Annotated in this window: 52 protein-coding genes and 1 pseudogene (2 of these 53 cut by a window edge); 27 read left to right on the forward strand and 26 right to left on the reverse strand. The window is 70.3% G+C overall.

Translation table 11 applies throughout. The features are described 5' to 3' along the window. Nucleotides 1–1,356 carry the 5' portion of an APC family permease gene (locus tag AC07EJ_RS22705; protein WP_478884817.1) on the reverse strand. It extends 228 nt beyond the left edge of the window, so 1,356 of the gene's 1,584 nt are visible here — the first part of the coding sequence; the start codon lies at nt 1,354–1,356; the stop codon falls past the left edge of the window. Nucleotides 1,357–1,504: 148 nt separating this feature from the next. Here AC07EJ_RS22705 and AC07EJ_RS22710 point away from each other — a divergent pair, with 148 nt between their 5' ends. Both AC07EJ_RS22710 and AC07EJ_RS22715 read left to right on the forward strand, forming a co-directional pair. After that, complete coding sequence (locus tag AC07EJ_RS22710) at nt 1,505–2,905, forward strand: flavin monoamine oxidase family protein (protein ID WP_478884818.1); 1,401 nt, start codon at nt 1,505–1,507, stop codon at nt 2,903–2,905. Nucleotides 2,906–2,919: 14 nt separating this feature from the next. Further along, nucleotides 2,920–3,810 (forward strand): TetR/AcrR family transcriptional regulator, encoded by an 891-nt coding sequence (locus AC07EJ_RS22715; protein WP_389482898.1) that lies wholly within the window; start codon nt 2,920–2,922, stop codon nt 3,808–3,810. Between the two features lie 16 nt (nt 3,811–3,826). Here the strand turns inward: AC07EJ_RS22715 and AC07EJ_RS22720 are convergent, their stop codons facing one another. Continuing rightward, the gene (locus AC07EJ_RS22720; RefSeq protein WP_389482896.1) at nt 3,827–5,908 is read right to left on the reverse strand and encodes a SpoIIE family protein phosphatase; all 2,082 of its coding nucleotides are present in this window, start codon (nt 5,906–5,908) and stop codon (nt 3,827–3,829) included. Between the two features lie 135 nt (nt 5,909–6,043). Next, complete coding sequence (locus AC07EJ_RS22725; RefSeq protein ID WP_389482894.1) at nt 6,044–7,201, reverse strand: D-alanyl-D-alanine carboxypeptidase family protein; 1,158 nt, start codon at nt 7,199–7,201, stop codon at nt 6,044–6,046. Nucleotides 7,202–7,460: 259 nt separating this feature from the next. On the opposite strand from AC07EJ_RS22725, the gene AC07EJ_RS22730 reads away from it, so the two are divergent. Then, nucleotides 7,461–7,688: a hypothetical protein gene (locus AC07EJ_RS22730; RefSeq protein WP_389482891.1), complete on the forward strand. Its 228-nt coding sequence runs from the start codon at nt 7,461–7,463 to the stop codon at nt 7,686–7,688. Between the two features lie 28 nt (nt 7,689–7,716). On the opposite strand, the gene AC07EJ_RS22735 is transcribed toward AC07EJ_RS22730, so the two are convergent. From AC07EJ_RS22735 to AC07EJ_RS22745, 3 genes are all read right to left on the reverse strand, one after another. Then, a complete protein-coding gene (locus tag AC07EJ_RS22735) occupies nt 7,717–8,532 on the reverse strand; it encodes an SAM-dependent methyltransferase (protein WP_478884819.1) in 816 nt (271 codons plus the stop codon). Nucleotides 8,533–8,679: 147 nt separating this feature from the next. Continuing rightward, complete coding sequence (locus tag AC07EJ_RS22740; protein WP_389482887.1) at nt 8,680–9,459, reverse strand: class I SAM-dependent methyltransferase; 780 nt, start codon at nt 9,457–9,459, stop codon at nt 8,680–8,682. Nucleotides 9,460–9,475: 16 nt separating this feature from the next. Beyond that, nucleotides 9,476–10,213: a TetR/AcrR family transcriptional regulator gene (locus tag AC07EJ_RS22745; RefSeq protein WP_478884820.1), complete on the reverse strand. Its 738-nt coding sequence runs from the start codon at nt 10,211–10,213 to the stop codon at nt 9,476–9,478. A gap of 118 nt (nt 10,214–10,331) precedes the next feature. Here AC07EJ_RS22745 and AC07EJ_RS22750 point away from each other — a divergent pair, with 118 nt between their 5' ends. The 3 genes from AC07EJ_RS22750 to AC07EJ_RS22760 all read left to right on the forward strand — a co-directional run bounded on the left by AC07EJ_RS22750 (nt 10,332) and on the right by AC07EJ_RS22760 (nt 12,901). Continuing rightward, on the forward strand, nt 10,332–11,195 hold the full coding sequence (locus tag AC07EJ_RS22750) for a patatin-like phospholipase family protein (protein WP_389482883.1): 864 nt from the start codon (nt 10,332–10,334) through the stop codon (nt 11,193–11,195). A gap of 2 nt (nt 11,196–11,197) precedes the next feature. Further along, a complete protein-coding gene (locus AC07EJ_RS22755; RefSeq protein ID WP_478884821.1) occupies nt 11,198–12,397 on the forward strand; it encodes a cytochrome P450 family protein in 1,200 nt (399 codons plus the stop codon). Between the two features lie 87 nt (nt 12,398–12,484). Then, nucleotides 12,485–12,901 (forward strand): NAD-dependent epimerase/dehydratase family protein, encoded by a 417-nt coding sequence (locus AC07EJ_RS22760; RefSeq protein WP_389482879.1) that lies wholly within the window; start codon nt 12,485–12,487, stop codon nt 12,899–12,901. Between the two features lie 30 nt (nt 12,902–12,931). Here the strand turns inward: AC07EJ_RS22760 and AC07EJ_RS22765 are convergent, their stop codons facing one another. Next, nucleotides 12,932–13,261 (reverse strand): hypothetical protein, encoded by a 330-nt coding sequence (locus AC07EJ_RS22765; RefSeq protein ID WP_389482876.1) that lies wholly within the window; start codon nt 13,259–13,261, stop codon nt 12,932–12,934. Nucleotides 13,262–13,543: 282 nt separating this feature from the next. On the opposite strand from AC07EJ_RS22765, the gene AC07EJ_RS22770 reads away from it, so the two are divergent. After that, the gene (locus AC07EJ_RS22770; protein WP_389482873.1) at nt 13,544–13,840 is read left to right on the forward strand and encodes a YciI family protein; all 297 of its coding nucleotides are present in this window, start codon (nt 13,544–13,546) and stop codon (nt 13,838–13,840) included. A gap of 58 nt (nt 13,841–13,898) precedes the next feature. On the opposite strand, the gene AC07EJ_RS22775 is transcribed toward AC07EJ_RS22770, so the two are convergent. The 12 genes from AC07EJ_RS22775 to AC07EJ_RS22830 form a co-directional block, all read right to left on the reverse strand. Beyond that, nucleotides 13,899–14,843, reverse strand: coding sequence for an endonuclease/exonuclease/phosphatase family protein (locus AC07EJ_RS22775; protein ID WP_478884822.1), 945 nt, complete (start codon nt 14,841–14,843; stop codon nt 13,899–13,901). Between the two features lie 52 nt (nt 14,844–14,895). Beyond that, nucleotides 14,896–15,990: a hypothetical protein gene (locus AC07EJ_RS22780; protein WP_389482869.1), complete on the reverse strand. Its 1,095-nt coding sequence runs from the start codon at nt 15,988–15,990 to the stop codon at nt 14,896–14,898. 173 nt (nt 15,991–16,163) lie between these two features. Then, nucleotides 16,164–17,321 carry an agmatine deiminase family protein gene (locus AC07EJ_RS22785; RefSeq protein ID WP_478884823.1) on the reverse strand — a complete coding sequence of 386 codons (1,158 nt, stop codon included), beginning with the start codon at nt 17,319–17,321 and terminating at the stop codon, nt 16,164–16,166. Between the two features lie 112 nt (nt 17,322–17,433). After that, complete coding sequence (locus AC07EJ_RS22790) at nt 17,434–18,231, reverse strand: ABC transporter ATP-binding protein (protein ID WP_478884824.1); 798 nt, start codon at nt 18,229–18,231, stop codon at nt 17,434–17,436. Next, a complete protein-coding gene (locus AC07EJ_RS22795) occupies nt 18,224–19,222 on the reverse strand; it encodes an ABC transporter ATP-binding protein (RefSeq protein WP_478884825.1) in 999 nt (332 codons plus the stop codon). Before AC07EJ_RS22795 ends, AC07EJ_RS22790 begins: the two co-directional genes overlap by 8 nt. Beyond that, complete coding sequence (locus tag AC07EJ_RS22800) at nt 19,219–20,073, reverse strand: ABC transporter permease (protein WP_478884826.1); 855 nt, start codon at nt 20,071–20,073, stop codon at nt 19,219–19,221. The genes AC07EJ_RS22795 and AC07EJ_RS22800 overlap by 4 nt, the downstream gene beginning before the upstream one ends. Beyond that, on the reverse strand, nt 20,070–21,029 hold the full coding sequence (locus AC07EJ_RS22805; RefSeq protein ID WP_478884827.1) for an ABC transporter permease: 960 nt from the start codon (nt 21,027–21,029) through the stop codon (nt 20,070–20,072). Before AC07EJ_RS22805 ends, AC07EJ_RS22800 begins: the two co-directional genes overlap by 4 nt. Then, the gene (locus tag AC07EJ_RS22810) at nt 21,026–22,681 is read right to left on the reverse strand and encodes an ABC transporter substrate-binding protein (RefSeq protein WP_478884828.1); all 1,656 of its coding nucleotides are present in this window, start codon (nt 22,679–22,681) and stop codon (nt 21,026–21,028) included. Before AC07EJ_RS22810 ends, AC07EJ_RS22805 begins: the two co-directional genes overlap by 4 nt. 48 nt (nt 22,682–22,729) lie before the next feature. Beyond that, nucleotides 22,730–23,740: an agmatine deiminase family protein gene (locus AC07EJ_RS22815; protein ID WP_393581952.1), complete on the reverse strand. Its 1,011-nt coding sequence runs from the start codon at nt 23,738–23,740 to the stop codon at nt 22,730–22,732. Between the two features lie 179 nt (nt 23,741–23,919). Next, entirely contained in the window at nt 23,920–25,629 is a 1,710-nt protein-coding gene (locus AC07EJ_RS22820; RefSeq protein ID WP_393581953.1) for an urease subunit alpha, read from the reverse strand. Then, entirely contained in the window at nt 25,626–26,339 is a 714-nt protein-coding gene (ureA, locus tag AC07EJ_RS22825; RefSeq protein ID WP_389482851.1) for an urease subunit gamma, read from the reverse strand. The genes AC07EJ_RS22820 and ureA overlap by 4 nt, the downstream gene beginning before the upstream one ends. Nucleotides 26,340–26,564: 225 nt before the next feature. Beyond that, on the reverse strand, nt 26,565–28,175 hold the full coding sequence (locus AC07EJ_RS22830) for a serine/threonine-protein kinase (protein ID WP_389482848.1): 1,611 nt from the start codon (nt 28,173–28,175) through the stop codon (nt 26,565–26,567). Between the two features lie 172 nt (nt 28,176–28,347). Here AC07EJ_RS22830 and AC07EJ_RS22835 point away from each other — a divergent pair, with 172 nt between their 5' ends. From AC07EJ_RS22835 to AC07EJ_RS22870, 8 genes are all read left to right on the forward strand, one after another. Next, nucleotides 28,348–28,905: a TetR/AcrR family transcriptional regulator gene (locus AC07EJ_RS22835; protein WP_362903386.1), complete on the forward strand. Its 558-nt coding sequence runs from the start codon at nt 28,348–28,350 to the stop codon at nt 28,903–28,905. A 77-nt stretch (nt 28,906–28,982) separates the two neighbouring features. Next, nucleotides 28,983–29,567: a TetR/AcrR family transcriptional regulator gene (locus AC07EJ_RS22840; protein WP_389482846.1), complete on the forward strand. Its 585-nt coding sequence runs from the start codon at nt 28,983–28,985 to the stop codon at nt 29,565–29,567. Between the two features lie 414 nt (nt 29,568–29,981). After that, entirely contained in the window at nt 29,982–31,076 is a 1,095-nt protein-coding gene (locus AC07EJ_RS22845; protein WP_478884829.1) for an agmatine deiminase family protein, read from the forward strand. 158 nt (nt 31,077–31,234) lie between these two features. Continuing rightward, a complete protein-coding gene (locus tag AC07EJ_RS22850; RefSeq protein WP_389482841.1) occupies nt 31,235–32,380 on the forward strand; it encodes an agmatine deiminase family protein in 1,146 nt (381 codons plus the stop codon). 186 nt (nt 32,381–32,566) lie between these two features. Continuing rightward, a complete protein-coding gene (locus tag AC07EJ_RS22855) occupies nt 32,567–32,683 on the forward strand; it encodes a putative leader peptide (protein WP_389482839.1) in 117 nt (38 codons plus the stop codon). A 99-nt stretch (nt 32,684–32,782) separates the two neighbouring features. Further along, the gene (locus tag AC07EJ_RS22860) at nt 32,783–34,030 is read left to right on the forward strand and encodes an LLM class flavin-dependent oxidoreductase (protein WP_478884830.1); all 1,248 of its coding nucleotides are present in this window, start codon (nt 32,783–32,785) and stop codon (nt 34,028–34,030) included. Nucleotides 34,031–34,049: 19 nt separating this feature from the next. After that, entirely contained in the window at nt 34,050–35,423 is a 1,374-nt protein-coding gene (locus AC07EJ_RS22865) for an NtaA/DmoA family FMN-dependent monooxygenase (RefSeq protein ID WP_478884831.1), read from the forward strand. A gap of 91 nt (nt 35,424–35,514) precedes the next feature. After that, complete coding sequence (locus AC07EJ_RS22870; RefSeq protein ID WP_478884872.1) at nt 35,515–36,306, forward strand: inositol monophosphatase family protein; 792 nt, start codon at nt 35,515–35,517, stop codon at nt 36,304–36,306. A gap of 193 nt (nt 36,307–36,499) precedes the next feature. Here the strand turns inward: AC07EJ_RS22870 and AC07EJ_RS22875 are convergent, their stop codons facing one another. Continuing rightward, nucleotides 36,500–38,752, reverse strand: coding sequence for an MMPL family transporter (locus AC07EJ_RS22875; RefSeq protein ID WP_478884832.1), 2,253 nt, complete (start codon nt 38,750–38,752; stop codon nt 36,500–36,502). A 307-nt stretch (nt 38,753–39,059) separates the two neighbouring features. Continuing rightward, on the reverse strand, nt 39,060–39,683 hold the full coding sequence (locus AC07EJ_RS22880; RefSeq protein ID WP_389482828.1) for a GNAT family N-acetyltransferase: 624 nt from the start codon (nt 39,681–39,683) through the stop codon (nt 39,060–39,062). Nucleotides 39,684–39,937: 254 nt separating this feature from the next. On the opposite strand from AC07EJ_RS22880, the gene AC07EJ_RS22885 reads away from it, so the two are divergent. Then, the gene (locus AC07EJ_RS22885) at nt 39,938–40,279 is read left to right on the forward strand and encodes a DUF6299 family protein (protein ID WP_389482825.1); all 342 of its coding nucleotides are present in this window, start codon (nt 39,938–39,940) and stop codon (nt 40,277–40,279) included. Nucleotides 40,280–40,527: 248 nt separating this feature from the next. Here the strand turns inward: AC07EJ_RS22885 and helR are convergent. After that, nucleotides 40,528–42,722: pseudogene (gene helR / locus AC07EJ_RS22890) on the reverse strand (RNA polymerase recycling motor ATPase HelR). 414 nt (nt 42,723–43,136) lie between these two features. On the opposite strand from helR, the gene AC07EJ_RS22895 reads away from it, so the two are divergent. After that, nucleotides 43,137–43,433: a hypothetical protein gene (locus AC07EJ_RS22895; protein ID WP_389482822.1), complete on the forward strand. Its 297-nt coding sequence runs from the start codon at nt 43,137–43,139 to the stop codon at nt 43,431–43,433. 48 nt (nt 43,434–43,481) lie between these two features. Here the strand turns inward: AC07EJ_RS22895 and AC07EJ_RS22900 are convergent, their stop codons facing one another. Further along, nucleotides 43,482–44,828: an NAD-binding protein gene (locus AC07EJ_RS22900; RefSeq protein ID WP_478884833.1), complete on the reverse strand. Its 1,347-nt coding sequence runs from the start codon at nt 44,826–44,828 to the stop codon at nt 43,482–43,484. Nucleotides 44,829–45,387: 559 nt separating this feature from the next. Here AC07EJ_RS22900 and AC07EJ_RS22905 point away from each other — a divergent pair. The 4 genes from AC07EJ_RS22905 to AC07EJ_RS22920 all read left to right on the forward strand — a co-directional run bounded on the left by AC07EJ_RS22905 (nt 45,388) and on the right by AC07EJ_RS22920 (nt 48,839). Next, nucleotides 45,388–46,842, forward strand: coding sequence for a ferredoxin reductase family protein (locus tag AC07EJ_RS22905; RefSeq protein WP_478884834.1), 1,455 nt, complete (start codon nt 45,388–45,390; stop codon nt 46,840–46,842). Nucleotides 46,843–46,884: 42 nt separating this feature from the next. Then, nucleotides 46,885–47,058, forward strand: coding sequence for a hypothetical protein (locus AC07EJ_RS22910; RefSeq protein WP_389482815.1), 174 nt, complete (start codon nt 46,885–46,887; stop codon nt 47,056–47,058). Nucleotides 47,059–47,242: 184 nt separating this feature from the next. Then, entirely contained in the window at nt 47,243–47,839 is a 597-nt protein-coding gene (locus AC07EJ_RS22915; protein WP_389482813.1) for a hypothetical protein, read from the forward strand. A gap of 19 nt (nt 47,840–47,858) precedes the next feature. Continuing rightward, nucleotides 47,859–48,839 (forward strand): ribosome-inactivating family protein, encoded by a 981-nt coding sequence (locus AC07EJ_RS22920; RefSeq protein WP_478884835.1) that lies wholly within the window; start codon nt 47,859–47,861, stop codon nt 48,837–48,839. Between the two features lie 108 nt (nt 48,840–48,947). Here AC07EJ_RS22920 and AC07EJ_RS22925 read toward each other — a convergent pair whose 3' ends face one another. Further along, nucleotides 48,948–49,664, reverse strand: a complete 717-nt coding sequence (locus tag AC07EJ_RS22925) for a Clp protease N-terminal domain-containing protein (RefSeq protein WP_478884836.1) — start codon at nt 49,662–49,664, stop codon at nt 48,948–48,950. Beyond that, nucleotides 49,661–49,882: a helix-turn-helix domain-containing protein gene (locus AC07EJ_RS22930; protein WP_478884837.1), complete on the reverse strand. Its 222-nt coding sequence runs from the start codon at nt 49,880–49,882 to the stop codon at nt 49,661–49,663. Before AC07EJ_RS22930 ends, AC07EJ_RS22925 begins: the two co-directional genes overlap by 4 nt. A 123-nt stretch (nt 49,883–50,005) precedes the next feature. Between AC07EJ_RS22930 and AC07EJ_RS22935 the strand changes: the two genes are divergently transcribed. The 6 genes from AC07EJ_RS22935 (at nt 50,006) to AC07EJ_RS22960 (ending at nt 56,395) form a co-directional block, all read left to right on the forward strand. After that, nucleotides 50,006–51,214, forward strand: coding sequence for an MFS transporter (locus tag AC07EJ_RS22935; protein ID WP_389482804.1), 1,209 nt, complete (start codon nt 50,006–50,008; stop codon nt 51,212–51,214). A gap of 126 nt (nt 51,215–51,340) precedes the next feature. Then, on the forward strand, nt 51,341–52,459 hold the full coding sequence (locus AC07EJ_RS22940) for an MFS transporter (protein ID WP_389482802.1): 1,119 nt from the start codon (nt 51,341–51,343) through the stop codon (nt 52,457–52,459). Then, nucleotides 52,456–54,756, forward strand: a complete 2,301-nt coding sequence (locus AC07EJ_RS22945; protein WP_389482799.1) for a molybdopterin oxidoreductase family protein — start codon at nt 52,456–52,458, stop codon at nt 54,754–54,756. The genes AC07EJ_RS22940 and AC07EJ_RS22945 overlap by 4 nt, the downstream gene beginning before the upstream one ends. A 9-nt stretch (nt 54,757–54,765) precedes the next feature. Continuing rightward, on the forward strand, nt 54,766–55,368 hold the full coding sequence (locus AC07EJ_RS22950) for a 4Fe-4S dicluster domain-containing protein (protein WP_376535376.1): 603 nt from the start codon (nt 54,766–54,768) through the stop codon (nt 55,366–55,368). Then, nucleotides 55,365–56,021, forward strand: coding sequence for a QcrA and Rieske domain-containing protein (locus tag AC07EJ_RS22955; protein WP_393581969.1), 657 nt, complete (start codon nt 55,365–55,367; stop codon nt 56,019–56,021). Before AC07EJ_RS22950 ends, AC07EJ_RS22955 begins: the two co-directional genes overlap by 4 nt. Then, complete coding sequence (locus AC07EJ_RS22960) at nt 56,018–56,395, forward strand: hypothetical protein (protein ID WP_478884838.1); 378 nt, start codon at nt 56,018–56,020, stop codon at nt 56,393–56,395. The genes AC07EJ_RS22955 and AC07EJ_RS22960 overlap by 4 nt, the downstream gene beginning before the upstream one ends. Nucleotides 56,396–56,452: 57 nt before the next feature. Here AC07EJ_RS22960 and AC07EJ_RS22965 read toward each other — a convergent pair whose 3' ends face one another. Then, nucleotides 56,453–56,792, reverse strand: partial view of an aminoglycoside phosphotransferase family protein gene (locus AC07EJ_RS22965; protein WP_478884839.1) — the 3' end only. Its footprint extends 545 nt past the window's final position; 340 of the gene's 885 nt are visible here — the last part of the coding sequence; the start codon falls outside the window, past its right edge — the gene reads right to left on this strand; its stop codon occupies nt 56,453–56,455.

Raw genomic sequence — 56,792 nt, forward strand, 5'->3', positions numbered from 1 at the left:
ACTCCACAGCCCGGCCGCGACGAGGGTCAGCCCGCCGATGGCGGGCAGGGTGAGGCGCAGCCAGAAGTCGGCGGCGCCGCGCCGCCATTCGGTGCGGTGGGCCCAGGCCGAGGTGAGGCCCGTGAGGCCGTAGTAGAACGCGATCATGAGGCCGCAGGAGGACACGGCGTCGCCGATGACCTGCCCGTGGCTGAGGAAGTTCATGACGACGTAAGCGACGGCTCCCGCGACTCCGGTGGCGATGGTGCTGAACTGCGGGATGGAGTAGCGCGGGTGGACCTTCGCGAAGACGCGCGGCGCGGCGCCGCGGCCTCCCATCGCCAGGAGCGTGCGCCCCAGGGAGAGCACGGTCGTCTCGGTGGAAGCGGCCGCGGAGGACAGCACCATCAGGACGAGCAGATGCCACAGGAAGGAGCCGAGGCCGCTGTCGCCGAAGACGGCCCTGCCGATGGCGGAGAAGACGTCACCGAAGTTGTCGGGGTTGCCGAGTCCGGTGCCGGTCGTGCCGATGCCGGCGAAGGCCAGGGTCGCCACGGTCGCGACGAGATAGAGGACGAGCAGCATGACCGTGGAGGAGACGGCGGCGATGCCGGGTGTCCGGTGCCGGTCGGTGGTCTCCTCGTTGACGGTGAGCGCCGTCTCCCAGCCCCAGTAGATGAACAGCATCAGCACGAGGCCGCTGACGAATGCGCTGGGTGAGGAGATCTCGAACGGGTTGAGCCAGGACCAGTTCGGATGCCGTGCGCCGGCACCGGCGTGCCCGGTGTAGACCCGTACGAGGGCGACCACGGAGAAGACCCCGAGCATCGCGAACTCCAGGAAGAGCAGGGCGCGTTGGACTGCGGCGGCCACTTCGATGCCGCGGTAGCAGACGGCCGTCATGAGGGCGATCCAGCCGAGCCCTGCCAGGAGGACCCAGGGGCTGGACGGGCCGGACCCGATGCCTTTCGCGCCGAAGAGGATGAACACGTACTGGCCGGCGACCTGGGCCAGGCTCGCCATCACCAGGGTGAACGAGGTGATGATGGCCCAGCCGCCCATGAAGCCGACGCGCGGGCCGAGGACGCGGGTGGCCCAGGTGAAGATGGTTCCGCAGTCCGGCTCCTGGCGGTTGAGAGCGGCGTAGCCGAAGGAGACGAACAGGATCGGGACGAACGCGAGCACGACGATCGACGGTGCCTGGAAGCCGACGAAGGCGACGATGAACGCGAGCGTCGCGGCGAGGCTGTAGGCGGGGGCGGCGGACGCCACCGAGAGGATCAGGCTCGTCGTCATGCCGAGCGCACCGGTGCGCAGGCCCTTTTCCTGCGAGCTGTCGGGTGCGGCTTCCGGGGTGGTGTCAGGTGACGTTGCCATGGGCGGACCCCCTGTCCGGGGTGGGTGGCGATTCGCAAGATTGATGCGTGGGTCAATGATGCTGGCGAGGGAAGGTGTGTCAAGACTTCCGGACAGATTCATCGCAACGATTGACTGATGCATCAGTCTTGCTACATGCTCTGCGGCCATGTGGGAACAGACCGAAATGGACCTGATCGAATCCGAGGTCGTCGTCGTGGGCGGCGGCTACGCGGGACTGGCCGCAGCTCTCCAACTCCACGACGCGGGTGTCGACTTCACGCTCGTCGAGGCCGCCGACCGGGTGGGCGGCCGCGTACTCTCCGAGATCCGGGCCGCCGGCGTGACCCTAGATCACGGCGGACAGTGGGTCGGCCCGACCCAGACACGCCTGCTCGCCCTCGCGGACCGCTTCGGCTGCGCCACCTTCCCGACCTGGGAGACGGGCAAGCACGTCGAGGTGTGGCACGACGGCAGCACCGTTCCCTACCTCGGCGCGGCACCGTCCGACGGCCCCGGCATCGCGGAGTACAACCGCGTCAGCGGAGTCCTCGACGAGCTCGCCCGGACCGTGGACACCCAACAGCCCTGGCGCACACCCCGGTTCGCCGAGTGGGACGGCCAGACAGCCGAGTCGTTCTTCCGCGCGCAGACCCACGACACGGACGCCCGGCGCCGCCTGGCGCTCGCCGTCCAGGGCCTGTGGTGCGCGGAGCCGGACGAGATCTCCCTGTTCCACGTGCTGTTCTACATCGCCTCCGCCGGCGGGTACGAGCAGCTCATGGAGACGCGGGACTGCGCCCAGGACAGCCGCTTCGTCACCGGCGCCGCCGGCCCGGCCCGCGCCGTCGCCGACCTGCTCGGCGAGCGCGTCCGGCTCGGTGAGCAGGTGCGGTCGATCGAGTATGCCGACGGCGGCGACGGCGTCCGTGTCCGGACCGCGTCCACCGTGCTGGAGGCCCGCAGGGTGATCGTCGCGCTGCCGCCACAAGCGGTCCGCACCATCCACTTCACGCCGGGACTCCCCGTCAGCAGGGACGGCTGGCTGTCCCACAGCCCGATGGGGCGCGTAGCCAAGGTCCACGCGGTGTACGACTCCCCGTTCTGGCGCGACGCCGGACTCTCCGGCGTCGCCACGCTCTACGACGACGGGCCGGTGGGCGTCGTGTTCGACAACTCCCCGGACGACGCCTCCCGGGGCGTGCTCGTCGGCTTCGTGTACGGCGACCGGGTCACCGACTGGAGCGACCTCGACGACGCACGCCGCCGGGAGGCCGTGCTGGCGAGTTTCACCACCGTGGCCGGGGAGCGCGCGGCACGTCCGCTCGACTACACGGAGAAGAACTGGTCGCGGGACACCTTCGCCAAGGGCGGCTACGAGGCGTACGTAACTCCCGGCGGCTGGAGGGGATACGGCCGGCGCGGCTGGCGGGAACCCACCGGGACCGTGCACTGGGCCGGAACCGAGACGGCTAGTGTGTGGAACGGCTACATCGACGGTGCCATTTCGTCGGGCCTGCGAGCGGCCGACGAGGTCGTGTCGGCACTCTCATCGCAAGCGGAAGGCTGAACGGACCCAGCGCAATGACGTCGATCCAGGGCGGGGCGGAGGGCGTCGCGGACGACACCGCGACCCTGGCGGACCGGGCGCGGCTCGTGGTGCTGTCGGCGCCCATCAGCCAGCGGGAGTTCGCCGACCGCGTGGGCATGGATCCCACCGCGCTGTCCAAGGCCCTGCGTGGCAACCGCCGTCTCAAGGATCACGAGGTCGCCGCGATCGCCCAGGTCGGCAAGGTGTCCCAGCGGTATCTGCGGACCGGCGCGGGAAGGCCGCCCGTCGCTCGCGGCGGAGCGGACGGCGGGCAGCCCGTCCGCCGCCGCGCCGACGCCGTGGACGCCGACCTGCGCCGCGCCCAGATCCTGGAAGCCACCGCCCGCCTCATCGCCCGCCGCGGGTTCCACAAGGTTCGGGTCGCCGACATCGCCCACGCGTGCGGCACCAGCACCGGCACCGTCCACTACCACTTCCCGACGAAGGACGACGCGCTGCGGGCCGCGCTGGTCTTCTACGCCGACCGGTTCCACGCGCGCCTCGAAGACGAGTTCAGAACGGCCGACACCACCGTCGAGAAGCTGCGCCGGCTGATCGAGGTGCAGCTGACGACCACCGAAGAGGACGCCGACGAATGGTCGGTGTGGGTGCAGTCGTGGAACGAGGCCATCCTCGACCCGACCCTGAGGGAAGGGCAGAAGGGCGTCCACGTCCGCTGGCGCGAGATCGTCCTCGACCTGCTGCGGACCTGCCAGCAGGAAGGGATGGCGCGGGGCGCGGACGCGGAGGCCATGGCCAGCCGCTTCACCAGCATGGTCGACGGCATGGCCATCCAGGTCCTCGCGGGGACGGGAGACATGGACGCGGCACGGATGCGGGAGCTGTTGCTGGACGCCTTCGAGCCGTACATCAGCCTGCGCTAGCGGTACTTGACGGCCGCTAGACCAGATCGAGGGACAGCTCGCACCACACCGTCTTGCCGTTGCCGCGGGGTTCGATGCCCCAGGCGGTGGCGAGTTCCTCGATGAGCATCATGCCGCGGCCGGAGGTGGCACGTTCGGGGGCGGCGCGGCGCCGGGGCGACGCGGTCGAGGTGTCGCTGACGGCCAGACGCACTCCCCGGCCACTGTGCCGTACGGGTCTGGCCGTCAGGGTGGCGCTGCCGTCGGTGTGCAGCAGGGCATTGGTGGCAAGTTCGCAGGCGAGGAGCTCCGCGGTGTCACTGAGGCCCTCCAGCGACCAGCCTTGCAGCGCCTCGCGCAACGCGACCCGTGCGTTGCGCAGAGCGTCGGGGTCCGTGGGGGAGATGACCGCTTCCATCCGGGGTGCCGGGGCCGCCTTCCCCCGGGACCGCTGGAGGACCAACAGCGCCACGTCGTCCTCCTCGCCGGTGAAGGCGGCCATGGTGTCCAGCAGGTGGTCGGCGAGTGCGTCGGGCTGTCCGGGCCCTGCCCTCAGCGCGTCTAGGAGCCGCTCACGCCCTTCGTCGATGTCCTCGGCCCGCGACTCGATGAGCCCATCGGTGCACAGCACCAGAGTCGAGCCGGGTTCGATGACCGTCTCGCGGACCGGGTACGCGGGCTGGCCACCGGTCATGTTGAGACCGAGGGGCAGGCCACCGGGCGTGTCGAGCCAGGCACAGCTTCCGTCGGGCGCGCGCAGTACGGGCTCCGGATGGCCCGCACGCACCACCGAGGTCATCCCCGTGAGCGGATCGACGAGAGCCATGAGGCAGGTCGCGAAGCGGTCGGTGTCGAGTTCGGCGAGGAAGGCGGAAGCACGCGCCATGGCCGTGGACGGCGGATGCCCCTCGGCGGCATACGCACGCAGAGCGATGCGCAGCTGCCCCATCACGGCGGCGGCCGTCACATCGTGGCCCTGTACGTCGCCGACGACGACGGCGATCCGGCCGTCGGGCAGCGTCAGGGCGTCGTACCAGTCCCCGCCGATGCCGCCCCGGGCCCGGGTGGGCCGGTACCGGGTCGCGAGGTGCACTCCGGGCACGTGCGGCAGGATCCCGGGCAGCATCGCCGTCTGCAGCCCCGCGGCGAGCTCGTGCTCCTGGTCGTAGAGAAGCGCCCGCTGAAGCGACTGGGCGATGACCTTGCCGAGCGCGGTCAGGACGGTCCGCTCGTCCGGCGGAAAGCTGGCCCGGCCCTCGTACGTGAGCCCGACGGCACCGATCGGGGTGTCCTGGGCGATCAGCGGGAGGTATACCGCTGCCGCGGCCTCGGGGAACTGCGACAGGTACGGCGTCAGCGCCGGAAAGCGCGCGATGAAATCCAGCCTGTTCGTCACGAACACCGCCTCGCGGGAGCGGGCCGCCTCCGTCAGCGGCAGCGGCTCGCTCAGACGCGCCAGGTGAAAGTCCTGGATGAGGTCCTCATGGACGCCGTTGGAGCCCACCAGTTCCATGCGGCCGTTGTCGATCAGGCCCAGGATGACGCTGGAGGCACCGATCCGTTCCATCAGCCGCGAGTCGGTGAGGGCCTCCGCCACGTCCTCCACGGTGACGGTCGGCACGAGCGCGTCGCTGACATGTACGACGACGTCGGACGGACGGCGGCGGTCCTCCCGGGCCTGCCGCAGCAGCTCGGTCTGGTCCACCGCTCGCAGTTCCTGGCTCGCGTCACGGATGATCCCGATGACCCGCACGGGACGGCTGTGGTCGTCCCGGACGATGTGGCCCTGCGCATGTGTCCACTGCAGCCGCCCCTCGGGGTGCCGCACCCGGAAGTAGAGGCTGAATCCCGACCGCTCCCCCAGGGCACGCTCCACGAGATCCTCGATGGCCGGCAGTTCGCTGGGCAGCATCCGCTCACCCAGGGTGGCCAGGCGGCCGTCGAACTCGCCGGGCCCGAACCCCATCACGGCCAGGCCGCCTTCGTCGTAGCGCATCAGCCCGGCGGCCACGTCCCAGGAGAAGGTGCCCATGCCGTTGACCGCCAGGGCGAGGTGGGCGGCGGCCTCGGGATGACTCTGTGTATCGGGCCCGCCGCTCGGTTCGATGGGGCGATCCATGAAACCTCCTGGCCCGTCCGCCCTCGGTAACCGTGGGCGCGCCGGTTCACGGCCGCGCCGGGCGTGGCCACGTCCCCATTCTGCGCGGAATCGTGGAGGGGCGCCTGTCCGGCGCCCGTCGGTGCGCGTGCACCGTCACTTGGTGGGACGGCTGCGCTTGCGCCGTACGGCCATGACGATGAAGGGCACGCACGCGAGGCCGAGGAGTGCGGCGGCCGCTCCCAGGTGACGGGTGAGGCCGGACGAGGTGTCCTCGGCCGTGGTGGAAGCCCGCATGGCGACGGTCCCGTGGTGAGCCGAATCGGGGTGACGTGGCGCGGCGGACGAGGCCGACTCTCGCGGCATCCCTGCCGTCACGGCGTCCGGAGCCGCGTCGAAGCCCCAGTCCAGGAGTTCCCGGCTCTCTTCATAGACGGCGTTGGACGTCTGGTCCTGCGGATTCATGACGGTGACCAGGATCGTGCGGTTGTCCCGGGTGGCCGCGGCGACGAGCGTGTTGCCGGCCTCCGACGTGTAGCCGTTCTTCACGCCGATCAGCCCCGGATAGGGCTCCACTCCGTGGGACCCGACCAGGAGGCGGTTGGTGTTCTGGATGCCGAAGGAGTCGGGGCCGCCCGCGGCCGGGAACTGGGCCGATTTCGTGCCGCAGTAGCGACGGAAGTCCGCGTTCCGCAACCCCGCCTTCGCGATCAGGGACAGGTCGTACGCGGAGGAGAACTGCCCCGGGGTGTCGAAGCCGTCGAGGGAGCGCACCGAGGTGTCGTGCGCGCCGAGACGGTCCGCGGTGGCCTGCATCTCCTCGAGCGTGTGCTGTTGTCCGCCGTTCAGTCTGGCGAGTGTCTGCACGGCGTCGTTGCCGGAGCTGAGGAAGGCGCCGCGCCACAGGTCGCCGACGGTGTAGCGGGTTCCTTCGTGCACGCCGACGAGACTGCTGCCGGGCTCCACGCCGGCGAGGTCGGCGGTGACGGCCGTGTGCTCGGCGGTGGCCGGCAGCTGCGGCAGCAGCGCCACCGCGAACAGCGTCTTGAGGGTGCTGGCCGGCGGCAGGCGAAGGTGGGGCGCCTTGGCCGCCAGCAGGTCGCCGGTGTCGACGTCGGTCACGGTCCACGACAGGGCGGACACCTCCGGCGCGCCCGACGTCCCCGGCGCGGTCTGGATCTGGTCGCCGACCCCATCGGTGCGAGGCACGGCGGCCGCGACGCCGCCGGCAGGGGCGACCGCGATCGCCGCGACGGCGAAGGAGGCGACAACTGACTTGGTAATACAGGGGTAAAAGCCTACGAATCGCTTCATGGCGGCAACGTAGGGGCGTTGCCGCGCCCTTGCCATCGCACTACGCCATCCGGCGGGGGGCGGATGACTCCATGTCACATGGACTGGTTCTCGGGGTGGAACCACTGGCGACCGACCCCGCGGGGCGGCGCTGGGTGATCCGGCGCAAGCATCGGCGGGCGGGTGACGGGGGCGCGGCGGTCGGCACGTCCGGCCTTCGGCGGGCGCCGTCCTGAGGGCGTTGTGCAACGCGCCTCGGCGACCTGCGAGACTTTCCCACGTGAGTCATACCCGCCGCCCCCTGGGCACCGGACCGAGCCGTGACCAGGCCGCTGAGCCTGCGCGGGCCGCACGAGGCCGCACGGCTGCGGAGCGAGCAGGCGCTGCCCCGCAGCCACTCGACCCGTTCCCCGACCCGGACCTCGCGGACGACGCTGACCTCACGGACTCCGGCCGCCGCCGGCTCGGCGCCGGCCCCTGGTCGCGGATCGGCAACCCGGACGCATAGCCCGTTCCGCCCCGGCTTCCGGAAGCGCTCAGAGCTTGCGGGCCAGGCCGCCGTGTTCGGCGATGAGCGCCGGGGCCGGCGAGGTGGATTCGGGGCGCCAGAACGGCACCGAGACCACACCGGGTTCCAGGAGTTCCAGACCGTCGAAGAACGCCGTGATCTCGTCGACCGGGCGCAGGAAGTAGGGGACGGCGCCCGAGCTGTTGTAGCCGTCCTGGGCCTGCTCGAAGCCGACGTCGATGCCGCGGGACCCGTCGTTGACGGAGAGGTAGCTGCCCGACGGCAGTCCGTCCATCAGCCGCTTGACGATGGCCCGCGCCTGCTCGTAATCGCCCATGTGGCCCAGGATGTTGCTGAGGATCAGGGCGGTCGGACGGGTGAAGTCCAGCGTCTCGGCCGCCGCCGCGAGGATACGTTCGGGGTCGGACAGGTTCGCGTCGACGTAGGCGGTCGCACCCTCGGGGGTCGAGGTGAGCAGCGCGCGGGCGTGCGCTAGGACCATCGGGTCGTGGTCGACGTACACGATCTTGGCCTCGGGAGCGAGGCGCTGCGCGACTTCATGGGTGTTGTCCCCGGTCGGCAGGCCGGTCCCGATGTCCAGGAACTGGCGGATGCCGGCCTCGGTGACCAAGTACGAGATGTTGCGGCGCAGGAAGGCGCGACTGCTGCGGGCGATGGTGGAGATGCCGGGGAACACGGCGCTGTACGCGTCGCCCGCCTCCTCGTCGACGGGGTAGTTGTCCTTGCCGCCCAGCCAGTAGTTCCAGATCCGGGCCGAGTGCGGAACCGACGTGTCGATCTTCTGGTGAGCCGAGGCTCCGGGCATCGTCGCGTGGTCCGTCATGGGTACCGTCCGTCTTCCGGCCGAGGCGTGAACTGTTTCCAAGGCCTAACCTACGTCCCAACAATCCTGGCACGCACACCAGTTCATGCGATCGGTGTGCGCGCACCGGATCTCCTCCCTCGCGCGATCCGGCGTGGAACGTGAGGTTCACAGGCGACGGACGCGCAGCACACCGGTCAGCATCGGGAGGGTGAACTCGCCGCGGGCGGTCTCCGGTCTGCTCGCAAGGAAGGCGCGGATCGGTTCGAGCGCGGCCTCGCGTTCCTGTTCCGGCATGACCAGCATCCCCGCCTTGGTCGCGAATGTCGCGACCAGGGAGTCGGCGGTCCGCAGCTGCCCGTGCGGGAACTCGGTCTGCTCCGGCGAGCCGAACCGGGCGACCAGGCCGGCGTTCGGAAGGTGCGCGTCGGCCGTCTGGGCGCGCCAGTTGCTGAACGTGTCCCGGGGGCCGATGGCCGCACTGCCGCTGACCCGCTCGAGTCCGGCAACCCAGTCGACCCGGTTGTCGAACACGTTCCACAAGCCGGCCAGCACCCCACCGGGTGCAAGGACCCTGGCGATCTCGGGACCCGCGACGTCCATGTCGAACCAGTGCATGGCATTGCCGGACACGACGGCATCGACGGACGCGTCGGGCAGCGGTACCGCCTCGGCACTGCCCGGCACCGCACGGACAGCCGGCAGCGCGCGGCGCAGCTCGGCCAGCATCGCCGGGTCGGGCTCGACCGCGACGACCTCGGCGCCCAGCGCGACCAGCGTGGCGGTCAGCTTGCCGGTTCCGGCACCGAGGTCGAGCACGCGGAGGCCGGTCGCGGGCTCGAGCGCCCAGCGCACCGCCGCCTGCGCGTAGTCCGGGCGGTGCTCGGCGTACGCGGTCGCCGCTGCGCCGAACGACGAGCTGTGAAGGAGGCGTTCGTCCTGATCCACGCGGCCACCATAACGGTCAGCGGCTGAAGTGGTGCAACGTGTCGTTGAGTTGGACGGGGGTGAGTGCGGGGGAGGGGAGCGGGGGCGACGCCGGTGTGGGGCGGAGGCTGTCGCAGAGGAGTGTGAGGGGGCGGCGCCAGGCGTCGGGGGTGGTCGCTGTGGTGAGCGCGGGCACCGCGCGGCCGAGTGCGGCGAGGGCGAAGAGCACGTCCTCGGTGGTGACGTCCGGTCGGATGGTCCCTTGATCGCGACCGCGGTCGAGGAGGAGTTCCACGGTGCGGTGGTTGTGGGTGTGCACGGCCTCCAGTGACTCGACGCCCTCGAGGTGGGTGGTCATGAGGTCGTTCGTCCCTCGGTCGGTGGCCAGGACGGTGAAGACGGCCTGGAGGTAGCCGGTCAGCCCCGTCCAGGCGTCGTCGGTGGTCCGGGCCCGCTCGCCGGCGTCCATCGTGCCGGTCAGCTGATCGCGGAAGACCGCGTCGACGAGGGCCGCGCGGTGGGGGAAGTGCCGGTAGAGGGTGGCGTTTCCCACGCCCGCGCGACGGGCGATCACGTCCAGCGGCGCGTTCAGGCCCAGTTCGGTGAACACCTCGTGGGCGGCTTCGAGCAGCAGGTCCCTGTTGCGCCGTGCGTCTCGGCGGCGGACGGGTGCGCCGGCGCCCGTCTCTTCCCTTCCGCTGCCGCTGCCGCTGCGGGTGCGGGTGCCGCTGCCGGTGTCCGTGGTCCTGCTCCGGCGGTCAGCGCTGTCTGCCATCTTCATTGCCCCTCTTCGTCGCCCCGCACGGTACCGGGGAGTGGTCCCCGGTACTGATGCTATCGTCGGAGCAAGAAGTGGGGAGCACTCCCCATTTATGCTTCGAGGGGGCTGTGGCATGAGCGACAGTGGCGACAACGACGGCACCGCGTTGGTGCTCGGCGGTGGTGGGCCCGTGGGCGGGGCCTGGATGACGGGGATGCTGGCCGGGCTCGCCGACGCGGGGATCGATCTCCGCAGTGCCGATGTCGTCATCGGTACGTCGGCGGGCGCGATCTTCGGTGCACGCATGGCCTGCGGCGAACCCGCCCGCGAGTCGTACGAGCGGCAGTTGGCCCGAGCCGATCGCATCGACCTGCAGGTCACCGCCGCCCAGACCCTGCGATTCCTCTGGGCGGCACTCGGATCCCGTGACTCGCAGCGGTCCGTACAGCGGCTTGGGCGAGCCGCGCTCGCCGCTCGGACAGCGCCTCGATCCGACGTCGGTCGCACGATCGCCACCCTGCTGCGGGACGCCACCGCCTGGCCCGGAAACACCGATCTGCGGATCACGGCGATCGACGCGCACACCGGATCGCTGGAGACGTTCGACGCGGCCGGACAGATCCCCCTCGCGGAAGCGGTCGCGGCCAGTTGCGCGGTCCCCATTGTCTGGCCTCCGGCGACGGCGGGCGGGCGCCGCTGGATCGACGGCGGAAGCCGCGCCACGGCCAACATCCATCTCGCCCGCGGATACCGTCGTGTCCTGGTCGTCGCTCCGTTGACCACCGCGCCGGGCCCGCACCCGAGCGCCCAGCAGCAGGCGGCCGAACTCGCGGCCGCGGGAACCGACATCCTGCTGGTGTCACCGGACCGTGCCGCCCGTCGCGCCATGGGCCGTGACCTGACCGCCGATACGCGCAGACCCGCCGCCGCGCTCGCCGGCCATGCCCAGGCCACGGCGCTCGCGGATACGGTGACCCGCCTGTGGACGGGGTGCTGAGGATGGGGAAGCGCCCTCAGTCACCCACCCTCGACGCCCTGGCCCCCGACGGCCAGGACATGGCCGCGGACCCGTACCCCGTATACGCGGCCCTGCGGGCCAAGGGTCCCGTGCACCGCGTCCTCGTCCCGGAGAGCGGTGAGGCGTGGCTGGTCGTCACGCGTGACGCGGCGCGCGCGGCGCTGACCGACCCGCGCCTGCGCAACGACATCCGGCACTCCGCCTCCTGGCGCGACGACGGCGGACACGCCATCGGACGCAACATGCTCCAGACCGACCCACCACAGCACACCCGCCTCCGCCGCCTGGTCTCAGGCCACTTCACCCCGGGGCGCATCACCGCCCTGCGCCCGCGGATCGCAGCCATCGCCACCGACCTGCTCGCCGAACTCCCGCACCGGGGAACCGCCGACCTGGTCAGCGCCTACGCACTGCCCCTGCCCGTCACCGTGATCTGCGACCTCCTCGGCATCCCCGCGTCCGACCACGCCGCGTTCCACACCTGGTCCAACGCACTGGTCATGCCGACGAGCCCCGAGCAGGCGGTCAAAGCCGCCACCGAACTGACCGCCTATCTCGGCGAGTTGATCGAACGCAAGCGTCGCACTCCGGACGCAGGCCTGCTCGGTGCCCTCGTCGCCGGCGCCGCCATTGATGCTCCTCTCGCCACCGACGAACTGCTCGGCATGGCCTTCCTCCTCCTCGTCGCGGGCCACGAGACCACCGTCAATCTCATCTCCGGCACACTCCACGCCCTGCTCAGCCACCCGGACCAGCTCGAGCTGCTCAGGGCCGAACCCGAGCTGACGGGCGCGGCGATCGAGGAATCACTGCGGTGCAACTCACCAGTACACGCGAGCGCGTTCCGTTTCGCCGCCGAACCACTCGACATCGCCGGAACACGCATCCCTGCGGGCGACGCCGTCCTCGTCTCGCTCGCCGCCGCTTCCCGGGACCCACTGCACTTCCCCGACCCGGACCGGTTCGACCTGCGCCGCGCGCCCAACAGCCACCTCGGCTTCGGGCACGGCCTCCACCACTGCCTGGGCGCGCCCCTGGCCCGCGCCGAAGCCACGATCGCTCTGCGCCTGCTCCTCCGTGACCGCCCCACTCTTGCGTTCGCCACGGACCCGGCCACCCTCACGTGGCGCACCAGCACCCTGCTCAGAGGCCTGACCGAACTGCCCCTGCGCGTCGGCTGAGAACTGGCGCGGCAATACGCCCCGTGTCACAGATGGCCGTGCCGTCTCGTCCCAGGTGGGAAGTGCCTATTCGGAATCAAGAGGGTGATGGCCGTGCGGGTGTTCGTGGCGGGTGGGACCGGGGTTGTGGGGCGGCGGCTGATGCCGCAGCCCGTGGCCCGGGGGCACCAGGTGACGGCTACGACAACGAGCGCGGCGAAGCTGGGCCTGCTCAGGGAGCTGGCCGTCGAGGCTGTCGTGATGGACGGGCTGGACGGGGTGTCGGTCGGTGAGGCGGTGGCGAAGGCCCGGCCGGACGTGATCGTGCACCAGATGACCGCGATCACCGGCAAGCCCGACATCAAGCACATGGACCGCTGGTTCGCGACGACCAACCGGTTGCGCACCGTGGGGACGGACCACCTGCTGGCCGCCGCCGAGGCCAAGGCCAAGGCCAAGCGGGAGCTCGGCTGGGAGCTGCGTCATCCGTCGTGGCGGCAGGGTTTCCGGGAGGGCCTCGCGTGACCCGGACGGAGGACCGACGTGCCGGCGGACCTAGGGCGAGGCCACCAGCATTTCGAAGCCGGCCCGGTCGCAGTAGGAGGTCACCCTGGCCGCGCTGTAGTGAATGTGGTGGATTACGGCCTCCTCGGTGTCACGCAGGATGTGACTGCCTCCCGTGTCCAGGTGCTCCCGGTCCAGTACCTTCGCCGCGTCGACAACCATCTGAGCCGATACGGAGTCGACGTCATGCGTGGCGTCGTCTTGCTGCCACTGGCCGAACTGGGCGCAGAACCGCTGCTGTTGGGCCGCGGCCTTCTTGGGATCGGAGCTGTCGCCGAAGGAGCATCCGGCGGTCAGGCCCAGGCAGAGAGCAACTGCCACCACTGCCGCCCGCCCGGAATGAGATCTGCCCGGCTGTCCCCGCATCGCAATCCCCCCAAGCCGTCCGACCGGCGTGGCGCGCCCTGAAGTCAGGCTCCACGGCCGGGGCACTGATCTTTCCGACAGGCCGGGCAGCATAATCGCACAGCGATCGCCCCGACTTGCCTCAGACTCAGACTCAGACGTACCTCGGGCCCCAGGCGTACCTCCGACTCGGACCCGCCTCGGACCCACCCAGGCCCCACCCAGGACCCACCTCGGACTCACAGAAGAGAATCCACGATGCCTGTCTTCGCCGTGACCTACACCTACATCGATGACACCGCGGCCCGCGACGCGGTCCGCCCCGCCCACAGGGAGTTCCTCGGCGCGCTCGTCGAGCAGGGGATCAATCTCGTCTCGGGTCCCTTCGCCGCCGGGGAGGCGCCCGGCGCGCTGTTCCTGTTCCGTGCCGCCGACAAGCAGTCGGCGCTGGCGGCCACGGAGCAGGACCCGTTCCGCGTGCAGGGCCTTGTCAGCGATGTCTCGGCCCGGGAGTGGACACCCGTAATCGGACCGCTCGCCGACCAGCTGTCCTGAGGCCGCGTGCGGCCGCCACCCACCTGCGGTGACGGCCGCACCGCCCGGACGATTCCCCTCACCGGCCCAGTGAGATGCGAGCGGCGACGGGCAGATGGTCGCTGCCGGTCTCGGGCAGTGTGCGGATGTGGGTGACGGTCGCCGAGCGGGCCATCACCTGGTCGATCCGGGCCACCGGGAAGGCGGCCGGGAAGCTGAACGCGAAGCCGCGTTCGGCCGTGTTCATGCGTGAGGTCAGCGGGGTCAACCCGCGGTCGTCGACCGTGCTGTTGAGGTCGCCCAGAAGGATCACCGGCTTCAACTTCTCGGCGGCGAGCGCCCGTCCCAGCATGCGAGCGCTCTCGTCGCGCCGCGTGGATCCCAGGCCGCTCGCCCCGACGCGGACCGAGGGCAGATGCGCGACGTACACTGCGATCTCGCCGTGTGGTGTGTGGACCGCGGCTCGCAGCCCACGCTCCCAACTCTCCGTGATTTCCCGGGGTTTGATGTCCACCGTCCGGGTGCCTGTGAGCGGATGCTTCGACCAGAGTCCGACCGTGCCCCGGACCGCGTGGTACGGGTAGTGCGGGGCCAACACCTTTGCGTACCCGGGCAGCGCCGCCGGCACCAGCTCCTCCAGCGCGATGAGATCGGGCTGGGCGCCGGCCAGGGTGCGGGCGGTGCCCGCCGGGTCGGCGTTCTCGTCACTGACGTTGTGCTGCACGACGACCAGGTCGTGCGCGCCGGGTGACTTCCCCGGCAGGAGCAGCCCGCCGCAGAGGTACGTCCATGCCGCCACGGGCAGGAGCAGGGCCACCAGCGTGACGGCCGAACGGCGCAGCAGCGCAAGGACGAGCAGCACCACGACCACCAGGCCGAACCACGGCAGGAACTGCTCCAGGAGACTGCCCGCATGCCCCACGGAATTGGGTACGACCCGGTGGAAGGCCAACAGCCCCGCCGTCACCACCGCGAGCCCGGCAAGCACGCGCCCCCGTGTCCAGGCCGAACGATCCCACTTCACTCTGGCGTCCCATCTGCTTCCCCACGCCGCTCACACGGTTCCCCCGCACCACTCACGACCGTGTCGCGGTCCCGCACTCCCGGTCATCGGCGCCCTGCATGCGCGCGTCCATCGACGTGCTCCGGTCGTACGGGTCGACCTCGGCGCCGGTTCCCGGGCCGGTTGCGCGCGCGGAGGGGAACTCCGGGACGTAGAAACCGGTGTCGTTGTCACAGCCGCCGTTGGCGGTGTCCGACTTGTAGGAGACGAGGGAGAACGTCCCCGGTTCGGTGATCACCTTCGCCGGGTCGTCCCAGCTCATCACCACCTCGCGGCGCACGATCGTGCGCGCGACCTCGTCCCTTCCCTCCGCGGCGTGCGCGACCGGATAGACGTACGTGACGTCGGTGGTCACCTCGACCGCACCGCGCTTGCCCTCCCGGTACGTGATCCGCCCGCGCGTCTTGACCACGTCCCCGACGAGACGCACCTTCTCCGTCGCGAAACGGCTGAACAGCAGCAGAGGATCGTCGTCCCGGCTCGGCGCGCGGAACGCGTTCGCCAGGTAGTCCTGGACGTCCTTCTGATCCGGATTGATCAACGCGATCGCCTTCTCGGGCGGCCGTCCGAGAAGCACACCGGAATCCAGATTGGACGCCGCAAGAAAGTCCCGGGACTTGTCGAGCGCCTGCGAGACCTGCGCCTTGCTCATCCAGCCGGTCGCCCGGGCCTCGGGGACGGTGATCCCTGCCGTTCCGTCACCCCACTGCGCCGCGGGCGATCCCCTGAACGGCTGCTGGAGGGTGGGCTGTTGGGCCGCTGCCTCCGTCGCGGGCGGCCGGCCGGGACGTTCCGACTCCGCGGCGAGCGGTGTATCGCCGCCGCTTCCACCGCCGAACCAATCGGTCACGCGCCCGGGATCCAGCGCTACGAACAGCATGCCCGCGGCGACGAGCAGACCGACCCCGTACCAGCCCTTGCCCCGCCGCTGCCGGGCCGGCTCGTGCGTCCGCCACCCCTGAGGCCGGTCGGTGTTCTCCTGCAGCCGTCGCGTCACCATCCGGGCCCGGGCCGACGGTTCCGCGGGCGCGCCCTGAGCCCCGGCCTCGGCCTCCTTCTGGAAACGCTCCCACTCCTCGTCCGATATGGACGCCCCACCCCTGCTCACGATCTGCTCCCCACGCATTCCGAGGTACCTGACGCAGTGCTCCACCCACCGCGTCGGGTCGGCCGATGGCATGGTTGCCGCCTCGGCGTTGCTGATCTTAAACCGTGAGCAAGTGGGGTCGGGTGCCTCAAGGGCCCGGTGCCGGGCGGTGGTCCGGCACCGGAACCTGGTCGCTACGGGCGCGGCTGCTGCTGCGTGACGCAGTGGATGCCACCGCCGCCCGCGCCGAGGCTGTCGATGTTGAGCTGCTCGACGGTGCGGCCCGGGAACAGTCGCTGGAGGAGGGCCTTGGCTCCGGCATCCGCGCGGGTGTCGCCGAACTGGGCCGAGATCACAGCTCCGTTGCACACGTAGTAATTGGCGTACGCGGCAACGAAGTTCGGGTCGGTCGACCGGATGCGGTCGTAGTCGGGGCCCTGGAGCTCGGTGACCGCGATCGGGGTGCCGTCGGCGTCGGTGGACGTGGAGAGGATCTGGTACTGCTGGCGTGCGTCCTTCGACCAGGGGTCGGTGTCGGTGGCCAGGGGCATCCGGACGAGGCCGTCACCGGCGGCGAGGAAGCGGGAGGTGGCATCGACGTGGTCGTCGGTGATGTCCCGACCGGTCACTCCGTTGAACCAGATCACCTTCGACGCCCCGAAGGCGGCGCACATCGCGGCCTCTATCTGGGCGCGTGTCATGCCCGGGTTCCGGTTGGTGTTGATCAGGCTGCTCTTGGTGGCCATGAGAGTGCCGTTGCCGTCCGTCTCCACCGCGCCGCCCTCGCCGACGAAGCCGGCGGTGGTGAGCGGCACCCCGGCCGCGGCCGCGATCCGCTCGGCGACCAGCGAGTCCTTCGCGTGGGTCTGCTTGTTGCCCCAGCCGTTGAAGTTCAGGTCCACGGCATCAAGACCGCCCGCCCCGTCCGTGCGGAAGACCGGGCCGCTGTCGCGCACCCAGCAGTCGTCGACCGGGATCGAACCGATCACGGTCACGGCCGATCCGCAGGCGCTCCGGGCCTGCGAGACGGCGGCGGAGTTGGCGCACACGGTGACGGGTTCGTACTTGGCGATCGTCTTCGCGATGAGAGCGATGTTCGCCTGCACACCGGCCAGCTTGCGGCCCCAGATGGCGGTGCTGTCGGGCCACGCCATCCAGGTCCGGGTGTGCGGGACGGTGTCGAGCGGCACGGCGAAGCCCGCCCCGGAGGCCGGAACCGGGGTGGCGAGAGCCTTGCCCCCGCCGCTCGCGGCCCAGGCGGCGCCGGCCGTCGCCAGCCCCGTAGCGGCGAGGAAGCTCCTCCTGCCGAGAAGGCGGCGGGACGGGCTCTGAGGTGCACGGTCGTCGTTCATCTGTGATCTCCGATCTGTGGTGTACGGATCTGTGGACGGTGGTCTCGGACCCCGGACCCCGGACCCCGGACCCCGGACCCCGGACTCCGGACTCCGGATCCCGGCCCCCCGGCTACAGCGCGCGGCGGGCCAGGGCGATCGCCTGCGGGTTCCATCCGGGCCGCGGGATCGACTCCAACAGCAGGTGTGTGTACGGGTGTTGGGGCGCGTCGAGGACCTGCGAGGTGGCTCCTGACTCGACGATGCGGCCCTGGCGCATGACGATCACGTCATCCGTGACGCAGCGCACCACCCCGAGGTCGTGCGTGATGAAGAGGTAGGCGATGCCGGTCTGCTCGCGGATGTCGGCGAGCAGGTTGAGGATCTGCGCCTGCACCGACACGTCCAGCGCGGCGACGGCCTCGTCGAGTACGAGTACGGCCGGCTCGACCGCGAGTGCCCGTGCGATGGCGACCCGCTGGCGCTGGCCGCCGGAGAGCTGCCGGGGCAGGGCGCCCGCCGCCCGGCTGCCGAGCCCGACCTGGTCCAGGAGTTCGTCGAGACGCCGGGAGTGGTCCCCTTCGGGAAAGTGGAGGCGCAGCGTCTCCCGCAGTGCCGCGTCGACGGTGATTCTCGGATCGAGGGAGAGGAAGGGGTCCTGGAAGACCATCTGGACCTCGCGGGCCCGCGCGAGGCGGGCCGCCCGGCCCCGCGCCCGTACCGTTCGTGGAACGCCCCGCACCAGGACCTCGCCCGCGTCCGCGCGCTCCAGGCCCACGACGATCCGTGCGGTGGTCGTCTTGCCCGAGCCGGACTCGCCCACGATGCCCAGGGATCCGCCCACGCCGAGTGTGAACGAGACGTCGTCCGCCGCCTGGACGCTGCGGTAGGAGCGGCTCACGCCGGAGACTTGGAGCACGGTCTCACTCATGGCCGGACTTCCCTTCGAGGCGTTCACTGTGGTGGCACGAGACCCGATGCCGCAGCGGCCCGTCCCCGTCGCCGACCGGCCGGTCCACGGGCGCCTCGTTCCGGCAGATGTCGGTGGCGTACGTGCACCGCGGTGCGAAGGGGCAGCCCGTCAACTCCCGCCGCAGGTCGGGAGGTTGACCGTCGATCGCGGACAGGCGACCCTGCGGTGCGTCGAGGCGGGGCGTGGCCGCGAGGAGGGCGGCCGTGTACGGGTGCCTCGGCCGGTCGAACAGGGCGTCGGCGGGGCCGGTCTCGGCGATCCGCCCCGCGTACATCACGTAGACCCGGTCGCTGATGGTCGCGGCGAGCCCCAGGTCGTGAGTGACGAAGAGCAGGCCCGTGCCGAACTGTGCGCGCAGGTCACCGAGGAGGGCGACGACCTCGGCCTGGGTGGTGACGTCGAGCGCCGTGGTGGCCTCGTCGGCGAGGAGGAGCACGGGATCGCCCATCAACGCGGCCGCGATCATGACGCGTTGGAGCATGCCGCCGGACAACTGGCCCGGATAGCGGCGCAGGGCGTCGGGGGAGAGGCCGACGGCGGCGAGCATCTCCGCGGCGCGCCGGCCGGCGCCCTCGGCGCGCATCCCGGCGTTGAGGCGCAGGCTCTCGGTGAGGAAGTCCCCGACCCTGCGCAGCGGGTTGATGGCGGCGCGGGGGTCCTGGAAGATCATGGCGGCCGTGCCGGTGCGCAGTTCGCGCAGGCGTGGGGGCGTCATCGTTAGGACGTCCTCGCCCGAGACCCGTACGGTCCCTTCGGCCGTGGCGCCGGGTGGGAGCAGGCCCAGGATGCTGCGGGAGGTGAGGGATTTGCCGGAGCCGGACTCGCCGACCAGGGCGACCGTCTCCCCGGCGGCGACGGTGAGGTCGACGCCGTCGAGGACCGGCCGGGCGGTGTCCGGGAGTCGGAGCCGCAGCCCCCGTATGTCGAGCACGGTCGGGATGTCGTTCATCGGTCCCTCCTGGCGACCTGGTCGGCCCAGCGCTCGCCGACCACGTTGAACGCGACGACGGTCAGCACGATCGCGGCACACGGCAGGAACGCCGACAGGGGGTAGCCCCGCTGGATGGCGGTCTGGCCGTCGAAGACCATCCGGCCCCAGTCGGGCGTCAGCGCGGGCACGCCGAGTCCGAGGAAGGACAGACCCGCCAGATCGATCAGCGCGTAGCCGAAGTTGATGGCGGACTGGGCGAGAACGACGGGCGCGATGTTGGGCAGGACGTGCCGCAGACAGACCTGGAACCCCGAGTGCCCCTGCACCGAGTAGGCGCTGACGTACGGGCGTTCACGCTCGGCCAGTGCCAGCGAACGGGTGAGCCGGCTGACGTACGGGAGGTAGGCGACGGCCAGTGCGATGACGGGGGCGAAGAGGCCCTCGCCGTACACGGAGACGATCAGGATCGCCAGGAGCATTCCGGGGAACGCGAAGATCAGTTCGGTGCCCCGCGACAGTACGGAGTCGAGCCAGCCGCCCCGCCAGGCGGCGGCGATCCCGATGGCGACTCCGGCGACGGTCGAGAAGGCGACCACGCCGAGCGGGCCCAGCAGCGAGGTCCGCGCGCCGATGACCAGGCGGGAGAGCGTGTCGCGGCCGGAGGCGTCGACGCCGAAGGGGTGGGCGGTGGACGTGCCGGCCAGCGCGTTGCCGAGGTCGGCCGCGTTGGGGTCGGCCGGGGCCAGCCAAGGGGCGAGCAGGGCCGTCAGGACGACCACGCAGACGAAACCGAGGCAGAGGAGGCGGAGCAGGGGGCGGTTGGTGCGGAGCCGGGCGAGGCCGGGGCGGCGCAGAACGGCGACACTCATGCGGCGGACCTCCCCGGGCCGAGGGAAATGCGCGGGTCGACCAGGGGGTGGACGAGGTCGACGACGAGGTTGACCGCCATGAACAGCCCGACCATGGTCAGCGAGATGGCCTGCACGGTGGGGAAGTCCTTGGTGGTGATGGACAGTTCGAGGAGCTGCCCGATGCCGCCGACACCGAACGCGGACTCCACGAGGACGGTGCACACCAAAAGGGTGGAGACGATCAGCCCGCCGGTGGTGAGCACGGTGCCGAGCGCGTTACGGAACACATGCCGGCTGATCACGTGGCGCTTCGGGACGCCCCGGCTGAGGGCCACGGTGACGTGCTCCTGGCCGAGGACGTCGAGCATGGCGCTGCGCGTGACGCGGGCCAGCATGCCGATCAGGTACAGCGACAGGGCCACGGCCGGGAGAGTCAGATGCCACAGGAGCTGCCCGAACCCTTCGCCGGTCCCGCCGGCGGGAAACCAGTGCAGCCGCACCGCGAACACGCCCTGGAGCACGACCGCGGCGACGAACGACGGAGTACCGACGGCGAGGGTGGTGGTGACCAGGATCGTGGCGTCGGCGGCGCCGCCCCGGACCGCGCCGATCCGGCCGAGGGCGAGGCCGACGACCACGACGAGCACCAGGGCCATCGTGACCAGGAGCAGGGTGCTGGGCAGCCGGTCGGCCAGGAGCCGGGACACGTCGGTGCGGTAGGTGATCGAGCGGCCGAAGTCTCCGTGCAGCAACTGGGCGAGCCAGCGGAAGTACCGCACGGCGAACGGATCGTCGAGGTGGTACTGCTCATTGACCGCCCGCAGCGCGTCCGGCGAGGCGGACCGCCCCGACAGGAGGAAGCTCGCCGGGTTGCCGGGCGCCAGATACATCGCGCCGAAGATCACGAACGAGGCGCCGAGCAGGGTGGCGGCCATCTCGGCCAGCCTTCGCGCGGTGAATTTCACGAAGTTCATCGCGCGGCCCCGACGCCGGCGGCCCAGGGGGAGTAGAGGTAGGAAATGGTGGTGGGGGCGCCGGTGATCCGCTTGTTGAGGAACAGGGCGGTGGGCCATTCGGCGACCGGGATCCACAGCACCTGACCGGCCGCCTTCCGCTGGAGTTCGGCCTCTGTCTTCAGGCGTTCGACCGGGTCGTAGGTGGCGCGGGCCCGGTCGACCAGGCGGTCGTAGGAGCGGTCGCTGTAGCCGGCGAAGTTCTGGTAGGCGCCCGTCCGGAAGCTGCCGAGCAGGTCCAGCGGATCGGTGATCGAGTCGTAGTACGTCTCGGGGAACATGTCGATTTCCTTGCGCGCCTGCGGGTCCGTGAACAGCGCGGTGAAGGCGTTGGGAGCGACGGTCTTGAGCTTGATGTCGAGCCCGATCTCGCTGCCGGCCGCCTGGACGGCGGTGGCGAGCAGCGACACGTCCTGACCGATGGAACTGGTGGCGACGGTGAGGGTCTTGCCGGTGGCCCCGGCTTCCTTGACGAGCTTCCTGGCCTTGCCGAGGTCCGGCTCGGCGGACGGGAGCCCGTCGAAGGCGGCCTTGCGTACCGACTCCGGGGCGGCGGCCCAAGCAGCTTTCGTCGTAAGGGAGTTGGTGACAGTCCCCGCGCCGCTCAGGCCCGTCTTGAGGAACCCGCGGCGGTCCAGGGCCAGTGACAGCGCGCGCCGGACCCGGACGTCGCCGAGCGGTCCCCGCATGTTGGTGACATTGACGTTGACGGTGCTGAGTCCCTCGCCGAAGTAGAGGGTCCCGACGCCGCTGGAGCGCAGTGCGCCGTAACTCTCGGTGGGGATGAGATATCCGCCGTCCACCTCGCCGCTGAGCATGGCCTTGGTCCGCGCCGAGGAGTCACTGAGGAAGCGGAAGACCGCTTTCGCGGACTTGGCCTTGGTCCCCCGATAGCGGCCGAAGCGCCGCAGCTCGATCGACTGGCCCTTGTCCCACTTGCCGAGCTCGTACGGTCCCGTGCAGGCAAGGCCACCGGAGGTGCCGTAGTCGCGGCCCGCCGCCCTCACCCCGGAACGGCTCGCCACCACTCCGGCAGCGGTCGCCATGTACTGGGGGAACTGCGAGTCGGGCCGCTTCAGTCTGACGGTGACCTGGAGCGGGCCGGTCTTGTCGAGCGAGGCGACGTTCTCGAAGACCTGCGCCCACGCCGCCCCGTTGTGCGGGTTCATCTGCCGGCCGAGGCTGAAGAGGACGTCGTCGGCGGTCATGACGCGCCCGTCGTGGAAGCGCACGCCGCCGCGCAGGTCGTACACCCAGGTCAGCGGGTCGGGATGGGACGCCTTCCTGGCGAGCCCCGGTGCCAGTTTCAGCTGGGGCGTCCACCGCATCAGGCTCTCGCACACGTTGGAGAGGATCATGTTCTGCGGGTAGTCGAAGGCGGAGATGTAGTCGAGCGTCGGGGGCTCCGCGTACAGCGCCCACGTGAACGAGTCGATCTTTCCCTTCGCCCGGGGAGTGCTCGCGGACAGCCGGAAGTCGGTCCCCGCGCCCGAGGCGCCCGTGCCCGGCGGTCCCGCACACGCGGGGACGAGGAGGACGGCGGACAGAACAGCGGCCAGCAGGGCGGGACGGCGGGCCCTGCGTCTTCCTGGCCGGGGTGGTGTGGTGTGCATCGGCGCGGTTCCTCTCCGTACGTACGTCGCCGAGGGGTGAGGAACTGCTCAGGCGCGCGGAAGCGCGAGGGGGACCTGCTGGGTGATGCAGTGGACACCGCCGCCGCCGTGGGCGATCACGCGCGCGGCCACGCCGACGACCTTGCGGCCGGGACAGGCCCGCGCGATGACTTCCAGGGCCTGTGCGTCCTGAGGCAGCCCGGCCACCGGCACGACGACACCGCCGTTGGCCACATAGAAGTTGAGGTAACCGACCTCGACCGGCTGTCCCTCCACCTCGACGAACGCGCTCTGCGGCAGATCGACGATCTCCAGCGTCCGGCCCAGGGCATCGGGCGTGGCCTCAAGGACCGCCCGGTTGGCGCGCATGCGGGCGTAGTCGGGGTGCTCGGGATCATCGGGGAGCTGGACGACGACCTGGCCGGGGGCGACGAACGCGCAGACGCCGTCGACGTGACCGTCCGTCTCCGTGTCCAGAAGCCCGCCGTACGGCAGCCAGATGACCTTGGTGACGCCGAGCCGGGCCTTCAGCTCCGCCTCGATCTCCGTCCTGGTCAGGTCGGGGTTGCGGTTGGGGTGGAGCAGGCACTGCTCGGTGGTGATCAGCGTGCCCTCACCGTCCACGGTGATCGACCCGCCCTCCAGGATCATCTCGGAACGGTCCGCCGGGACACCGAGCCGTTCGAGCAGCAGCGCACTGATCCGGTCGTCGGTGTCGTACGGGTGGTGCTTGCGGCCCCAGGCGTTGAAGCGGAAGTCGACGCCGGCCCGCCGGCCGTCGGGGCCGAGTACGAACAGCGGCGCGGAGTCGCGGAACCATGAGTCGTCCGTGGGCAGTTCGATCACCTCGACGTCCTCACCGCACAGGTCGCGGGCCTCGGCTCCGTGGCCGGGCGGCGCGACCATGGTCACGGGCTCGAACTCGGCGATGGCGCGGGCCACATCGGCGTACTCACTCTTGACCGCCTCCAGGACGTTCCCCCACAGGTCGGGGCGGGTCGGCCAGGCCATCAGGCAGCGCTCGTGCTCGGTCCACTCGGCGGGCATGCGGAAGGTCATCGGGGTTTCTCCTTCTCCGGATCGTCCGGGGTCGGGTTGTGGATCGGGTTGTGGATCGGTGACTGAAAAGTCAGTCAGGTCAGCTGCGCCGAAGAATCCCGGCTGTTCGGCACTCGTGAAGTCCTGAAGTCCTGAAGTCCTGAAGTCCTGAAGTCCTGAAGTCCTGAAGTTCTGGTGTGTTACAGGAAGTACAGGCGGTTGAGCGGCACTTCGGACGCCGGCTCCGAGTGGAGCGGCGACCCGTCCAGCGTGACGAGGCCGCTGTCGGCGTCCACCTGCACCTCGCCCAGGCGCGCGTTGTTCACCATGTCGGCCGGGCCGATCCCGCGGGTGCCGCGCACAGCCACCCGCCGGCGCCGGGTCGCCAGCGCGTCGTACGGCCGGCCGAAGGAGCCGGACTCGGCCGCGGCCCGGCTGACGAACGCCACCGACAGATCCGCCGCGGTCGCCCCATGCGCCCCGAACAGCGGGCCGAGGACGAGCGGTTCGCAGCGGTCGTCGGCGGCGTTGGGGTCTCCGGTCACCCCGTACGCGGGGAAGCCCGCCTTGAGGACCATCTGCGGCTTGGCGCCGAACGAGTCGGGCCACCACAGCACGATGTCCGCGAGTTTCCCGCTCTCGATCGATCCGACCTCGTGGGACAGACCGTGGGCGATCGCCGGATTGATGGTCAGCTTGGCGATGTAGCGCAGCACGCGCGCGTTGTCGTCGTCATGTCCGTCGCCCTCCATCGGGCCGAGTTCGGCCTTCATCTTCCCGGCCACGGCGAAGGTGCGGCGCACGGTCTCCCCGGCCCGGCCCATGCCCTGGGCGTCGGACGAGGTGATGCCGATGACCCCGAGGTCGTGCAGCACGTCCTCGGCGCCCATGGTTCCCGCCCGGATGCGATCCCGCGCCATGGCGGCGTCGCCCGGGAGATCCGGTTGCAGGGCATGCGCGCTGAAGATCATCCCGTAGTGCTCGGCGACCGCGTCCCTGCCGAAGGGGAGGGTCGGATTGGTCGAGGAGCCGATGACATTGCGTACGCCCGCCATCTTCAGCACGTTCGGTACGTGCCCGCCGCCGCATCCCTCGATGTGGAAGGCATGAATGGTGCGCCCGTCGAGGACGCTGAGGGTGTCCTCGACGGAGAGACACTCGTTCAGGCCGTCGGTGTGCAGGGCGACCTGGACGTCATGTTCCTCGGCGACCCGCAGCGCGGTGTCGAGCGCCCTGGTGTGCGCGCCCAGGTCCTCGTGCACCTTGAAGCCGCAGGCGCCGCCCTCGGCGAGCGCCTCCACCAGGGGCGCCGGTTCGGAGGACGAACCCCGGCCCAGGAAGCCGATGTTGACCGGCCAGGCGTCGAAGGCGTTGAACGCGTGCCGCAGCGCCCACGGCGAGTTGACCCCGACACCCCAACTGGGCCCGATCTCCTGGCCGATGATCGTGGTCACGCCGGAGGCGAGCGAGGCCTCCATGATGCGCGGCGACAGCAGGTGTACGTGAGTGTCGACGGCACCGGCCGTCGCGATCATGCCCTCTCCGGAGACGATCGTCGTCCCGGTGCCGACCACGACGTCCACGTCGGCCAGGGTGTCCGGGTTGCCCGCGCGGCCGACGGAGGCGATGCGCCCCTCCCGTATACCGATCGACGTCTTGCGGATGCCCTGCGCCGCGTCGATCACGAGCACGTTGCTGATGACGACGTCGCAGGTCTCACGGACGGCGGCGGCCTTGAGGTGCAGTCCGTCGCGGGCCGTTTTGCCGAACCCGGCCAGGAACTCGTCCCCCGGGGCCTGCGAGTCGGACTCGACGCGTACGACGAGCCCGGTGTCGCCGAGGCGGACGCGGTCGCCTGTGCGCGGCCCGTGCACCGCGGCGTACTCCTGCGGATCGATGGTGGTGCTCACGCCGAAGCCTCCTGGTCGTCGCCCGGGCCGGCGCCGAGGTAGCCGCAGGCCGCCGCGCGGCGCAGCGCGTCGCGGCGCGCACCCGGCGCGTCCAGCGGCCCGTCGACCAGGCCGGCGAACCCGATCACGACGCGGTCGCCGCCGATGGGAAGGAGCCCCACCTCGTTTTCCGAGTCCGGCGCGAACCGGGTGGACGCACCGGCCGGCATGGCCAGGCGCATGCCGTAGGCGGCGGCCCGGTCGAAGTCCAGGCGGGGGTTGGCCTCGAAGAAGTGGAAGTGCGAGGTGACGCTGATCGGAACGGAGGCGGTGTTGCGGACCCTGATCGTCCGGACCGGAGCCGGCTGCCCGGACGGCGCCTGCGCCGCGGGCAGGACCGCGCCCGGGGCCTGCGCCCCCAGGCTGCCGCCCCCGAACGGATCGCTGACCACGGCCAGCCGGGTCCCGTCGTCGAAGACCGCCTCGACGTGGATCTCGGTGACCACATCGGGCACACCGGGCAGGACGTCATCGGGCCCGAGGGCCTTGCGTGCGACGGCGACGGCCGCCGCGAGCCGGGCGCCGTCACGGGCGGCCTCGCACACCGTGTCGGCGATGAGCGCGGTCGCCTCGGGCACGTTGAGGCGGAGACCGCGGGCACGGCGGGCGCGGGCCAGTTCGGCGGCGCTGAACAGCAGCAACCGGTCGCGCTCCGTCGGGGTCAGCCGCATACCGGCGGCTCCCGGAACCCGCCCCGGGCGGGCGCGTGGGTGGTGGCGTCGTCGAGATGCATGGTGGTGAGTCGCTCTCTGTGTGCTCTCTGTGGTGGCTCAGCAGGTGCTGACCCGAAGATGTCACTGACTGAAAATTCAGTCAATGAGTGTGACGTGACTTCTGGGCGTGACTTCTACGAGCATCCGCCGGGCGGGGCCGCCGGGCGGTCCGGCGGCCGTGCGTCAGGCGCTCTTTCGGTAGTAGCGGACGGACACCGTTACGGAGTCGGTCCCTGTCGGGGCGTCGAGGAGATGCACGATCGCGATGTCCTTGCCGTTCGCGCTGCGGATGCAGAACGGCCGCCAGTCCTCCAGGTCGTCGAACTTCAGCGTGGTCACCGGCTCGCTGTCGATTCCCTCCTCGCAGCCGCCGGGGGACAGCGTGTCGTCGTACGCGATGTAGGCGTCGCTGTCATCGGGGAACTCGAACTCGTCGGCGGTGCGTGCCAGGTACCAGGCGGCGGTGGACTCGGGGGCGACCGTGCCGCTGCGCAGGTCGAACTCGTAGCTCGGGTCGGGCGAGGTCAGCTCCGTATCGGCGTACACCTGGCGGTATCCGGCGCCTGGCGGGGCCGTCGCCTTCGAGGGCTGTGGCGAATGGGCCCGCGACGGTGGGGGCGAGCTCCGGTCGTGGCCGCTGTGGCCGCTGTGGCCGCTGTGGCCGTTCGTCTTCGACGAGTTGCCGCTTGGGCCGCCGAGGCGGTAGGCCGTCGCTCCGGCGACCAGGACGGCCACGATCGCCGTCGGCACGATCCAGCGCCGGCGCCTCCTGCGGCGGGGTGGCGGGGGCGGCGCGGTGACGGCCGTGTCCGTGCGGGCCGGGGCTGTCGGGGTGGCCGTCATCGTGGGCTGGGCGTGCGGCGGCTGAAGGGGTTCGGGCAGATCGCTGCGGTGGGCTATGTCGGCACGGATCGCGTGCGGCAGCCATCCGTCGGTGAACCGCAGTTGTGCCCCCGCGGCCGGATGGTGGCGCACGGCCTCGATCAGGGCGCCGGCGCCGGGCCGTTCCCCGGGGTTCTTCGCGAGGCACTGCCACAGCAGGTTCTGCAGCTCGGGCGGTACGTGCGCGAGGTCGGGCTGTTCGTGCACGACCCGGTACAGGGCCGCGGACTCAGGGCCGCCGCCGAATGGTGGCGCGCCGCAGACCGCGTACACCGCCAGTGCGCCGAGCGCGAAGATGTCCGTGGCGGGCGTGGCAGGTCTGCCCAGGGCCTGCTCGGGAGCCATGAAGGCAGGTGTGCCGATCTGCAGGCCCGCGCTGGTGAGCGCGACGGCGTCGGCGGCGCGGGCGATGCCGAAGTCGATCACCCGTGGGCCGTCGGAGGCGAGCAGTACGTTGGCCGGCTTGAGGTCGCGATGGACCACACCGGCAGCATGGATCGCCTGGAGCGCTTCGGCGATGCCGGCCATGAGCAGCAGTACCGTCGGAACCGGCAGCGGGCCGTGCCGGTGGACGACCTCGTGCAGCGAGGGCCCCGGTACGTAGGCGGTGGCCAGCCAAGGTGTCGCGGCGTCCGTGCCGGAGTCGATCACCGGGGCCGTGTACAGGCCGTGGACCCGCTGCGTGTTCGCCACTTCCTGGGCGAACCGGTGGCGGAACGCGGTGTCCCCGGCGAGCTCCGGTCGCACCGCCTTGAGTGCCACCGGCCGGCCTCCGGGGGTGAAGGCCAGGTAGACATGGCCCATGCCACCCGAGCCGAGCCGGGCGCACAGCCGGTAGCCGCCGATCTCATGCGGATCGTCCGTGGACAGGGCCTCGAAGGGGGCTGGCGCGGCGCGCCGGTCGGAGGTCATGCGGTGGCTCTCTCAGGGATGACGGAAAGGGGGCTGCGTGCGGCACGCGCGAGATGGGGGAGGGGAATGCACTGCATGGTGCCCGTGACTGAAGTTTCAGTCAATATGACGGGAGGCTCGGCCGGTGGAAGCGGTTAGGGTAGGAATCGTGGGCGACCGTAGAACAGCGATCATGGAGGCAGCCGCGCGGGTCATCGCCCGCCGCGGAGTGCGCGGGCTGCGGGTGGAGGAGCTGGCCGTCGAGGCCGGGGTGTCCACCGCACTCATCTACTACCACTTCAAGGACCGCGCAGGGATCCTGCGCCGGACCCTGGAGTTCATCAACGACCGCGCCGAGCGCTACACCACGGAGCGTGACGCGGACGCCGAGCCCCTGACCCCGCGTCAGGAGCTGGAGCGCACCCTCCTGCTGGAACTCCAGGACGAGCCGGTCGTACGCGAGAACAGCACCGCGTGGGGCGAGCTGCGCGCCAGTGCCATATTCGACCCCGATCTGCGGGAAGACCTGGCCAGGGCGACGCTGGTCTGGGTGCAGGAAATCTCCGAACTGCTCGGCCAGGTACGGCCGATGGCCACTGTCACCGCCCTCGCGACCTCGGCCGAGCGGCTGACGCTTCTGGTGGAGGGCATCAGCATGCGCTGGCTCAGCGGCATCCTCCCGCTCGAGCACGCCCGCGAGCTGATGCTCGACGCCATCGACGCCGAACTGGGGCGGCTGGAGCGCCGGTAGGTGGTGCCCGTCCCTGCGCTGCCCGCCCGGTGGTGTGCGCCGCACCCCCGCCGTGACCTGCTGGTTACAGTACGGACGTGAGTACGCGACGCGCCAAACTGCTGGAAGCCGCCTGCCGGGTGATCGCCCTGCGGGGAGTGAGAGGACTGCGGGTCGAGGAGGTCGCCGCCGAGGCGGGTGTGTCCAAGACCCTGATCTACTACCACTTCCGCGACCGGTCGGGCCTGGTCACGAGCGCCCTGGAGTATGTCAACGACCGGGCCGAGGGGTACTCGGGTGTCTCCGACGGCGATGACGCCCCCATCCGTGAGCTGCTGCTCCGGATGCTGGTCGGGGAGTTCCAGGACGAGCGGGCCGTACGCGAGAACTCCGCGGTGTGGGGCGAGGTGCGAGCGGCGGCCACCTTCGACGAAGTGCTGCGGCCGGTCCTGGCGACGCTGACGGAACGCTGGCTCGTCGAGCTGGCCGAGGTGATCGAGGACGGTCAGGACGAGGGGGACATCCCGCCTTCGGTGGACTCGCGCGCTGCCGCGGTTCGGCTGACTTCGCTGGTGGAGGGGCTGAGCGGGCGCTGGCTCGCCGGCCTGCTCACCACCGCCGAGGCCAGGGCGCATGTGGCCGCCGCTCTGGAGCGCGAGCTCCTTCCCGGTCCAGGGCGTTGATCAGTGGTGTTGATCTGCAGGACTGATCTGCAGGGCTGAGGTCCTGGGGCTGGCGGTTGGCTGAACATCCTGAGCTCGGCGCGGCTCTTTGACTGAAAATCCAGTCAGTGTCACAATGGGGGCATGGTGACACCGAGCCACCCGGCTCGCTCCCTGCCTGGATCGCGTCATGCGACCCGGGGGACACGGGTGAGTGCGGCAGTCGCGAAGGCGCCGCAGGCCGCCGGCTTCCGTCACGGCGTGCGTGAACGGTGAACGCCGTAGAGGCTTCCGGCTCGACCCCTGTGAAGCCCTGGCAGTTCCTCCTGCCGACGACCGCTCCCTGGCGATCTCCGTGGCCTCGGCGGCCGCACAGCAGTCGCACAGAAGCCTCTCAACAGCCGCTCAATACACAGCACTTGATGTGGAGCCCCCATGAACGAACCTCCCCTGGGCAGGCGTCTGCTCGACTCGCTCTTCGGGGCGAGCCCCTCGCGGCAGGCCGGGCACGATCACGCCGCCGACGACGGCTGGCACGTGCCGGCGGACGACGTCCCGCATGTGCGGACATGGATGTCCTGGCCGGCGAGCAGATCCATCTGGGGCCGCCAGCTGTCCGGAGTCCAGCAGGACATCGCTCTCATCGCCCGCACAGTCGCCGCCTACGAGCCCGTCATCATGTGTGCCCCGGACGAGGAAACAGCCGAGGACGCGCGGGCCGCCTGCGGCAGGGACGTCACCGTCATCACCTCGATCCCCACCGACGACCTCTGGATGCGCGACACCTGCGCCGTCTTCCGGCGCGACGGCCGGGGAAGCCGTGACGCCGTAGGCCTCAACTTCAACGGGTGGGGGCACAAGCAGACGCATCGAGATGACGCCGCCGTGGCCGAGTGGGTCGCCGAATTCAATGAACTCGAATTCGAATGGGCGGACTTCGTCGGCGAAGGCGGATCGATCGAGACCGACGGTGACGGGACGGTGATGGCCACCGAGAGCAGCCTCGTCAACAAGAACCGCAATCGCGGAATGAGCCGGACGGAAATCGAGGAGGCCGTACTGACCGTATACGGCGCCGAAAAGATGATCTGGGTCCCCGGTGTCCGCGGGCGGGACATCACCGACAACCACATCGACGTCACGTCCCGCTTCATCCGTCCCGGCGTCGTCATGGTGCAGATGCCTCCCGGCGACAGGGGAGACGTCTGGGCCCGAGACGCGCGTGAGCAGTTCGCGATCCTGTCCGGCGAGACCGACGCCAGAGGGAGAAGACTCCAGGTCATCCGGATCGACGGACCCGACAGCGTCCACTCGCGCAGCTCGCAGTTCGTCGACTCGTACCTCAACTTCCATGTCGTCAACGGCGCTGTCATCACCGCGCAGTTCGGCGACCGGACGAAGGACCACGCCGCCCGCGAGGCTCTCGCCGACGCGTTCCCCGGGCGCGAGGTGATCCAGCTCGACGTCGACCGCCTCATGGGCGGTGGCGGCGGCATTCACTGCTCCACCATGCACGAACCCGTGCCGTAGACCCCACACGCACGCGGATACCTGAAGACGCATCCAGATACCCGAAAAGGCAGCCGCCGTCGGATATCTCATTTCCCCAGAGCCCCACGATTCAGGATCCAGCAATCCTGAAGGGGCCCGTCAGCTGAATTCCGGAGTTCTCAGTGCCCCATCCCCCCATGTCCCGTCGCAGCGCCCTGCGTTCCTTCGCCGGCATCGGCGCGCTCGCCCTCGGAGCCGCCGCCTGCGGTCCCGGTGACGAACTGGCCTCCTCGGCGTCCTCGTCCTCCGCGACGGGGGTGAAGGCGTCGGGCCGCAGGTTCGGCGCGGAGTGGGACAGCCACACCCGTACGTTCATGTCCTGGCCCGCGCTGGAGTCGGTGTGGTTCGAGGATCTGCCCGCCGTGCGCGACGACATCGCGCGCGTGGCGCGGGCCGTGGCGGAGTACGAGGCGGTGGTGCTCATGGCCCGGCCGGAACAGGCCGACGCCGCCCAGCGTGCCTGCGGCTCCCAGGTCGAGGTCATCCCCCTCGAAGTGGACGACCTGTGGGCGCGCGACATCGTCCCCGTGTTCGTCGAGGAGTCGGACGGCCGTCTGCTGGGAGTTGACTTCAACTTCAACGGGTGGGGCAACAAGCAGGTACACCGCAACGACGCGCAGGTCGGCCGTCTCCTGCTGGCGAAGTACGACATCGCGCGCTCGAAAGCCCCGCTCGTCGCCGAGGGCGGATCCTTCGAGACGGACGGCGAGGGCACCCTGCTGCTCACCGAGAGTTCGGTCGTCAACAAGAACCGCAACCCCGGGAAGAGCCGTGACCGGATCGAGGCCGAACTCAAGAGCACCCTCGGTGTCGAGAAGGTGCTCTGGCTGGCCGGGGTGCGTGGCCAGGACATCACCGACGCCCACGTCGACAGCCTCGTCAGGTTCACCGCGCCGGGAGTCGTCCTCGTGGACCAGGCGTACCCCGGCAGCCCGCCGGACGTGTGGTCGCGCTCGGCGGACCAGGCCAGGTCGGTCCTCAAGGAAGCCACGGACGCCCGCGGCAAGCGTCTCGAGGTCGTCGACCTTCCTCAGCCGGACCTCGACAAGATCACCGGCCGTGGTGACGACTTCGTTTCGACGTACGCGAACTTCTACGTCGCCAACGGCGCCGTGTTCATGCCGCGGTTCGGCGACACCCGGGCCGATGACCGTGCGAAGGGGATCCTCCAGGACCACTTCCCCACACGCGACATCGTGCCCGTGAAGATCGACACGATCGCGGGTGGCGGAGGCGGAATCCACTGCTCGACCCACGACCAGCCGGGCAAGCCGGCCGCGTGATCGCACCCCGCGTACGCTTCCATGGAGGGCCCCGGTTGTAGGCGCCCTTGTTCACCGAGAGGGCTCCCGGGTAGTAACAGGACGGCTCTGTGCGAGTTCGGGGCCGGAAGCGGGAACAGACGGCGGTGGCGGGCCGTTCCTACTGACAATGCGGTGTGCACCGGCGATGAGGGGGAGGGGGCGTTCATGACCCAGGTGTCGTGCCTGCGCGTCCCGGTCCTCGCCCCATACCGCCCTGTGTACCTGTACACCCGGGCCCATATCGACCTCCAGCGCGTGGCCGGCGCGCTCTGTTGTTCCTGACCGATTCTTCGCCGTCGCACCCTCTGGCTCTGCCTGGCTCTGTCTGCCTCTGCCGGAGGGGCGCTCATCTCGTACGGTCGATCAGGAAGGCACCCCTTCGTGTCCTCGTCTTCTGCGCTGCCCGCTTCCCCTCTTTCGTCCTCCCCACTGCACCTCGCCGTGGCGCTCGACGGCGCCGGCTGGCACCCGGCCGCCTGGCGCGAGCAAGTGTCCCGGCCCCGGGAGCTGTTCACCGCCCGCTACTGGGCCGACCTCGTTCAGGAAGCCGAGCGTGGGCTGCTCGACTTCGTGACGATCGAGGACGGACTCGGGCCCCAGTCCTCGCACTTCACGGAACCCGACACCCGCACCGACCAGGTCCGCGGGCGCCTCGACGCCGTACTCACAGCCGCCCGCGTCGCCCCGGTGACCCGGCACATAGGCCTGGTGCCGACCGTGGTGGCCACCCACACGGAGCCGTTCCACATATCCAAGGCGATCGCCACGCTCGACTATGTGAGCTCAGGCCGCGCGGGCCTGCGCGTACAGGTGTCGGCACGCCGGAACGAGGCCGCGCACTTCGGACGCCGCACATTCCCCGCCCTGCGCATCGAGGACCTGGGCAGCCCGGAGGCGAAGGAGTTGACGGGCGACCTCTTCGACGAAGCCGCCGACTACATCGAAGTGGTGCGCCGGCTGTGGGACAGCTGGGAGGACGACGCGGAGATCCGCGACGTCGCCACCGGCCGCTTCATCGACCGCGACAAGCTGCACTACATCGACTTCGAGGGCAGGCACTTCAGCGTCAAGGGCCCCTCGATCACGCCCCGTCCGCCCCAAGGCCAGCCGGTCGTCAGCGCCCTGGCCCACGGGAGCGTGCCGTTCCAGCTCGTGGCCCGTTCCACCGACATCGGGTACGTGACCCCGCACGACGCGGACCAGGCGCGTGCCGTCGTCGACGAGATCCGTGCCGGACAGGCCGCGGCCGGACGGGCGGACGAGCCCGTCCATGTCTTCGGTGACCTCGTGGTCTACCTGGACGACGACCCGGCCGCGGCGGCGGCACGGCGCGAACGCCTCGACGGCCTGGCGGGCTACACGTACACAAGCGACGCCCGGATCTTCACCGGCACCCCGTCTCAACTGGCCGATCTGTTGCAGGAGTTGCAGCAGGCGGGCCTCACCGGATTCCGGCTGCGCCCCGCCGTCGCAGGCCACGACCTGCCCGCGATCACTCAGGGACTCGTTCCCGAGCTGCAGCGGCGCGGAGCGTTCCGGAGCGCGTACGAGGCCGACACCCTGCGCGGACTCCTCGGACTCGCGCACCCCGCCAATCGCTACGCCGCCACCGCCACCGCCACCGTCTGAGCCGGAGGGACCACAGACCATGCCTCGCAAGCAGATCCACCTCGCGGCCCACTTCCCGGGCGTCAACAACACCACCGTCTGGAGCGACCCCAAGGCGGGTAGCCACGTCGAGTTCAGCTCGTTCGCGCACTTCGCGCAGACCGCCGAGCGGGCCAAATTCGACTTCCTGTTCCTGGCGGAAGGACTGCGGCTTCGGGAACAGGGCGGAGAAATCTACGACTTGGACGTCGTGGGGCGGCCCGACACCTTCACGATCCTCACCGCCCTCGCCGCTGTCACCGAGCGCCTCGGACTGACCGGCACCATCAACTCCACCTTCAACGAGCCCTACGAGGTCGCCCGCCAGTTCGCCAGCCTCGACCACCTCTCGGACGGGCGTGCCGCGTGGAACGTCGTCACCTCCTGGGACGCGTTCACCGGCGAGAACTTCCGGCGCGGCGGGTTCCTGCCGAAGGACGAGCGGTACTCGCGGGCCGAGGAGTTCCTGACCACCGCGAGCGAGCTGTTCGACTCGTGGCACGGCGACGAGATCGTCGCCGATCAGGCGAGCGGCACCTTCCTGCGCGACGCCCAGGCCGGAGCGTTCGTCCACCAGGGACAGCACTTCGACATCAGCGGGCAGTTCAACGTCCCGCGCAGCCCGCAGGGCCGCCCCGTGATCTTCCAGGCAGGTGACTCCGACGAGGGGCGCGAGTTCGCCGCGTCGAGCGCCGACGCGATCTTCAGCCGGTACAGCACCTTCAAGGAAGGACAGGAGTTCTACACGGACGTCAAGGGCCGGCTGGCCCGCCACGGCCGTACGCACGACCAGCTCCTGATCCTGCCGGCGGCGACGTTCGTACTCGGCCAGAGCGACGCCGAAGCGGCGGAACTGGCCCACGAGGTACGCCGCCAGCAGGTCAGCGGCGCCACCGCGATCAAGCACCTGGAGTTCGTCTGGAACCGTGACCTCTCCGGCTACGACCCGGACGGCCCGCTCCCCGACATCGACCCCGACCTCGGTGAGCACACTGTCGCGCGCGGCCGCGCCCAGGTCCGCATGTACCGCGATCCGCTGGCCACCGCCCGTGAGTGGCGCGAGCGGGCAGCCGCCAACAAGTGGTCGATCCGCGATCTCGTCATAGAGACCGGCAACCGCCAGTCGTTCGTCGGCTCCCCGGCCACGGTCGCACAGACCATCGACGACTTCGTCCAGGCGGACGCGGCCGACGGTTTCATCCTCGTCCCGCACATCACCCCTGGTGGCCTCGATGCCTTCGCCGACACCGTCGTCCCGCTGCTCCAGGAGCGCGGGGTGTACCGCACGGAGTACGAGGGCATCACGCTGCGCGACCACCTGGGCCTGAGTGAACCGGCCGCCGTGGAAGCCGGGACCCGGCGAGCGGCGTCGTAACGACCTGTCCGCCACGCGATGTGCACCCTGGTCGGACCCGGCGGTGAGCTTCTCGCCGCCGGGTCCGGCGCCGCCCGATACTCTGCACCGCGTGATCAATTCATCTGCGAGTTCTGACGATTCCGTGGTCGCGATAGCCGCGGCGAGTGCCGGTGCCGACGTGGTGCGCAGCCTGTACGGGCGACGCCTCACCCGCATCGACAAGGGCGCGGGGGACTTTGCCACCGTCGCAGACGTGGAGGCCGAGAAGGCCATTGTCGACGTCATCAGCGCCGCCCGCCCCGACGACGCGGTGGTCGGTGAGGAAGGTGGGCAGCAAGGCACGGCCGATGCCGCGCGCCAATGGCTGGTGGATCCGTTGTGCGGCACGCTGAACTACGCCGTCGGCAGCATGCTCGTTGCAGTCAACGTGGCGCTGCGCGATGGAGCGGCGGCGGTGGCCGACCCGTTCAGCGGCGAGGTGTTCTTCACGGATGGGACGAGTGCGTGGGTGCGGCGCGACGGGGTGGACGAGCCGCTGGCCCCGACCCCCGCCACCTCGCTCGTGGATGTCAACCTGGACCCGCCGTTCATCGGCCGGCCCGGCTTCCGGGCCGTTGATCTGCTGGCCCATCCCGCGTTCGTCGAGCGGTTCCGGCCGCGGGTCGTGTCGACGACGCTGGCGCTGGCGTGGGTCGCGGCCGGCAAGCGCGCCGCGTACATCACCGATGGCGGTGACCTCACCGGGAGTGTGCATTTCGCCGCCGGCATCGCACTGTGCCGGGCCGCCGGCTGCGTGGTCACCGGGGTCGACGGTGCTCCGACCGGGTCTGCGGGGCGCGGACTTGTGGTGGCCGCCGACGCCGAGACCCACCGGCAGCTGATGTCGATGATCCGCGGCTGAAGCTGAAGCTGAAGCTGAAGCTGAAGGTAAAGGTAAAGGTAAAGGTAAAGGTGAAGCTGAAGGTGATACGCCGACCGCTGTCTTTGCAGGGGCGGTCGTGATGACGAGGTAAGCCCGCCGCCCCGGTGACCGTGATCATCGGGGCGGCGGGCTTGCGGCGGGGCAGGGTCCCGGACTGGGCGGGACCGCGCGATCAGCCGCGTACGGGCTCCAGTTCCCGGTACTCCTCGTCCTTGCCCTCGGCCGCCTGCGACGACGGCGCGAGCGTCTTGTGCAGTTTCTCGCCCTCGACATCCACGTTGGGCAGGACCTTGTTGAGCCAGCGCGGCAGCCACCAGGCCGACTTGCCGAGCAGCGCGAGGACCGCCGGGACGATCGCCATGCGGACGACGAAGGCGTCGAAGAACACCGCTATGGCGAGCCCGAAGCCCATCATCTTGATCATGTCGTTGTTCTCCATGATGAACCCGGAGAAGACACTGATCATGATGATCGCGGCCGCTCCGACGACCCGGCCGCCGTGCTTGAAGCCGGTGACGACCGCCTCGGGGGGGCGGGCCCCATGGACGTACGCCTCGCGCATTCGCGTCACGAGGAACACCTCGTAGTCCATCGCCAGCCCGAATACCACGCCGATCATGAAGATCGGCATCATCGACATGATGGGGCCCGGCTGGTCGACGCCGAAGATGTCCGCGAGCCAGCCCCACTGGAACACGGCGACGACCGCGCCGAGCGCCGCGGCGACCGACAGCAGGAAGCCCAGGGCCGCCTTCAGCGGGACGAGAACCGAGCGGAAGACCAGCATCAGGAGCAGGAAGGCGAGTCCGACGACGAGTCCCAGGTAGGGCAGGAGAGCGTCGTTGAGCGTCTGGGAGAAGTCGATCGTCATCGCCGTCTGCCCGGTGACCAGGACATCGGACTTGGTGTCCGCCTCCAGGCCGCTCGTGGTCGAGCGGATCGTCTTGACGAGTTCCTCGGTCTTGTGGTCGCTCGGTCCGGTGGTCGGGACGACCGTGAGGATCGCCGTGTCACCGGCCGGGTTGACCGAGGCGGGGGTGACCGCGGCGACGCCGTCGACCTTGGCGAGGGACGCGCCCACCGTCTTGACCGCCGCAGCGGCGTCCTTGGCCCCGCCCGTGTCGACGGTGACCATCAGCGGGCCGTTGAAGCCCGCCCCGAACGACTCGGACAGCATGTCGTACGCCTTGCGCTGCGTGGTGTCCGGCGCCGACGTCCCCTCGTCGGGCAGCCCGAGCTCCAGGCTCGTCGCCGGGATGGCGACCGCGCCCAGACCGAGGACACCGATCAGCAGCACAGTGACGGGCCGGCGCAGCACGAGGCGCGCCCAGCGGGTGCCGAGGTTGGGCTTGGCGCCCTTGGCATCCCTTGCACTGTGTGCGGCGGCCGGCTTCGCGAGGTTCTTACGGTCCTTGCGGCGCAGGGCACGCTTGCCCGCGAAACCGAGCAGCGCGGGGATCATGGTGAGCGCGATGAGTACGGCGATGGCCACGGTGGCCGCGGCCGCGAGGCCCATCTTCGTGAGCATGGGGATGTTGACGACCGACAGACCCGCGAGGGCCACGATGACGGTCAGTCCGGCGAAGACCACGGCGGAGCCCGCGGTGCCGGTGGCCCGGCCCGCCGCTTCCTCCGGTTCCCGGCCCTCGGCGATCTCGGCGCGGTAGCGGGAGACGATGAAGAGGGCGTAGTCGATCCCGACCGCGAGCCCGATCATCATGGCCAGCGTCGAGGTGGTGCCCGAGAGGTTGAGGACGCTGCCCAGGGCGGCGATGCCGGAGACACCGATTCCGACGCCGATGATGGCGGTCAGCAGCGGAAGGCCGGCGGCGATCAGCGAGCCGAAGGTGATGACGAGCACGACCGCGGAGACGGCGATGCCGATGAGTTCGGCCGAGCCGCCCATCTCCTGCTCGGCCTGGACGGCGTCACCGCCCGTCTCGACCGTGAAGCCCTCGGCGCGCGTCTTGTCGGTGGCGTCGGTCAGCGCGTCGTGCGTCTTGTCCGTGAGCTTCGTCGAGATCACCTTGTAGGTGACGGACGCGTACGCGGTGGTGCCGTCCTTACTGACGGCGTTCGCCTTGTACGGGTCGGCCACGCCGGCGACCTGCGACCCCTTGCCGAGCGCGGTGACGAGTTGTTTGACCTCGGCCTTCGCGGCCGGGTCGGTTATCTTCTCGCCCTCCGGCGCCCGGATGACGACGCGGGCGGTCGCGCCCTCCGCACTGGCGGCGGGGAAGCGCTCATCGAGCAGGTCGAAGGCCTTCTGGGAGTCCGTTCCCGGCATCGAGAACGAGTCGGCGGGCGGCGCGGGCGCGGCCGAAGACGCGTATCCGATGCCGCCCAGGAGCAGCACCCACAGGAGTGCCACATAGCGGCGCCGCCTGAAAGAGAGGCGCCCTAGTTTGTAAAGGAAGGTAGCCACGGCGAAAGAGACTCCCGTCGGGTGGAGGCGGAGGCAGGGGCGACCGCCCGGCGGTGCCATGGCACGTCAGGGAAGTCAGCAGGATTTCTCCCTCTATCGTCGCCGCATTCCGCTGCCCGGATGTCAGACTCCGGGCCGGACTCCGGCCCACGCCTGCGGTAGTCGGACGCGGCGGCCGGTCATCCCCCGGTATGACCGCAGAACCCCTTTTGTAGAGCCACGGGTGCAGACCGCGGGTGGAGCCGGGACCTGAGGACGAGTCCGCCTCCGATGCCGGGGCAGCGGCCGGCTCCGGTGATAGCGCAGGTCAAGTGGGCAGCGGCGGTACGTGCCCGGTGAGGGGAAGGATCATGTCCAGTGACGGCGTGCCGTGCGGTCCGGTGAAGGGACCGACGAGCTGGAACCCGTTCTTCTCGTAGAAACGCAGCGCCCGCGCGTTGTCGGCGAGGACGCCGCCCCACAGGATGATCCGCGACCTGCCGAGCAGTCGTACGGCCTCCGTGACGAACGGGAGGACCAGCGAGCCCGCCCCGCTGCCCTGGTACGCATCGGCCAGGGTCGGGCCGAAGCGGCAGTCGGTCCGCTCGGTGAGGTGGATCCCGGCGGCCCGGTAACGCGCGATGTCCGAGGCGGTGAGTGCGAGGCTCAGCTCGAACAGGCCCACGATCCGCTCCGAGGACTCGTCCTCGAGCACCAGCCGCAGTTTGTCGTAACGCGCGATCGCGGCACACAGCTCCCGGGCCGCCGCGAAGTCGTATCCGTCGAAGGTGCTCAGCCGCCTCGACTCCGGGGAAAGCCCCGCGAGGAAGTCCGCCAGGCGCTCCGCGTCGGCGTGGACGAGAGGGCGCAGGACAGCCGGCGAAGCGTCGCGCAGGCGCAGGCCGCGCGTCAGGATCAGCGGGTCCTCGGCGATGTCGGTGAGCGTGAGCATGGAGGCATTCTGCTGCCGAGGAGGCGAGTTTCCTCCCGGGATTTTCCTCTCACCGGCCGGCACCGCCACGCCGTCGGGCAGACGCCGCACATCGTCTCCGGGCATCGCTTTGATCGGCACCCGCGGCCATGCCCACGCGGCCGTCCGGGGCAATGACCCCGACATCCGGATGACTGCGAGTGAGCTCCGTGTGCGTGATCAGCACAATGCGGTGCGTCGGATTCACCGCCGACCAGCCCCCCACGGAGGAATTCATGCCCCTTCCCGCACTGGCCCTGGCCGCCCTGACCGCAGTTGTCGTGCTCAGCCCGAGTGCGTCGGCAGACTCCTTCAGCGGAAGAATTTCCGCACACGAGCAGGCCCGTATCGCGCCGGACGGAACCCTTACCCTTTCCGGCACCTACCGCTGCGACGCCTCGTCACCCGCTCGCGTGGTGTTCGTCTCCAGCAACCTGGTCCAGGACGGCAAGCGGCTCGGATTCGGCGGCACCGAGGCCCGGTGCGACGGGCAGGAACACGAGTGGAGCAGCAGCGGGCCGGTGGACGGACTGATGGACCTCGGCTTCCACGAAGGCCAGGCGGCCGTCGACGCCTGATGACGCTGGAGTCCGAAGGCGGACTGCCGATGCCGCGCGCTGGCGGGGCAGGAGGAGCTGGTCCGTCTGGTCGACGACCGCACCTGAGAGACGCATACCGAAGAGACGCATACCGAGAGAGGCACACCGATACGACACGACCGTGTGCCCCGGTCCGCCACGTACGCGGCGGACCCGGGCACACCCGTCACCCTTCGGCGGCGTACCCCACCATCACTGGGCAGCGATCCCGCCGAGCTCCCCCCAGGTCAGGAACTCGTCAGGATGACGAGCTGCTGCGTCGCCCGGGTCATGGCGACATAGCGGTCGACCGCTCCTTCGATTCCGTCGCCGAACTCCTCCGGGTCGACGAGGACGACCAGGTCGAATTCGAGGCCCTTCGACAGGGCCGGGGCCAGGGACCGGACGCGCGACGTGGCCCGGAACGCGGGGGCGCCGATGACGCAGGCGATCCCTTCGTCGTGCGCGGCGAGCCACGTGTCGAGGATCGAGTCCAGGTCCGTGACCGGTCCGTGGACGACGGGGATGCCGCTGCTGCGGATGGACGTCGGCACGTTCGCGTCGGGGAGCTCGGCCCGGATGACGGGCTCCGCCTCCGTCATGACCTCTTCCGGAGTGCGGTAGTTGATGCTCAGGGAGGCCGGCTTGATCCGGTCGAGGCCGGCCCGCTCCAGGCGTTCCTCCCACGACTGTGTGAACCCGTGCCTCGCCTGGGCGCGGTCCCCGACGATGGTGAAGCTCCGCGAGGGGCAGCGAAGGAGCAGCATCTGCCACTCCGCGTCGGTCAGCTCCTGCGCCTCGTCCACGACGATGTGCGCGAACGGGCCGGCGAGCCGGTCCGGGTCGGCGGTGGGCAGCGCGCTCTCGTCGATCAGGCTGTCCTGGAGGTCTTTCCCGCGCAGCATCCGCACCGCGCCCTCACTGTCGTCACCGGCCGAGTTGAAGTCGGCGGCCGAGATGATGTCGTCGATGACGAGGGCCATACGCTCGCGCTCGGCAGCGACCGCGGCGTCGTGCTGACGCTTGCGCCGCGCCGCCTCGGGGTCGCCCAGGCGTTGCCGTGCCGCATCCAGGAGCGGCAGGTCGGACACCGTCCAGGCCTGGGGCGCGTCCTTGCGCTGCAGCTTCGCCACGTCGTCGCGGTCGAGCCAGGGGGCACACATGCGCAGGTAGGCGGGGACCGTCCACAGGTCGGAGACGAGGTCGGTGGCGTCCAGCAGCGGCCACGCGCTGTGGAGAGCCGCGACCAGATCCCTGTCCTGCCGCAGCGACCGCAGGAACAGGTCGGGCGAGACACCGTCCTCGTCCTCGTCCTCGGCCCGGTCCATGGCCTGCTTGTCCATGAGGATCGTGGCCAGTTCCTCCCAGACCTGCTCGCGCGCCTCGTTGTGCGAAGCACCCGGGCCCGGCGCCTTGAAGGCCTCGGCCCAGTCGTCGGCACTCACCCAGATGTCGGACCAGGCCGTCGTGGCGGTCATGCCCTTGGTGGGCGGCTCCTCGTAGAACCTGACGGCCTTCTCGATCGCCCGGACCATGTCGGCGGAGGACTTCAGGCGGGCCACGTCCGGATCGGTCTCCGCGATCGCCGTGGCTCCCTCGGTGACGAGGTCCTGGAGGATGCAGGTCTGTACGCCGTCCTCTCCGAGGCTGGGCAACACATCGGCCACGTAGTCCAGATAGGGCCGGTGCGGACCGACGAACAGCACGCCGCCCCGACGGTGGCTGAGACGCGGGTCGGAGTAGAGGAGGTACGCGGAGCGGTGCAGAGCGACGACGGTCTTGCCCGTGCCGGGGCCGCCGTCGACGACGAGCGCCCCGCGGGAGCCCGCGCGATGATGGCGTCCTGGTCGGCCTGGATGGTGCCGAGGACATCGCGCATACGGGCCGACCGGTTGCTGCCCAGGCTGGCGATGAACGCGGACTGATCGTCCAGTGCGGCGCGCTGTTCCAGTCCGTCGGGGGTGAACACCTCGTCCCAGTAGTCACTGATCCGGCCGCTGGTCCAGCGGTACCGGCGGCGGCTCGTCAGGCCCATCGGGTTGGCGTGGGTCGCCGCGAAGAACGGCTCGGCGGCCGGGGAACGCCAGTCGACGAGCAGCCGGTGGCCTTCGCTGTCGGTGAGGCCGAGCCGCCCGATGTACAGGGGCTCCGCGTCGTCAGCGCCGACGACACGGCCCAGGCACAGGTCCAGGCCGAAACGTCGCAGGGCGCGCAGGCGGCCGGTCAGCCGGTGGATCTCCGAGTCCCGGTCCATCGCCTCCCGGCCGATGCCGCCGGGGGCCTTGCGCAGGGCGTCGAGACGGTCGGAAAGCTCGGTGATCGTCTGGTCGAGGCTCTTCGCGATGGCTGCGAAGTGCTGCTCGTCCCGAGCGATCAGCGTCGGATCGGCCTTGGAGGAGAGACGCCCGGGAAGGCCGAACGCACTGGTGGTCGTGGCGGTCAATGTCATCAGCTCCGATCCGAGGTCACGCCCGCGAGGTCCGACGGTGCGCAGACGCGCATGCCGGCGCCGAGCGCCCACACCGGCGCGACGCCACCGCACGACCCATGAACCGACAACAGCACATGCACTTCGTTGATCTCCCACTTCCGCAGCTTCGGGCTTCGGCCAGCGATTGTGCGGCATGACGGGGGCCTTGCCGCAAGGCCCCCACTGCGCTATAAGTTGAGAGTGGCAAGGAGTGGCAAGTCCTCCTTGCCTTTCTTGCTCTCTGCGCCTTTCTTGCTCTCTACGGACGGGCACATCCTTCAAGCCGTGGCGACGCGCCACGCGATGCTCCCGCGACACAGGCCGCTGCTCTTCAGGAGGCTTTGTCCTGGCGGCACCACTTCTCCCCGACCCGGCGACCCACGGCAGTTGGGGACCTTCTACCTCGACGGCCGACTCGGCTCCGGCGGGCAGGGCGTGGTCTACGAGGGGCACGGCACCGACGGCGGGCGGGTCGCCGTCAAGGCTCTGCACGGGGTGAGCGCCGCCGACCGGGACATGCTCCGCAAGGAGTTACGGGCCTGGCGCCGCACGGCGCCCTTCTGCACGATCAGGATCCTCCATGACGACCTCGACGGTCCGGTCCCGTTCGTCGTCAGCGAGTACGTGGCGGGTCCGGATCTGCGGCGTGCGGTCCAAGGCGGCATGGAAGGCTCACATCCCTGACGTTCCCTACCCCAAGACGTGCTGATGCGGCGTCCGCCGCGCGCCTGGTCACCCGTCAGTCGTGTTGCGGGCCAGGGCGGTGAGCCGGTGCGCGGCGGGGCGTGTGTCCCAGGTGGCGAGGTCGACCACCTGGCCGTCCGGGAACAGTGCACAGGTGCGGTCTTCGGCGACGAAGACGCTGGACGGTTCGGCGCCCAGTACCGACGCGGCGACGAACGCGCCGACGATGCGCGGGAAGTCGCACACCGCACCGATCCGGAACAGGGACTGCGAATCCGTCGTGACCTCGTCGCTTCCGGCGCGAAGGATGATCCGCTGGTCCGGGGCGACGGCACGGGCCGCTACGGCGACAGCCATGTTCGCCAGACTGTCCGACCCGACCGCGGCAAGACCGCGGGCCCGCAGGACGGAGAGGCGTTCGAGCAGGAAACGGTCACCGCCGCGGCCGAGGACGACGGGGATGTTCAGGGAGCGGGCCAGGGGGAGGCACGCGGCCTGGGGGTTTCGTTCCACGGCGACGACCTTGATACCGAGGTCCTTCAGCCGCGCGGACAGCCGCAGGCCCACCTGACCGAGGCCGACGACGATGACGTGGCCGCGGCGCGGGATGGAGCGTGCGCCCAGAATGCTCGTCATGCGGTGCCCGGTGAAACGGTCGACGACGCTCGCGGTGAAGATGGCCGCCAGTACCAGGACGGCGAGCATGGAGACGGCGGACAGGACCTTGTACCAGCCCGGTCCGTGTTCGGCCGCAGGCGAGGAGCCGATCGTGGTGAGCGCGCGGGCGGCGTTCCACGTGGAGTCGGTCCAGTGCTCGTGCAGGACGAGCACGCCCAGGGCGATGTCCACCGAGAAGGCCACCGACAGAGCAGTCAGACTCGCGATGAGCGTCTTCGCGGAGGTCCCGAGGGAGCGCAGCCAGGCACGGAAGGACGCCCGGGGGTGAACGGCTGCGTGGGCCGCGAGGGCCCGTCCGTGCAGGTGCTCGACGGAGGTGGCCCCGTTCTCCCGCCGGACCGCGATGACGCCGCCGCCCTCGGGCTGGAGCATGGCGTAGCTCGGGGCGAGGCATTCGGCCAGGAGGCTGGGCACGATGGCATCGGTCATGCTCAGGACGGTGCAGTTGGGGACGGTGCGGGAGACCTCGTCGGCGACGGTGCGGTCGAAGAGGGTCACGACCAACCGGATGCCCGGCTCGAGGTGTTCGGCCAGCAAGGCGTAGCGCAGGGCCACGATGTCGTCGCGCGAGACGACGGCGACGGCGTCGACGGACCGGTCCAGATGCTGGCGCAGCGTGTCGTCGTCGGGGCGCGGCAGGCGGTGCACCGTGCCGTACCAGCGGCCGATGTGAGCGGCGGCGGAGCGCCCCAGGGCCTCGTCGTCCTCGATGATCACAATGCGCTGACCAGGCGCGGGTATGTGGGGAGGTGCCTCGTCCTGAAATGTCTGCGGGTTCAAACCGTCGGCCTTTCTGCACGGGTGGTGGCTGCTCTGAGCCGCCTGTTGATCAGTGCGCCCGGCATGCCTGGTCGAGGCTCGGTGCGGGGGCTTCGGAATGGGCCGGTCTGGCCGCTATGCGTGCCTCGTGCGCCGTGTCCGATGAGTGAGGCACGGTCGGGAGGAGCCGAAGACGTGTTCTTTGTACCAGGGTGCCGCGGGTTTGTATCAGGCTCCACGGGGGCGTCGGCCTCCCGGCCTGTCCGACATTGTGTACAACGAAGTGAAGTCCCCTTGTGCGGTACGGGAGTCACTGTTCCTGGGCCGGTTACCTCCCGGAGAAGAGGCCGCAAACGTGGGAGCAGCGGTGTCCGGCGCACGGCCGTGTTCCGTCCCGGCCGAGGCGGGGCGCCCGTGACTTAACCACCGTTGAGGCGATCCTCAAGCCCGCCTTAAGGATCAGTTCGGGGCCTCTGACCTGGCCCTTTTCGCCTCATCCCGCACCTACTGTGGCTGCGTGACGACCGAGGCCGCCAGCGAATCCGAACTCTCCAGGTACCCAGCCCTGAGCGCGTACCTGCGCCACGTCGAGGGCGCCGGCGTGGAGGGCCCTCCCATACCGCCGCGGCCCACCCGCCGGCCCCGCGTCGGCCGCCCTGCCGCTCCCCTCCGCATCTCGCCCGGCGCGCTGCGCGCAGGCATCGTCGCGGGCGGCATCGCGGTCGGTGCCCTGTGGGCCGTACAGGCCGAACCGTTGGCGAGGATCGACGTGCTCTTCGCGACCGGCGCACACCTCACCGGCCTGCTCGCCGGATACGGCATCCTCGTCATGCTCTTCCTCATGGCGCGCATCCCCGCGGTCGAGCACGGGGTCGGGGCCGACCGCCTCGCCCGCCGTCACGCCGCCGGCGGACGGCACGTCCTGATTCTGTGCGCGGCCCATCTCGTCCTCGCGGTGTGCGGTTACGCCACCCACGCCGGCACCGACCTCGTCGCCACCGTCGTGGATCTCCTCGGGTATCCGGCCGTCGCCGCCGCGGTCGCCGGTACGGGCCTGCTCGTCGCCGTCGGGGTGAGCAGCGCTTGCGCGGTGCGCCGCCGTGTCACCTATGAGACGTGGCGCGGGCTGCATCTGCTGACGTATCTGGGCGCCGCCCTGGGTTTCGTACATCAACTCGCGGGCCCGGACGTGGCGAGCGGCGTCGTCACGCGGTGGCTCTGGGCGCTCCTGCACGCAACGGTCGCTGTCCTGCTCGTCTGGTACCGGCTGGTCGTGCCCGTCCGTCAGGCGTTGCGGCACAGCCTGCGCGTCGTCGCCGTCCAGGGCGAAGGGCCCGGCGTCTTCTCCGTGGTCATGCAGGGCATCGGGCTCGACGGGCTGAGGGCCGAGCCCGGCCAGTTCTTCCGCTGGCGTTTCCTCAGGGCAGGGCTCTGGCACACGTCGCTGCCGTTCTCCCTGTCGGCGCCGGTGCGTGGCGACGAACTACGCATCACCGTCAAGGCACTTGGCCGACACACGCGCCGCGTCCGCAGGCTCACCCCCGGTACGCGCGTGCTGGCCACGGGCCCCTTCGGCGCGCTCACCGCGCACCGCCGCACCCGGCGCAAGGTGCTGCTCCTCGCGGGCGGCGTCGGCATCACGCCCCTGCGGGCCCTGTTCGAGACGCTGCCGGGGGCGCCGGGCGACCTCACCCTCCTCTACCGCGCGAGCACGGCCGAACAGCTGTTACTGAGCGGGGAGTTGGAAGCCATCGCCCGCAGCAGGCAGGCGGCTCTGCACTACTTGCTCGGCCCGTCGGACGCCTCCTTCGACCCGCTCGCACCGCAGGCGCTGCGCAATCTCGTACCCGAACTCGCCGAGCACGACGTGTACGTGTGCGGGCCGCCCGGCATGACGGCCGCGGCCACGGCGGCGCTGGTGCGGGCCGGGGTGCCCGAAGGCCACATCCACGCAGAGTGCTTCACGATCTGACCTGGCTTCCGATGCCGGCCACCACTGACGGAGAGACCCACCATGGGACGCCACCGCAAGCCCGCAGGCCCCACACCGCTGCCCACCCTCACGGCCCGCCGCCGCCTCGCCGCCGGTCTCGCGGGAGCCAGCGCGCTCGTCGCCACGTTCCTCGTCGCCACCGTCGACCCGGCGGCCCCGCCCGCCCCTGACCGGGCGACGGCGACAGCGCCCTAGGACTTCTCGTTCGGATCAGGCCGGGCTCCGCGAGCACTGGTGCCGCACCACGCGGCGTCGTCACGTCGGGTCATGCCTTGCATTCGTGAAGGCGCGCGTTGAGCAGCCGTCAATGGAACGTTGATCGCGGCTCCCTAGCGTTTCCGGCGCATCGATTCTCGATCAACGACGAGGGGACGTACGCATGCTGTTCCGCACGCGGGGCAAGGGCAGGATCTCTTCCTTATACGCCTGGGCGAACACGCCCCGGCGGCGCTCCGCGGTCATGGCCGGGGTGCTCGTGAGTGTCTCGGTGGTGGGCCTGGGGACGGCTGCCGCGGCGCAGCAGGGTTCGGAGGAGCCGAAGAAGGCCGCGGCGCAGTCGGCTCCGGCGGCCGACTCGGCGCGTGAGCACTGGCAGCCGCCGACGGTCCGCAGCGACGGCCCCGGGGAGGACCCGCACCCAGGCGAGATCAACACCGACTACCTGATCAGTGAGGTGTCGCCGGCGCAGTTCAGGGGCTACTGGTACCAGTCCCACGTCAAGGGGGTCAGCGTCACGTGGGTGGCGCCCTCGGGACGGGATCCGTACAACGGCTGGGACTGGATCGAGATCCAGGACAGCAACGGCAAGCGCGTCACGTGGGACTGGGCCTGCGGCAACGCCAACTGCGGTGCGTACGGCTCGACGCTGATCGATGCGAACCTGACGAAGGGCGCGGAGTACAAGGCCCTCTACTACAGCGACGGGGGCCGGGTCACCAAGGGCACCCTGCAGGCCGAGTTCGAGTTCTGGGCCTGACATGGGAGACGCAGTGAAGATGACGCGACGGGTTGAGCAGGCCGGACGGTCCGAACGCGGGCCGGTGCGGCGGCGGTTGGTCAGCGTGGCAGTGGTGGTCTCGGTGCTGGCGGGCACGCTCGGCGTGGGAGAGGCGGTCGGCTACGGCACACCGGCCCGGCACGGACAGGACCGGAGCGCCCAAGCCCAGCCCCAAGCCCAGCCCCAGGTGCAGGCGCAGGCGGTGACGGACGACGAGGATTTCGCCGACCTCTATACCCGTACGGTCGCGAACATCCGCAACGCGATGCTGGGGGAGCAGAGCGTCCGACGGCCCGGTGCCGGCCACCTCATCCAGAACCCCGATGCCAACGCCTTTCAGTCGATCAACATCGGACGGTTCACCGAGGACGAGTTCATCCTGGGCGGCATGGTCCGCGGAGTCTTCCGCCGGTCCGACAACTATCTGCTGGGGTTCTACGTGGAGAACCGGGACGCGAGCCGCCGGGTCTTCTACACGTTCACCGAGCAGGTGGGCGGCCGCACGCGGGACATGGTCCCGGGCAACGTGTACCCGGGTGTCCGCAGGGAGCACTTCGGCTGGGGCGTCAACTACGGGAATCTCTCCGGAACCACCATCAGCCGGAGCCGCCTGCGGAACGCGGTGCGCGACATCTTCCACCATGACCCGAACACGAGCACCCACACGCTGGAGACCGGAGTCGAGGCGCTGGCCGTGGCCCTGGCCGAAGGGGCGCGGTTCCAGGCGATTCCCGGGTACATCGCCCAGGCGATCCGTGGCGGGAGGGACTGGGAGGTAGGCCGGCACGCGGACGAGATCACGAGCTGGGACCAGGAGTCCCAGGTCGTCATTCAGGCACGTGCCGCCGACCCGAGCGGTTATGGCGACGTGTGGCAGCAGCGCCGTGAACACGTCTGGAACGGGGCCCGTGTGCTGCTGACCGCGCTGGACCTGGCCCGCCGGCTCTACCTCATCAAGCCGCCGACGAGGAAGGGCTGACCTTCGCGGCATCACACACGGTGCCCACCGGGAGCAGCTGCCGCCGTGTTCCATCGCGTGCCGGAGAACCCAGGCCCCCAGGTCTTGTGACCCGGCGGGAAGGCGGCGTCAGCTCGCCTGCCGGTATCGGTCGGTGATTGCGGTGCGCAAGGCCGGGGCCGAGGTGCCGAGCGCCGACAGCACTGACGGCACGAGGCCGCTGGGCATGGCGATGAGGCCGAGGGTGAGGTGTTCGACGCCGATGTAGCTGTCGCGCCGGGCCTGGGCCTCGCGGACGGTGTTCGCGAGGCTCTCCTTGGCGCGAGAGGAGAACCGGATGTGCCCGCCGGGGCGAGCGCCGGTGGCTCGGTACAGGCCGGTCGGGGCCGGGGTGGGTGAAGTGAGGGCGGGGCGTCGGACGCCTCGCCGCCGGCGCCAGTGGCGGACGAGGGTCGTGGGCAGCCCGCGACGTGGGCCGCGCCGTGAGGAGCGGGGCCCGTGGTGGGCGGCGCTGTCGGCGCGCGCGAGCGCCTCCGGCCCGAAGGACTCCTCGATCCGGGCGCGCACGGCGTCGATGTCGATCCCCACGGAGGCCAGCGCGTCGCGGTCGAGGGTCCCGAACAGGCGGGATCCGCCCCCGAGTCCGACCAGACGGACGATCTCTTCCTCCACGCCCTCCGGTGTGACGCCGTGCTCACGCAGTACGGCGCCGGCGGGCTGGTCGGTGGAGACGAGGGCGAGGAGGAGATGCTCGGGGCCGATGTAGTGGTGTCCGAGCCGGCGGGCGTGTTCCTGGGTGTGGACCACCACGGTGCGGGTGTCCGGTGTGAAGCGTTCGAACATCATCGACTCCCTATCAGGCGGCCGTACTTGCGGTGCACGGTCTGCTTGGTCACGCCGAGCCGCTCGGCGATCTCCTGCCAGGACCAGCCCAGCTTCCGGGCGTTCTCGACCTGGAGGATCTCCAGGCGTTCGGTGAGTTCTCGTAGGGCGGCCACCGCGCGGAGCCCGGTGTCCGGGTCGCTGCTGGCGGCGCCCTCGGCGATTTCGAGTGTGCTCTCCATGGCCGTCAGCATATGCTGACACTCGACCGGCGTCAACATATGCTGACGCCGGCCCGGGTGTCCACGAAGCGATCGGAGCACCAGATCAGGCCGGGACGGCCCAGGCTTTCCTAGCATCGGCATGTGGAACACCTCGCACCAGAGCAGACGACTGCCCGGCCGCCCGCCGCGGCCTATCGCAATCTGGCCGTGGCCACCGTCGGCTTCGCCCTCACCTTCTGGGCGTGGGCCCTCATCGCCCCGCTCGGCAGCGACTTCGGGGACCGGCTGAACCTGAGCTCGTTCAATCAGTCGTTCCTCGTCGCGGTGCCCGTCATCGTGGGGTCCCTCGGCCGCGTACCCGTCGGCGCGCTCACCGACCGCTACGGCGCCAAGCTGATGTTCCCGCTTATCTCCGCCCTGACGATCATCCCGGTGCTCCTGGCCATCCCCGCCAGGAACTCCTTCATCGCGATGCTCGGCGTGGGTTTTCTGCTCGGCCTCGGCGGCACCACGTTCGCGATCGGCATCCCGCTCGTGAACTCCTGGTTCCCGCCCGCCCACCGAGGGTTCGCGCTCGGCATCTTCGGCATGGGCATGGGTGGTGTGGCCCTGTCCGGCTACCTCACGCCACGCATGGCCAAGCACGGGGAGAATCTCCCGTTCGTCGTCGTGGCCATCGCGCTGGCCGCGTACGCGCTGCTCGCCCTGCTCCTCATCACCGACCGCCCCGACCGGCCGATCCCCACCAGCCCCCTCGCCACCAGGCTCGGACAGGCGGGCCGCCTGCGGGTGACGTGGGAGCTGTCGGGTCTTTACGCGATCGGGTTCGGCGGCATCGTCGCGTTCGGCGTCTACCTGCCCACGTATCTGAAGACCTGGTACGAACTCGACCCCACCGACGCGGGCACCAAGGCGGCCGGATTCGCCGTGGTCACCGTCATCTTCCGGCCCATCGGCGGCTGGCTGTCCGACCGGATCCACCCGGCCACCGTCACCGCCTGCGCCCTCGCCGTCGTCGCGCTCTTCGCGATCCTCCAGGCCTTCGACCCGAAGCTGAACCCCATGGGCACGGTCAATTTCCTGCTGATGGCAGCCGGCCTCGGCACCGCCAGCGGCAGTGTCTTCGCGCTCGTCTCCCAGGTCACTCCACAGCCGCAGGTCGGCTCCGTCACCGGCATCGTCGGCGCGATGGGCGGCCTCGGTGGCTTCGTGCCACCGCTCGTCATGGGCGCGGTCTACAGCGCCAAGAGCTCGTACTCCATCGGCTTCATGCTCCTGTCCGACCTCGCGCTCGCCGGCTGTGTCTATGCGTACGGCCGCATGCGGAACATCGGGGCGCAGCGGCCGTAGAACTCGTATGCGGCCTCGCCGTGGGCCGGGTGGACGCGCACCGTCGAGTGCGCCTGCGGCCGACACGTCACCCGTGCGCCTCTCAGAAAGGGTGAAACGCATACAAATCTTCCTATCGTGGGCCGGGTGACTGAGCCACCCGCACCCCCCGCAGCCGCCACGGATGCGGCCTCCGTCCTGGACGCGCCACCGCCCACCGGCGTGGCCGGCGGGCCTGGACCGCGTTCCGTCGCAGGGCGGGCCACGCTCGCGGGCGCCATCGTGTCCGCACTGCTGATCCTGGCCATCGTGTTCGGCAGCCGGATGCTCAAGGACTTCGACTCGGCGCTCCTCCCGTACGCCGTCGCCACCGTGTTCCTGGCCTTCGGTGTCGCCTACCGCTACACCGTGTGGATCTCCGCCCCGGGCGCGCGCCGTCTGTTCAAGCAGGGCTGGCGCAGCCTGCTGTCGGCCGACAACTTCCGCAAGGCGCCCACCGCGCTGCCGAAGATGATCGCCACCTACCTCGGCTTCCAGAAGTTCCTCGGGGCCCGCTCGCAGGCCCGCTGGGCCGCCCACCAGCTGATCTTCTGGGGCTGCATCCTGGCCGCCCTGATCACCTTCCCGCTGACCTGGGGGTGGTTCACGTTCACCTCGCCGTCCGGTGCGGGCCCCGGCTACGCGATGCGGATCTGGGGCATCAAGGTCATCGGCTTCGACTCGCTGAACATCCTCGGCTGGCTGATGTTCCACGGCCTGGACATCGCCGCCGTCCTGGTGATCCCCGGCGCCTCGTACTTCCTGTGGCGGCGCATGAAGGACCGCGGCGCCATGACGGGCCAGCGCTTCGCCTACGACCTGGTTCCTCTCATCGCCCTGATCGTCATCTCGGTGACGGGCCTGCTCCTCACCTTCTCGTCGATCTTCCTGCACGGCGGCGGCTACGAGTTCCTGGCGATCCTGCACATGGTGTCGGTGGTCTTCACCCTCATCTACATCCCGTTCGGGAAGTTCTTCCACATCGTGCAGCGGCCGGCCGCCGTCGGCATGCAGCTGTTCAAGTACACGGCCCGCCAGGACGAACAGATCTTCCACTGCAGGCGCTGCGGTCAGCCGATCGACACCGCCCCGTACGTCGAGAACCTCCAGGGCACCATGCGCGACCTCAAGCTCGGCTTCGAGACCTGGACCGAATACTGCCCGCGCTGCAAGCGGGTGCTGCGCGGTTCCGCATACCTCAGTGACGTGAAGAAGGGCTTCAAGTGACCCAGCAGTACATCCCGCTTGACCCCTCCATCGCACCGCCCGGCACCCGCAACTTCCGTGACGCGGGCGGCATTCCGGCCGACCAGTGGCACGCCGACCAGAACGGCGAGACCCTCGTCCCCACGCACTGCTGCTTCTGCGGTGTGCAGTGCGGGATGTACCTGCGCGTCGACAAGGGCGGCAAGGTGTTCGGCGTCGAGCCCCGCAACCACGACATCAACCGGATGCGGCTCTGCCCCAAGGGCATCAACGCCTACCAGCAGATCAACCACCCGGACCGGCTGACCGCCCCGCTCATGCGCCGCTCCCGCGACCAACCCTTCCGCGAGGCGACCTGGGAGGAGGCCCTCGACTTCACGGTCTCCGAGATCCGCCGCATCCAGTCCGCCCACGGCAACGACGCGTTCGGGCTGCTCGGCGGGGCGAGCCTGTTCTCCGAGAAGACGTACCTGGTCGGCAAGTTCGCGCGCGTCGCCCTCAAGACGAAGCACGTCGACTACAACGGCCGCCTGTGCATGGTTTCCGCCGCCGGCGCCAACAAGCTGTCCTTCGGCATCGACCGGGCCGGCAACCCCTTCTCCGACATCCTCCTCTCCGACTGCCTCCTGATCGCCGGGTCGAACGTGGGAGAGTGCTTCCCGGTGATGACCCAGTACGTGTGGGGCGCCCGCGACCGGGGCGCCGTCCTCATCGTCGTGGACCCGCGCGAGACGTCCATCGCCCGCACGGCCGACATCCACGTCGCCATCAAGCCGGGCACCGACTCCGCGTTCTTCAACGCCGTACTGAACGTCGTCATCCGCGAGAACCTCGTCGACGAGGAGTACGTGGCCGCGCACACCACCGGCTGGGACGAGGTCCGGGCCACCGTCGCGACGTACACCCCGGAACGGGCCGCCGAGATCTGCGGGATCCCCGCCGCACAGGTCGTCCAGGTCGCCAGGGCCTTCGCGGGCGCCAACAACGCCATGGCGTGGCACGCCCGGGGCATCGAGCACCACTCCCAGGGCGTCGAGAACTGTCTCACCGTCATCAACCTCTGCGTGGCCACCGGCAACATCGGCAGGCCGGGCGCCGGCTACGGCACCATCACCGGCCAGGGCAACGGCCAGGGCGGCCGCGAGCACGGCCAGAAGTCCGACCTGCTGCCCGGGGGGCGCTCCATCCTGAACCCGGACCACCGGAAGCAGATCTGCGAGATCTGGGGCATCGAGGAGTCCGAACTCCCCGCCGCCGGGACGTCCATGATGGAAATGGTCTGGCAGATGCAGCGCCAGGAGATCCGCGGCCTGATCGGCATCTGCAACAACCCATTCATCTCCCTCCCCAACTACGCGACGGTCAAGGAGGGTTACGACACCCTCGAGTTCCACGCCCAGTTCGACTTCTTCCTCTCCGAGACGGCGGACAACGCGCACGTCGTCTTCCCCGTCACCACCTGGGCCGAGGACGAAGGCGTGATGGCCAACGCCGAGGCCCGGGTGGTCAAGCACAACAAGGCGCAGGAGCCGCCGGAGGGCGTACGGACCGACACCTGGGTGATGTGCGAGCTGGCCCGACGCCTCGGAGTGGGAGACAAGTTCGACTATCCGGGATCCCGCGAGGTCTTCGAGGAGCTGCGCATCGCGTCGGCCGGCACGGTCATCGACTACTACGGAATCACCTACGACCGCCTCGAGGAGACCGGCGGCATCGCCTGGCCGTGCCCCTCCACCGACCATCCCGGCACCCCTCGCCTCTTCGAGGACGGCAGGTCGTACCACCCGGACGGCAAGATCCACCTCCAGACCGTGGAGTGGCACCCCCCGATGGACCCGTACGACGACGACCACCCCATGTCGCTCACCACCGGCCGTACCGTCGCCCACTTCCTGTCCGGCAACCAGACCCGCCGGCTCGGCGCCCTGGTCGAACAGACCCCGCGCCCATGGGCGGAGGTCCACCCCTCACACGGCTTCAAGAACGGCGATCCGGTACGCGTCGTGACGCGCCGCGGCAGCGAGGTCTTCCCCGCTCTGGTCACCGAGGCGATCCGCCCCGACACCGTCTTCGTGCCCTACCACTGGCCGTTCCCCACGGCCGCCAACGCGCTCACCATCGACGCCCTCGACCCCCGTTCCAAGATCCCCGAGTACAAGGTCTGCGCCTGCCGCATCGAGGCCGCCGAGCAGATCGACGAGGTGCCCGCGCCCCCGACCGCGCCCGGACAGGTCGCGTACCCGGAAGCCCAGGTCTCCCGCACCGACCCCCTGCCGCCCACGGCTCCCCAGGGCCGTGGCACCGCCGAGAGGAGCTGAGGTCCCGCCATGATGGGCAGAACGATCTTCATCGACCCGGGGCGGTGCATCGGCTGCCAGGCGTGTGTGTCCGCCTGCCGGGAATGCGACTCGCACCGGGGCAAGTCAATGATTCACCTCGACTACCCGGACGAAGGGCACTCCGTCGCCTCCCTTCCCACGGTCTGCATGCACTGTGAGGACCCGGTCGCCCCGTGCGCCGAGGTGTGTCCCGCCGACGCGATCCTGGTGACCGCCGACGGTGTGGTGCAGCAGGCCGACACCACGCGGTGCATCGGCTGCGCCAACTGCGTCAACGCCTGCCCCTTCGGCGTACCGAAGATCGACCTCCAGGCCAAGCTGCAGATGAAGTGCAACCTCTGCTACGACCGCACCGCCTACGGTCTCGCCCCCATGTGCGCCACGGTCTGCCCGACCGGCGCGCTCTTCTACGGAACGCTCGAGGAACTTCAGGCCGAGCGCCCAGGTGTCCAGGTCGCCGACTCCTTCACGTTCGGCGACGTCGTCGTCAACACCGGTGTGGCGATGGTCGTCCCCGCCGACAAGGTCCAGTGGCCGGTGCCCGGCGGACTGCCGATCGTCCAGATCAACGGGAAGGACGTGACCCGATGAGCGTCACCGAGCAGCCCCCCGTCCCCGAGCCCGGCACCGACGACCACTCGGCGCAGGCGGCGCTCGAGGACCGTATCTCCGCCGACTCCCTCACCACGCGCCGCGACTACCTCCGTATCGTCGCCACCGTCTCCGGCGGCCTGGCGGTCGGGGGCATCGCCGTCGCCGCGGGAGTGCTGCACCGGCACGGCGACACCGACAGCGCACCGGAACCCAAGCGGGTCACCGGCCGGCTCGCCCCCGGGGAGTCCATCGCCTTCCGTTTCCCCGGCGAGGACGACCGCGCGGTCGCCGTCCGCCTCACGGACGGCAGCCTCGTCGGCTACTCCGCCGTCTGTACGCACCTGGCCTGCGGCGTGCTGTGGCGCAAGGACCGCGGCAGCGAGGGCGAGTTGTACTGCCCCTGTCACGAAGGCGTCTTCGACGCCCGCACCGGCGAGGTCACCGCGGGCCCGCCACCGCGCGGCCTGCCCAAGGTGCTGCTCGTCGAGCAGGGCGACGGCAGCGTCTGGGCCGTCGCCACCGCCCGCTCCGGTGAGAACCCCCAGGACGCGGTGTGCCGTGAGTTCGCCGACGCGCGGCCTGAAGTGAGGGCCCAGCTCGGCTGTCCCGCCGCGCAGGCCGCCAACGGGGAGAGGAACGAGCAGACGTGAGCACCGAAGAACCCGAAGGCTTCCCTCCGAGGCCCGCATACACCCCCGGCAGCGCTCAGCCGCGCCTCAACCGCCCGGTCCAGGAGCGCTACCCGCAGATCCGCCCCACCAGCGGCTACGGCGATCCCCGCATCCAGCACACGGGCCCGGGACCCGGCGCCGGCTCCGAGCAGGAGCCGGAACGCTCCTCGAAACTCACCGCCCGCCTCGTCCTGGCGATGACGGTGGTCATCGGCCAGCTCTGGGGCCTCAGCGTGGTGGTCAACGAGTGGATGACGGGCGCGACCGGCACGTCCTGGTGGGGCGCGGGCTTCCTGTGCCTGTCGTTCCTGGTTGTCCTGGGGCTGTGGCTGCTCGACCCGAAGGACCGCTGAACTCCCGTACGGACGTACGGTATCTACGCGCTGTACGACCCGAAACGGTGGAGGGCCTCAGCCCCGTCCCTCCGCGCGATTCAGCAGGATCAGTGTGCGTTCAACGAGCTTGCCCACGTTCTGAATGCCCAGCTGAAGTTCGCGCTGGTGGACGAACACGGTGAGGTCGAGGGCGACCTGAACGAAGCAGAAGGCGAGAACACCTGGTCCGGCCACTTGCTCGCCGGCGTCACAGAGCATTTCCAGCGCCTCGGGAGTGATGTCGTGGGCGCTCAGCAGCGTTGCGTAGTCGAAGACTCTGGTACCGCTGCCCAGCGCTTCGATGTCGATGACGCCACCGACGCGGTCTGCGTGGAAGAGGATGTTGCCCGGACGGAAGTCGCCGTGGACCAGGTCC

It is taken from the genome of Streptomyces sp. NPDC045026 (assembly GCF_056432625.1).

Excerpts from the sequence above, each read along its gene's own strand:
- AC07EJ_RS22710 (WP_478884818.1), top strand. The coding sequence starts at position 1,505 with ATGTGGGAACAGACCGAAATGGACCTGATCGAATCCGAGGTCGTCGTC.
- AC07EJ_RS22715 (WP_389482898.1), top strand. The coding sequence starts at position 2,920 with ATGACGTCGATCCAGGGCGGGGCGGAGGGCGTCGCGGACGACACCGCG.
- AC07EJ_RS22720 (WP_389482896.1), bottom strand. The coding sequence starts at position 5,908 with ATGGATCGCCCCATCGAACCGAGCGGCGGGCCCGATACACAGAGTCAT.
- AC07EJ_RS22725 (WP_389482894.1), bottom strand. The coding sequence starts at position 7,201 with ATGAAGCGATTCGTAGGCTTTTACCCCTGTATTACCAAGTCAGTTGTC.
- AC07EJ_RS22735 (WP_478884819.1), bottom strand. The coding sequence starts at position 8,532 with ATGACGGACCACGCGACGATGCCCGGAGCCTCGGCTCACCAGAAGATC.
- AC07EJ_RS22745 (WP_478884820.1), bottom strand. The coding sequence starts at position 10,213 with ATGGCAGACAGCGCTGACCGCCGGAGCAGGACCACGGACACCGGCAGC.
- AC07EJ_RS22750 (WP_389482883.1), top strand. The coding sequence starts at position 10,332 with ATGAGCGACAGTGGCGACAACGACGGCACCGCGTTGGTGCTCGGCGGT.
- AC07EJ_RS22755 (WP_478884821.1), top strand. The coding sequence starts at position 11,198 with ATGGGGAAGCGCCCTCAGTCACCCACCCTCGACGCCCTGGCCCCCGAC.
- AC07EJ_RS22760 (WP_389482879.1), top strand. The coding sequence starts at position 12,485 with ATGGCCGTGCGGGTGTTCGTGGCGGGTGGGACCGGGGTTGTGGGGCGG.
- AC07EJ_RS22770 (WP_389482873.1), top strand. The coding sequence starts at position 13,544 with ATGCCTGTCTTCGCCGTGACCTACACCTACATCGATGACACCGCGGCC.
- AC07EJ_RS22785 (WP_478884823.1), bottom strand. The coding sequence starts at position 17,321 with ATGAACGACGACCGTGCACCTCAGAGCCCGTCCCGCCGCCTTCTCGGC.
- AC07EJ_RS22790 (WP_478884824.1), bottom strand. The coding sequence starts at position 18,231 with ATGAGTGAGACCGTGCTCCAAGTCTCCGGCGTGAGCCGCTCCTACCGC.
- AC07EJ_RS22795 (WP_478884825.1), bottom strand. The coding sequence starts at position 19,222 with ATGAACGACATCCCGACCGTGCTCGACATACGGGGGCTGCGGCTCCGA.
- AC07EJ_RS22800 (WP_478884826.1), bottom strand. The coding sequence starts at position 20,073 with ATGAGTGTCGCCGTTCTGCGCCGCCCCGGCCTCGCCCGGCTCCGCACC.
- AC07EJ_RS22805 (WP_478884827.1), bottom strand. The coding sequence starts at position 21,029 with ATGAACTTCGTGAAATTCACCGCGCGAAGGCTGGCCGAGATGGCCGCC.
- AC07EJ_RS22810 (WP_478884828.1), bottom strand. The coding sequence starts at position 22,681 with ATGCACACCACACCACCCCGGCCAGGAAGACGCAGGGCCCGCCGTCCC.
- AC07EJ_RS22815 (WP_393581952.1), bottom strand. The coding sequence starts at position 23,740 with ATGACCTTCCGCATGCCCGCCGAGTGGACCGAGCACGAGCGCTGCCTG.
- ureA (WP_389482851.1), bottom strand. The coding sequence starts at position 26,339 with ATGCGGCTGACCCCGACGGAGCGCGACCGGTTGCTGCTGTTCAGCGCC.
- AC07EJ_RS22830 (WP_389482848.1), bottom strand. The coding sequence starts at position 28,175 with ATGACCTCCGACCGGCGCGCCGCGCCAGCCCCCTTCGAGGCCCTGTCC.
- AC07EJ_RS22835 (WP_362903386.1), top strand. The coding sequence starts at position 28,348 with ATGGAGGCAGCCGCGCGGGTCATCGCCCGCCGCGGAGTGCGCGGGCTG.
- AC07EJ_RS22845 (WP_478884829.1), top strand. The coding sequence starts at position 29,982 with ATGAACGAACCTCCCCTGGGCAGGCGTCTGCTCGACTCGCTCTTCGGG.
- AC07EJ_RS22850 (WP_389482841.1), top strand. The coding sequence starts at position 31,235 with ATGTCCCGTCGCAGCGCCCTGCGTTCCTTCGCCGGCATCGGCGCGCTC.
- AC07EJ_RS22855 (WP_389482839.1), top strand. The coding sequence starts at position 32,567 with ATGACCCAGGTGTCGTGCCTGCGCGTCCCGGTCCTCGCCCCATACCGC.
- AC07EJ_RS22865 (WP_478884831.1), top strand. The coding sequence starts at position 34,050 with ATGCCTCGCAAGCAGATCCACCTCGCGGCCCACTTCCCGGGCGTCAAC.
- AC07EJ_RS22880 (WP_389482828.1), bottom strand. The coding sequence starts at position 39,683 with ATGCTCACGCTCACCGACATCGCCGAGGACCCGCTGATCCTGACGCGC.
- AC07EJ_RS22885 (WP_389482825.1), top strand. The coding sequence starts at position 39,938 with ATGCCCCTTCCCGCACTGGCCCTGGCCGCCCTGACCGCAGTTGTCGTG.
- AC07EJ_RS22910 (WP_389482815.1), top strand. The coding sequence starts at position 46,885 with ATGGGACGCCACCGCAAGCCCGCAGGCCCCACACCGCTGCCCACCCTC.
- AC07EJ_RS22915 (WP_389482813.1), top strand. The coding sequence starts at position 47,243 with ATGCTGTTCCGCACGCGGGGCAAGGGCAGGATCTCTTCCTTATACGCC.
- AC07EJ_RS22920 (WP_478884835.1), top strand. The coding sequence starts at position 47,859 with ATGACGCGACGGGTTGAGCAGGCCGGACGGTCCGAACGCGGGCCGGTG.
- AC07EJ_RS22925 (WP_478884836.1), bottom strand. The coding sequence starts at position 49,664 with ATGATGTTCGAACGCTTCACACCGGACACCCGCACCGTGGTGGTCCAC.
- AC07EJ_RS22930 (WP_478884837.1), bottom strand. The coding sequence starts at position 49,882 with ATGGAGAGCACACTCGAAATCGCCGAGGGCGCCGCCAGCAGCGACCCG.
- AC07EJ_RS22950 (WP_376535376.1), top strand. The coding sequence starts at position 54,766 with ATGATGGGCAGAACGATCTTCATCGACCCGGGGCGGTGCATCGGCTGC.
- AC07EJ_RS22955 (WP_393581969.1), top strand. The coding sequence starts at position 55,365 with ATGAGCGTCACCGAGCAGCCCCCCGTCCCCGAGCCCGGCACCGACGAC.